Here is a 57,671-nt window from a genome sequence, read left to right as displayed (position 1 = left end):
GTACTATTGAGTGTAAAGGAAGGTGGCAAAATGGCCTCTTTATTCGAAAACGAAGCTGCGCAATTTCAGCCGTTGGCCAGCCGCATGCGGCCGCAGACCTTGGCGGAATTTGTCGGCCAGCAGCATTTGATCGGGCCGGATCGGGTGCTGACGAAGCTGATAGAAAATGACGAAGTGCCGTCGCTGATTTTCTGGGGCCCGCCTGGTGTGGGTAAGACGACGCTGGCCCAGATTATTGCCCGGCAAACTAAGGCGGAATTTGTCACGTTTTCCGCGGTGACTTCTGGAATTAGTGAAATCAAAAAGGTGATGGCCGAAGCGGAGCAAAATCGCGCCTTAGGCCAGAAAACCATTGTCTTCGTCGACGAAATTCACCGGTTCAACAAGGCGCAGCAGGATGCTTTTTTGCCGTATGTGGAGCGCGGCAGTATCACCCTGATCGGTGCCACCACGGAAAATCCGTCCTTTGAAGTCAACGCCGCGCTGCTGTCGCGCACCCGGGTGTTTGTGATGAAGCCCTTGACGACAGCGGATTTGACCGCGTTGCTGAACCGTGCGTTGACCGATCCGCGAGGCTACGGCTTGCAGCATGTGCAAATCGCGGATGAGCTGATCGGTCAAATTGCCGAGTTCGCTAACGGGGATGCTCGGATTGCCTTGAACACCATGGAAATGGCGGTGACCAATGCCATGGGCGGCGCGGACGAGTCGATCGTGGTGGATCAAAGTGCCGTCAGTCAGCTGCTGACCAAAAAGGCCCTGCTTTACGACAAGAACGGCGAGGAACATTATAACCTGATTTCCGCGCTGCACAAGTCGATGCGCAACTCCGATGTCGATGCGGCGGTGTACTGGCTGGCGCGGATGCTGGAAGCCGGCGAAGACCCGCTGTACATTGCCCGGCGGCTGGTGCGGTTTGCCTCGGAAGATATCGGCATGGCCGACAGTCGGGCACTGGAGATCACCACCAGCGTGTTTCAGGCTTGCCAGTTCATCGGCATGCCTGAATGCTCGGTGCATTTGACCCATGCAGTGGTGTATCTGAGCTTAGCGCCGAAGTCGAATGCCTTGTACACCGCGTATGAAGCTGCGAAAAAAGATGCCACCGAGACCCTGGCCGAGCCGGTGCCACTCCAGATTCGCAATGGTGTAACCGGGCTGATGAAGGATTTGGGTTATGGTAAAGATTACCAATATGCTCATGAAAACCCGGATAAGTTGACCACGATGCAGACAATGCCGGATAATTTAATTAACCAGCATTACTACCATCCTACTGACCAAGGCAGCGAAGCTAAGGTCAAAGCCCGGCTGGAGCAGATTAAGGCTTGGCACCACCAGCACGACGCCCAAGATCAAGATAAATAGTGTACAATGATAACGTGCGCAATTCAAGGAGTGAGGACGATGGCAAAAGTATTAGCGGTCAACGCAGGCAGTTCGACATTGAAATGGAAGCTCTTTGACATGCCTTCGGAGCGGCAATTAGCCGATGGCTTGATCGATCGGCTTGGTCAGGCCGAATCCACGGTGAAGATCAAATACGGGAGCCACGTCTACCGCTCGGGTCATTCGATTCGTAATTTTCACGAAGCGGTCGCTGATGTGATGACCCAGATTAAGGCGCTGGGCCTCGTTGAACACTTGCACGAAATCACCGGCGTCGGTCACCGGGTGGTCGCCGGCGGAGAACGCTTCAATCAATCGGTGGTCATCGATGATGAAGTGCTGCGCAGCATTCGGGACCTCGGTGACTATGCGCCGCTACATAATCCGGTCGAAGCCGAATACATCGCGGTGTTTCGGCGCTTGATGCCTTGGGCCACCCAGGTAGCGGTGTTTGATACCGCCTTTCACCAAACCATGCCCGCGGAAAACTACCTCTACAGTATTCCGTACGCTTATTATCAGCGCTTCGGTGCGCGCAAGTACGGGGCCCATGGGACGTCGGTGCGCTATGTGTCTGCCCGCGCCGCTGAGTTCCTGAACCAGCCACTGAATCAGCTCAAAATGATTGTGATGCATCTGGGCTCAGGCTCCAGTGTCACCGCGGTGGAACACGGCCGGTCAGTGGACACCTCGATGGGCTTCACACCGCTAGCAGGCGTCACCATGGGCACCCGCAGCGGCGACATCGATCCGTCCTTGGTGGCGTACCTGATGGGGAAGCTGCACGAACCGGACATCAATAAGATGATTACCTTGCTCAATAAAGAATCCGGCTTACTCGGGATTTCCGAGCTGTCGCCAGATCAGCGGGACCTAGAAGCCGTTGAAGACACCGACCCGCAAGCCAAGCTGGCGCTGGATATCTACGCCAACCGGGTGGCGAAGTATGTCGGTAGCTACACGGCGCTGATGAACGGCGTCGACGTCCTGGTCTTCACTGGCGGCGTGGGCGAAAACGGTGGCGACATGCGCGCCCGCATTTTGCGCCACCTCGGCTACTTAGGCGCCACGGTGGATGCGGTCAAAAACAAAGCGCGCGGCAAGGAAATTGATTTGTCGACGGCTGAGGCGTCGGTGAAAACTTTGGTCATTCCAACCAATGAAGAACTGATGATTGTGCGCGATGTGTTCGAACGGTTGCCAAAAGCATAAGAAAAAGCCTGATTTCCCGTGGGAAGTCAGGCTTTTAGTTACGGTTAAGCGAGGTCGTCGCCATTGGTGGCGATGACTTTTTGATACCAGTGGTAAGAGTCCTTCGGCGTGCGCTTCAGGGAGCCATTGCCCCAGTCGTCGCGGTCGACGTAAACCAAACCATAGCGTTTCTTCATTTCGCCGGTGCCGTTGGAAACCAGGTCGATGGCACTCCAGAGGGCGTAGCCAATCATCTCGACGCCGTCTTCGTTGATGGCGTCCTTCATGGACTGCACAGCGTAGCGCAGGTAGTTGATGCGGTAGTCATCATGAATCTGCCCATCCGCGGCGACTTCATCCGCCCAGCCCAGACCGTTTTCGACGACGAACAGCGGCTTGTGATACCGATGCCACAAGGTGTTCAGCGCTAGCCGCAGCACAATCGGGTCGGTCGCCCAGCCCCAGGCGTTGGTTTCCAGGTATGGGTTCTTAACGGTGCCGCCGCCAAGGTTGCCTTGGGCGTTTTCATCCCGCGTCGGGTCAGCAGTAATGACCGATGAGGTGTAGCAGGAGAAGCCCAGGAAGTCAGCTGGGTAAGTGCGCAGTAAGGCTGCATCTTCTGGCGTGATGTCCAAATGGATGCCGGCTTTTTCATATTGAATCAGGCGGGCTTTCGGGTACGCGCCGCCAGCCTGCACGTCGGCGTAAAATAGGCCATGTTCCATGTTCTGCATCACCGCGAGCTGATCAGCCGGGTTGCAGGTTTCGGCGTAGACCGGCTGGTAGGCCAGCATCATGCCGACCTGGATGTCAGAATTCAATTCATGGGCGGCGCGAACCGCTTTGGCGGAAGCCAAGAACTGGTTATGGGCACCTTGCGCGCGATTTTGCGGGGTCGGGTCGGTTAAGCCACCGCCTAAGTATGGCGCTTCATCCATGGCGTTGATTTCATTGAAGGTAGTGTAGTAATGCACCTTGCCGGCGTAGCGCTTGAAGACCACCGCCGCGTAATGCGCGAATAAGTCCACCAGCCGCCGGTCCTGCCAGCCGCCGTATTTTTGCACTAAGGCTAGCGGGGTGTCATAATGCTGCAACGTGATGCAAGGCTCGATGTGGTTTTGCACACACAAGTCGATCACTTTCTCGTAGAAGGCGAGGCCCGCTTCGTTCGGTGTGGTTTCTTCGCCAGTCGGGAAAATGCGGCTCCAGGCAATCGAGAAGCGGAAGGTGGTAAAGCCCGCCTTGGCCATCAATTCGATATCTTCTTGATAATGATGGTAAAAATCGGTGCCGCCGTGGCTTGGGTAGTAAGCGTCTGGCACCATGGCCGGCGTGGCATCAGCCGGCACCTTGAAGTCGGCGCCCCACACCATCGGCGATTGGCCGTTGGTGCCATCAGCGCGGGTCCATGTCACCTGGCGCGGCGTCGTGGCGGAGCCATTGGTCATCACATCAACTGCGGTGAGGCCTTTGCCGTCTTCGTCAAAGCCGCCTTCATACTGGTTGGCAGCAGTCGCGCCGCCCCATAAAAATCCTTTAGGAAAACTCATTGTGACCTCCTAATTAAATTGTTCCTACAAATTTCTCAACCGCTTTCATTGTATCAAAAACTGGCGCTAACTGTCAGGGGGAATCGGCAGTTCTTTGCCAGATGAGGCAGAATGTTCGGCTCGTGGATTGGCCCGCGGTAAAATTAAACTTGTAGGAGTGACCGAGTTCACGGCTTTTTAAGTGATTTTAAGCGAAAATAAGTATTCTTTCCGTTTTCTGTGGTATACTGAGGCCACAAGTTAAGAAAGTGAGGGACTAGCATGACGGCAACCGTTGATTACTCGTCCAAGGCATATTTTGATAAAATGACGCGTTATTGGAACGCGGTGAACTATATTTCTGTGGGGCAGCTTTACTTGCGGGATAACCCGCTGTTGAAGCGGCCGCTTGAATCCAGCGACGTGAAGTTCAACCCGCTCGGCCACTGGGGCACTATCGCCGGGCAAAACTTCATCTACACCCATTTGAATCGGCTGATCAACAAGTATGATCTGAACATGTTCTACATCGAAGGCCCAGGTCACGGCGGTCAAGTCATGATTTCCAACGCGTACCTCGATGGCACCTACAGCGAAACCTACCCTGAAATGCCAGAAAATGAAACTGGCATGAAGCTGTTGTTCAAGCGCTTCAGCTTTCCAGGTGGGGCGGCTTCCCATGCGAATGCCCAGATTCCTGGTTCGATCCACGAAGGCGGCGAACTCGGTTATTCCTTAAGCCACGCCACTGGTGCGATTTTGGATAATCCTGATGTCATCGCCGCAACGGTCATTGGGGATGGCGAAAGCGAAACTGGCCCGCTGGCTGCAAGTTGGTTCTCTAACACCTTCATCAACCCGATTACCGATGGGGCCGTGCTGCCCATCGTGCACATGAACGGCTTCAAGATTTCCAACCCCACCATTCTGTCACGCAAGTCAGATGATGATTTGCGCAAATACTACGAAGGCATGGGCTGGGACCCATACTTCGTTGAAGGTGACGATCCAGAAAAGCTGAACCCAGAAATGGCGAAGACTTTGGATACCATCATCGAAAAGATCAAGGCCATCCAAAAGCACGCTCGGGAAACTGGCGATGCCACCATGCCAAACTGGCCAGTGCTGATTGTGCGCACACCAAAAGGCTGGACGGGCCCGAAGGCATGGGCTGGCAACAAGATTGAAGGCTCCTTCCGCGCCCACCAGATTCCAATTCCAGTAAAGCGCGACGATATGAGTCACGCCGACGAACTGGTGGCTTGGCTGAAGTCGTACCACCCAGAAGATGTCTTTGATGACAACGGCGTGTTGAAGCCAGAACTCAAGGCCCTGACGCCAACTGGCGACAAGCGCATGGCGGCTAACCCCATCACCAACATGGGCTACCACACCAAGCCATTGGTACTGCCTGATTACCATCAGTATGCCCTTGATAACAGCGAACGCGGCAAGAACGTCAAGCAGGATATGATCATCTGGTCCGATTACCTGCGCGATTTGATCAAACTTAACCCAGATAATTTCCGTGTCTTTGGCCCGGACGAAACCATGTCCAACCGCCTGTATGGCTTGTTTGATGCAACGAACCGCCAGTGGTTAGAACGCATTTCGACCAATGGCTCGGACGAAGACATGAGCAACTCTGGCCGCATCATTGACTCCCAGCTGTCTGAACACCAGGCTGAAGGGTTCTTGGAAGGCTACACCTTGACTGGCCGCCACGGGGTCTTCACCTCGTATGAAGCCTTCCTGCGGGTGGTAGATTCCATGCTGACCCAGCACTTCAAGTGGTTGCGGGAAGCACATGAGCAGCCTTGGCACCGCCCATATCCATCTTTGAACGTGGTGTCCACGTCAACGTCCTTCCAGCAAGACCACAACGGCTACACCCACATGGATCCAGGTGTGCTGACGCATTTGGCGGAAAAGAAAGGCGAATACATTCGCGAGTATCTGCCCGCCGATGCCAACTCCTTGCTGGCCATTTCGCCGAGTCTCTTCACCAGTGAAAATACCATCAACCTGCTGATCACCTCCAAGCAGCCGCGGCCGCAATTCTACTCCATTGAGGAAGCAGAAGTTCTGGCCAAAAACGGCTTGAAGCGCATTGATTGGGCTTCCACCGATGACGACGCCGAACCTGATGTGGTGATTGCTGCCGCTGGGACCGAGCCTAACTTGGAAAGCTTAGCCGCGATTAACCTGCTGCATGACAACTTCCCAGATCTCAAGATTCGCTTTATCAATGTCTTGGATCTGCTGAAGCTCAAGAAGAACGATCCGCGCGGGTTGTCTGATGAGGCATTCGATGAATACTTCACCACCGACAAGCCAGTCTTCTTCGCCTTCCATGGCTTTGAAGATTTGATCCGCGATATCTTCTTTGACCGGCACAACCGCAACTTGCATGTGCACGGTTTCCGCGAAGAAGGCGCGATTACCACGCCATTTGATATGCGGGTGCTGAATGAGCTCGACCGCTTCCACCTGGCCAAGGATATTGTGGAACATGTCCCAGGCTACGCTGAAAAGAGTGGCGCCTTCGTGCAGAAGATGGACGACACTTTGGCCCATCACTACAGCTATATTCGCGATACCGGCGAGGACCTGCCAGAAGTACTGGATTGGGTTTGGAAGCCAGTTAAATAAGCAACACCGAAGCAGCGGCTGGCCGCTGCTTTTTTGGTGGCCTCAAAAGGTGTGTGACCGGCGCCTTCCGCAGCCTAGTCGCGCTGCGCGGGGCATCGCCCGTGCGCATAGCTACGCGATGGGCTAAGTGCGCCCTGCTCCGCAGCCTCTAGTCGCGCTGCGCAAGGCCAACGCCCGAGCAGGTAGCCTAAGTCTGGGCCTCGAAGCCAGAAACGGGCTTCAATGCCCAGACTTAGGCTACCTGTCGAGCTAAGAGCGGCCTTGCTCCGCAGCCTGTAAAGTTTGCCAGCGATAGCGCTAACTTGTTATGGTTGAAGTAGGCCCATGTGGCAGTTAGCCGCACCACAAGAAGGAGGAATTGTTATGGCAACTGAAACCGTTCAAACCTTGCAGGATTTCTTGACCGCAGCGCAGACTGGCCCTTTTGTGACGTTATATCTTCCCTTAGAGGCAGGACAAAGCGTTGAAAAAACCAAGTTGATCATCCGGCATTTGCTCGATCACACTCAAGATGTGATGACGCAAACGGCCCCAGAAGCGGATTTTTCGATTTATGAACGCGCTCTGAATGCGCATCTGGGCGCTCAGCCGTTGGTGGATGTGACCGGCCAAGGGGTGGGCTTAATCACCGATGGGCACAGCGTCTATCAGCGGGCGCTGGAATATCCGGTGAGCCAACTGGCGATGGTGACAGCGCGTCCGCAGATTTTGCCAATGATTTTGGATGATGAACGCCATTTGGATTTCGATTTGTTGATGCTGCAACGCGATCGCATTGAGCTATATCTGAATTTAGGCGATCAGCTGACCAAAACCGCCTTGCCAGAGGATGCGCCGCTTACGCTGCTAGGCACGTTAGGCGAAGAACGCCGCGGTGGTTCGGTGAACACCGTGGCCCAAGGTTCCGGTCAGGTCTCCTACCATGGCCACAGCGACCGCGCCAGCGAAGAAGAGGTGGATCAGCGCCGCTACTATCAAGCAGTGGATACCTATATCGCTGATCACTATTCCAAGCCGAATGCTCGGCGCCTGGTGTTGTTTGGACTGCCGCAGAACCTGGCGTTGTTCCGGGAAGTGAGTCGCAACAGTTACCTGAGCGGGTCGATGCAAGTGGAACTGAATCCAGGCAACCTGTCCTTTGCGGCCATTGATTTGGCGCTGGATGACCTACGCATGGCCTATAGCCAGCGGCAAGCGCAGAAACTCTTGGCCCAGCTGGATAACGCCCGCGGCGCTGGTAAGTATCTCGATGCCCTAGGCAGCATTGTGGCAGCGGTGCAGCAACGGGCCCTGGCTACCTTGGTGATTCGCCAAGGGGCTAGAATTCGCGGCCGCTTAGTTGATAATCAGATTGAAACCGAAAGCCCTCAGGCCCAGCACAATAACCTGCTGAATGATTTGGCCGCCATGACCGTCGCGCAAGGCGGGGCCGTGAAGGTGCTGCCATCCAGCACGTTAAGCGAAGAAGTGGTCGGCATTAGTCGCTACGCCGCCCAGTAAAGCAGAATCAAAGATGCCGCCGACCCTCAAATGGGGCCGGCGGCATCTTTTTTGCAGATTAAATTAAAGTGAAGAGCAGTGCTCCAATTGCGCCGCCAACCAGCGGCCCCACTACCGGAATCCAGGCGTAGCCCCAATCGGAGTCGCCTTTACCGGCAATCGGCAGTACCGCATGCGCCAGCCGCGGGCCGAGGTCTCGCGCCGGGTTGATGGCATAACCGGTGGTGCCACCAAGTGAAAAGCCAATCGCGGTGATCAAAGCACCAACGCCAATCGGGTTGAGGCCATCCGTCCACTTGCCTTTGGTGAAGGCCAGCAGCATGAAGACGAGCACCAAGGTCCCTAACGCTTCAGAAAAGAAGTTCGCTAGTGGCCGACGAATCGCCGGCCCTGTGGCAAAAGTGCCTAAGATAGCGACTTCGTCTTTGGTTTCTGCCCAGTGCGGGTAGTATTGCAGCCAAACCAAGGCGGCCCCAAGGAACGCGCCTAGCATTTGAGCGACGATGAAAGGCACCACCCCGGACCACGGGAAGACACCAATCACGGCAAAGGCTACGGTGACGGCGGGGTTGAGGTGCGCTGGGCCAAGGTAGCCGGCGGAGTAGACGCCAAGCGTCACCGCCAGGCCCCACCCAAGGGCAATGGCAATCCAGCCAGCATCTTTGGCTTTGGAGCGGGCGAGGGAAACGCCGGCGACGACCCCGTCACCGAGTAAAACGAGTACGAGCGTCCCGATGAATTCACCGAGCGCTTGGGTCATGATAGGGGTAGTCATGCTTGCTCCTCCTTTAATCCTTGCAGTTGCGTTTCGGCAATGGTGGCATCGAGCTGCTGGGTGAGGGCGGCTTTGGTCGCTTCATCCCAGTGCAGCAGCCGGGCCATTTCGTTGATCACGGGATCATGCAGCGCCGCCAAGTCGGTGGCGTGGAACAACATCGCGTTGGTGCGCCGCAGCAGATAATCCACTGGGGTCAAGGTCAGCTCTTCATTGACCGAATAGCGCAGCGAAATGGTTTCCTTCAGTGATAACCCTGGTGCTGTGCCGGCATCGGCATAAGACACAACCCGGCTGGTGTTGCTGCCAAAGCGGTTCGCCAGATCGGTCGCGTCGGCTTCTGGCAAGCCGGCGTCTTGAGCAATGCGGGTGTAGAAGTTCAGCGTTTCCGTCACGTTGGTCGGGTCAAAATGACCACCGGACACTTGCAGCTTCTTGCTATCCACAGCCGTGAACTGACGCCCGTCAGCGGCGAGCAACTTGATGATCAGCGCAATCGCGCCGGCGGCCATTTTGCGGTAGTCGGTAATCTTGCCGCCAGCCAGCGTCAGCATGCCGTCGCTTTCGGTATCCAGAGCGGATCCACGGGAAACTTGCGAAGGCTTGAGCGTGCCTTCTGCATGCGCGGTTTTGAGCTTGCTGATGGCCGTTTCGACATCGCTGCGGGTGCTGTCACCGGCTTCATAGGCGTTAACCGTTTTGATCAATTGATCGAAGCTAGCCGCCGAGACCTTCCCGGTGCCAGCCCCGCCGCCGTTGTAGTCGGAGCTCCCATTAGCCGCAATCAGTGGCCGCAGCCCGACCCAACTGGCTTCGATATCGTTGAGGGTGACATGGGCGTCAGGATAGCGATTATTCAGCGCCGCGAGTAAATAGTCCACGTCGGCTTGGGTGACCGTCGGGTGCTTGTAATCGCCGGTGAAGTCGGTATCGGTGGTGCCGAAGTAGGTTTTGCCTTCCCGTGGCACCACGAAAATCATACGGCCGTCATGCACGCCAGAATCGAAATAAGTTGGTTGCGGCACGGACAGCTTGCTGCTGTCGATCACCAGGTGCACGCCTTTGGTTGGGCGCAGCATCGGATTGGCTTTGAGCTGTTCATCGCGAGCGCGCAGTTTGTCGACCCATGGCCCAGTGGTGTTGATGATCAACTTGGCGTGAATTTCAAATTCGTCGCCGCTTAGTACATCTTTGGCCAGCACGCCCACTGCCCGGCCTTGAGCATCGTGTAACACCTTCACCGCTTCGACGCGGCTGGCCATCAAACCGCCGAGTTCGTCGGCTTCCTTGATGTTTTCAATCACCAGCCGCGCGTCGTTGTTCACAAAGTCCAGATAAACACCGCCGCCGAGCAAATGATCGGCTTTGAGCCCAGGTTCACGTTGCAGGACTTCGCTCTTGTCGATGGTGTAGTTGGCATACTGGGTGCCTTCCACGCCCGCGAGGCGGTCGTATAGATCCATCGCGATTTTAACGGCGAACATGTCATAGGTGGCTTCTGGTTCATCATAAATCGGCATCAGCATTGGGAACGGCCGCGGAATGTGCGGCGCGATGCCTTGCACGACGGCGCGCTCCTTAACGGTGTCACTGACCACGCCGACGTCAAAGGTCTTCAGGTAGCGAATGCCGCCGTGCACCAGCTTCGTGGAGCGCGATGATGTCCCTTCTGCGAAGTCTTGCATTTCAATCAGGCCAGTTTTGATGCCGCTGGCCGCGGCTTGAATGGCGACCCCGGCGCCGGTGATGCCGCCGCCGATGATTAACAGATCAAGCGGGGTGCTTTGCAGTTGGGCAATGGTTTGCTTTCGAGTCGTTGCGGAAAAAGTCATAACAGATTCCTCCTAGTAAAAATGAATAGGTAAAATGGCGTACAAAAAACTAGGCCCCAGAGCAAACGATTTTTGAAAAGGTGAAATGATGTCCCTGGGGTAGGGATGATGCGAATAATAAAAGGTGAAATGGTTGGGCTAAAAGCGGCCTTACTCCGCTCATAGTCGCGCTACGTAAGGCCAACGCCGGAGTGATCAGCTACGCTAGCTGGCTCGCCACCAAAAAGCGGTGGCAAACCATCTAGCTAGGCTACTCATCCGGCTAAAAGCGGCCTTACTCCGCAGCATGTAATTGCGCTGCGTAAGCCCAACGCCGGAGTGATCAGCTACGCTAGCTGGCCCGCCACCGAAAAGCGGTGGCAAACCATCTAGCTAGGCTGCTCATCCGGCTAAAAGCGGCCTTACTTCGCAGCTTGGTCTGGTTTAAAGGTCATGGTGGCTTTAATCGCTTGCTGCCAGCCTTGATACAGGTGGCTGCGGCGGTCGTCGGTCATTTCAGGATCGAAGCGTTTGCCGATGCTGATGAGGTGTTTCAGCTCATCGGTGTCCTGCCAGAAGCCCACGGCGAGGCCGGCGAGGAAGGCGGCACCCATAGCAGTGGTTTCCAGGTTAGCGGCGCGTTCAACTGGCGTGCCAAGAATGTCAGCTTGGAACTGCATCAAATAATCATTGCGAGCAGCGCCGCCGTCCACGCGCAGGGCCGGGATTTTAATCTTGGTGTCTTTGTACATGGTTTCCACCACATCGCGGCTTTGGTAAGCCAGCGATTGCAAGGTGGCCTTAATGAAATCGTTGCGGGTGGTACCGCGGGTTAACCCGAAGACGGCACCACGGGCGTCGGAGTCCCAGTAAGGCGCACCCAAACCAGTAAAGGCCGGGACCACATACACTTCATCTTGACTGGTGGATTGCAGGGCGGCTTGCTCGGAATCAGGCGCCGATTGCACTAGTTCCATGGCGTCGCGGAGCCACTGAATGGCACTGCCGGCGACGAAGACGGAACCTTCTAGGGCGTAATTGACCTTGCTGTTGATCCCATAGCCAATGGTGGTCAGCAGGTTATTGGCCGACATGGTTGGCGTTTCGCCGGTGTTCATCACAATAAATGAACCGGTGCCGTATGTGTTTTTGACCATACCAGGTTCCAGCGCCAGCTGGCCGAACAAGGCACTTTGCTGATCCCCGGCCATGCCGGCAATCGGCACGCCGCTGCCGTAGAAGTGATACGACGCGGTTTGCCCATAGACTTCAGAGTTGCTGTGGACTTCCGGCAGCATCGCGGCAGGGATGTTCAAAAGCTTCAAGATTTCCTCGTCCCACTGCAAGGTGTGGATATTGAACAACATGGTCCGGCTAGCATTGGTGTAGTCGGTGACGTGAATGGCCCCGCCGGATAGTTTCCAGCTGATCCAGGTGTCGATGGTGCCAAAGAGCAATTCGCCGCGTTCAGCGCGTTCCTGGGCCCCAGGTACCTGATCGAGAATCCAGCGAATCTTGGTGGCCGAGAAATAAGCGTCGATCAAGAGCCCAGTGTGGTCGTGAATCAAATCACTGTAGCCGTCTGCCCGCAGTTTATCGGCGATAGGGCTGGTTTGCCGTGATTGCCAGACCACGGCATTATAAATCGGTAGCCCAGTTTGCTTGTCCCACACCACCGTGGTTTCACGCTGGTTGGTGATGCCCACGCCGGCGATTTGCCGTGGCTGGATGCCGCTGTTGATAAAAGCCGTGGCGATGGTTGACAGCACCGCGTTCCAGATTTCGTTGGCGTTGTGTTCAACCCACCCTGGTTTAGGGAAATACTGAGGAAATTCGCGCTGAGCATCAGCGACGATTTGCCCGCTGTGGTCGATGATCAAGGCCCGAGTACTGGTCGTGCCTTCGTCGATGGCGAGAATATATTGTTGATCAGCCATGTTTTTGCCTCCTCGAAAGTTGTTTGATTACGGTTATGATGATAGCGGTTACATAAGCGGTCGTAAATGGTAAAATCAAAAATCTAATTAAATAATTGTAGACGATTACATTTTATACAATCGAAACCGCGATTTTCCGCGGCCAATCCGGCTTGAGTTAAAATTAAATATTGGTGAGAATGATGAGAGCCGACTCAAAAGGCCCCGACGCTGTGGTCGAGGCCTTTCAGGTTATAGAACCGTTGCGCCCACCGAGGTGGTCAGGTTGGCTTGCCGGTGCGCCTTGACTCGATCGATAAAGTCGGCGTAGATGCGCAGCTGCGGCGGATCTGCCTGCCAGAGGTTCTCTGGATGCCACTGCAGGCCCAGCACCAGATCGTTTTCGCTGCTTTCAAAAGCCTCAATCGTTCCGTCATTGGCTTGGGCGGCTAGGCGTAACCCGTTGCCAATGCGGCGCGTGGCTTGGTGATGGCGCGAGTTGACGTAGGCGCGGTCGCCTAGGAGCGGATGCAAGCGCGATTGAGGGACAATGTTGACGTGATGCGTCGGGTATTCGCCTGAGGTGCGCTGCAGGTGGCGAATGGCGGCTTTTTTCTGGGTGGCGAGGTCTTGATACAAGGTGCCACCGAAGGCCACATTGAGAATGTGGCTGCCGCGGCACAGGCCAAACATGGGCTTGTTAGCGGCGTAGGTCGCCCGAATCAGGGCCAGTTCGAATTGATCCCGCGGCGGATTGGCCGGGCCAATCTCCTGGCTAGGCTCCTCGCCGTACAGTGTCGGGTCAACGTCCGGTCCGCCAGGCAAAATCAAGCCGTCAAACAGCGGCAGATAAGCTTGAACCATTTCCGGAATCAAACTCAGCTGGCTGGGATACGGCACCACAATGGGCAAACCGCCGGCCGCTAGTATCGTATCTTTGAACATGGTGGGTGAGATATCAACTGTGTTGGGTTTGGTGTTGACGCTGGGGTCTTCGATGACATCAGCGACAATGGCAATAATGGGTCTCATCTGCTCACTTCCTTTGACCGATGACATAAGTAAGTTTGTAAAAAGGGACGACTAAGGCATGGCCACGTTGCCGCCTCTATCTTCAGTGTACAAAGTTGACAGGGTAAATGTCTTGCGTTGACGCTTGAACTTGGCGGCTCGGCGCACGAGGTCACTGAACAGGCGCAGCTGCTCTGGGGCGTTGGGGTAGAGATTTTCGGGGTGCCACTGCACGCCCAGCAGTTGCTCAGAGGCGATGGACTCGATACCTTCAACCACACCATCAGGAGCGGTGGCGCTAATGCGCAGGCCTTGGCCTAAATGACGTACCGCCTGGTGATGGCGTGAGTTGACGTAGCCCCGCGGCCCCAGCAGCTTTTCAAGGTGGGTGTTTGCCATCATGTTGACGTGATGCGTGGGGTATTGCCCGCTGGCGGCTTGGGCATGGCGAATGGTGGCGTGACTGTCTTCAGACGCCAGGTCCTGATACAAGTCACCGCCCAGCGCAACATTGAGCATCTGCATGCCCCGGCAAGTGGCAAAAATCGGGAGGCCTTCAGTCACGGCGCGGTGGACCAACGCCAGCTCGAAACGGTCCTCGGGGTAAACCACGGCCCCGAGTTGCGGCAGCGGTTCCTGCCCATAAAGCGTCGGGTCGATATCTGGCCCGCCTGGCAGCATTAAGCCGTCAATGACCGCCAAATCATCAGCAATCAGCCGGTCAATGACCGGAAACTCTTCCGGAAATGGCAGAATCAGCGGCGTGCCACCGGCTTCGATAATGGCATTTTTGATCATTCGTGGCACCACCATGGCGTTCACCGTGTTGACGGCAGTGCTAGGAACCGCAAGCTGGTCGGCAGGTATTCCAATCAACGGACGCATGACACTCTCCTCCTTCTTGGCTACTTTAATCGTACCCAAGCGCAGGCGGTAGAAGCGAGAAGGAAGACTTTTTAGCGAATAATGTCAGATTTGAGCCCATCATCTCGTATGATAGGGTGTAAGGGAAAAAGGGGTGAGACCATGGATGACGAAGCACTGATTGCTAAGCTCAAAGCCCGCGACGATGATGCCTTGTTGGCGTTGGTGGAGGCGTATGGGCGGCTGATTCGGCAAGTCGTCTGGCATCAGCTACTGACCGCTTATGCGCGCGGGTTCACGGATGATGTTGAAAATCGGGTGTATTACAAAGTCTGGACGCGCATCGACCAGTTTGACCAAACCAAGGGGAGTTTCTCCAACTGGCTGACTGCCATTGCCAAAAATCAGGCTATCGATTACGCCCGCGGCTTGGCGGCAACGTTTGCGACGCTTGATCTTGATTCGGTGACGGTGGCCGCGCCGACTGCCAAGCAGCAAGACCTGGAGGCTTTATTTGCCGTGCTGTCACCGCTCGAACAGCAAGTGTTCCGCTTGTATTTCATCCAGACCCTCACGGTTGAAGAAATTGCCAAGCAGCTGCATTTGAAGCGCGATGCGGTGTATCAGCATCTGTCACGGGGCCGCAAGAAACTACGCCAAGGAGGAATGAATCATGCCGATTTTAACTAATCCTTTTGTGCAAGTCGTGAACCAGATGAATGGCATTCCCACCACGGTGACGGGGCTAGAGGACATGCCCGAGCTAAAGGCGCGGTATAAAGCGCGGGAAGCCAGCCTGTATATCTCCATGCAACAAGTGCTCAGCCAAGTGGCCGAACTGCTGGCACCAGACGAGGAAATCCTGAGCATGATGCCGATGACCAACGAAGAAAACGCCGGTTATGCCACCGATGGCATTATGGGCATGTACGCCCCGCAGACCCAAAAAGCAAAGGACTACATCAAGTCCCAGTCCAGCTTGCGCGGTAATCGCTTGATGTTATTTACCAATCAGCGGATGATTTTCTTTGTGGTGATTGAGTTCATTGATGACCCAACGGCGTATTACTCTTATGCCTATGATCAAATCAAGGCGATTGCCTTTAAGAAGCATCGGATGAGCATTCCTGGCCAGAAGTTCTATCAGCGGCAGTGGTACATTTGGTACACGCTAGATTTCGAGACGCCAGACCGGCATATCTTCAACGAAGTCCTCACCGCTGCGAACGGCGAATTGTTTCGCCGCAATCTCCTCACCATTCCGGGCATGAGCCAAATTGAAATCAAAGATCACATGGACCGCTACTACAAGCGAGACAATTACTTGAGTTCAGGGATGTTTTGGATCAAGGTGACTTTTGGGATGATGGCGTTCATCCTATTGCTAGCACTATTTTCATTTCTGTTTACCGGGAGTTATTAAAGTCCTGGCCACGAAAAAACGCCCTTCCGGCAAAAGTCGGGAGGGCGTTTTTGGTGCACCGAGTAATCGAAATTACCGCTGGTCGTTGTTCTTGGTGCGCCGCCAGCGTCTACCCGGTTGCCATTGTTGCCTGGTCAAATTAATATCAGATAATTGCTAACCTATTATCAAACAAATATCCAAAAACACAATCTCAATATGTGCCAATATACAAGAGTGGTAAAATAGGGGTGTACGAGGCCGAAAAAAAGGGGATAACAATATTGAAGAAAACTTCGACACAAGGTAGTTCCGCGCCTGTTTATCGGGTGAAAATGTATAAGCATCACAAACTTTGGGTATCCGCAGTGGTCGCAGGCACTTTGCTGGCGGGCATCAGCTTTGCCAGCTACACCACCAACCCGCAGCCCGCTCAGGCCGCGTCTCAAGGCATCGCCGCGACTGCGACCATCAACGTTAAGTTCGAGTTTATCTATAACAACCAAGAGGTGCCAGACCTCGAATTGAATTATACGGAACCGGCCAACACCGCTAACGTTCACATTCCGACTGACTATAATGCTCGGATCAAAGTGGCGCAAGCGGAAGGCTACACATACATGAGCGGTCCTGGCGCACTCGCCACGTCGACCACCGATCAGGACCTAGTTTACAAGATAACGCTCGGTGCGCAAGTTGTCACCGTGAACCACGACGCCCCGATGAACAAAGGGGACGTGGCGAATGCCTACTATAACTCGACCATTCCGAACGACGATGTGAATGCCGCTGCTTTGAACGGTACTGTGACGCAAACCATTCACTACATCAGCCGGACCAGCGGCAAGACCCTGTTGCCAGACCAGACGCAATCCATCGCGATTTACCGTGATGGCAACAAGATCAACTTGGCCACCGGCGCTGTCGCTTACGGTGCCTGGACGACCAAGGACTCGAAGAGCATTACCAGCCCAACCATTGCCGGCTACTACCCGCCACAGCCGGCCGTCACCACCTTGAACGCGGCGAACGGCCTGACCACGGCCAACGTCACCTACTACCCGATTCCACAAACCGCTTCCGTCGAATTCGTAGATGATGATGGCAATGGCGCTACAGTTGGCGCCGCTACCGACTTTTCCGGCAACATCGAGTCAGACCCGCAGGCCTATGACTTGACCGATCAAATTCCAGCCGGCTATGAGTTGGCAGCTGGTCAAAGCGCCAGCGGCGACATTACCTACACCGCTGACACGGCTAACAACACCGACCAGCACCAAACCATTCAGATTCACTTGGTGCACAAGCACGCCGCGGTTAAAGCTGATGGTCCATACGTTGGCGACGTCACGGCCAGCGACTTGAACCGGACGAACACTGAGACCATTCACTACCAATACGCGGATGGCACCACGGCGGCGCCTGATGCGACCCGCGTCGCAACTGCGACGCGTAGTGCCGTTGTCGACCTTGTGACCGGTCACGTGCTGAGCTACAGCGACTGGATTAACGGCCGCTTCCCGGCTGTGACCTCCCCGAGAATCGCCGGCTACACCGCCAGTGAAAGTACCATCGCCGCCGTTGAAGACGTCACCGCTGATGCCGAGGCGATCGTCACTTACACCAAAAACGCCTTACCGAACCCCGGCGATACTGGTAGCAACGGTAGCGCCACAAACACTGGGAGCACTGGCACCGAAAGTAGCAGCACCGGCAGTCAGTTTAATGGTACGACGAGTACCGGCACGACCAGCAAGGCCAGTGCGGATAAACTACCCAACACCGGTGAGAGCGACGATACTAGCCTGATTGCCGCCGGGTTCGTGACCTTGCTAAGCACACTTGGTCTGGCTGGGGCCAAGCGCCGTCAACACTAATCCTCCCAAACCGATTAAACGCATAGCGCGCAAGCAACAGTGCAGACGTTGCGCTCGCTTCTGGTTAGCGGCTACTGTTAAAGCACCACCCACAAAAATACGCCCTTCCGGCAAAAGTCGGAGGGGCGTATTTGGTGCACCGAGTAATCGAAATTACCGCTGGTCGTTTTTCTTGGTGCGCCGCCGGTGTGTGATCAAGATCACGCCTAAAACAACAAGTGCGATGCCCAGAGTCAACAGGCCGGGGTCAAGTTGACCGGAACCTGGCGTTTTCGGACTCAGCATGATGACATAGAACCCGATGGCGAGCGATAACATACCGGAACTGTAGTGCGCCTTCATTTCGAGTTAAGCAACGCCAACTTGGAACAAGATGGCAGAAGCCCAGCTTTGCTTCTTGATCTCGGCTTTGGCTGCTTTAGCCGCAGCATCCAAGTCAGTCCCGGTAGTGGCAAAAGTTGCCCGCATGCCTTGCTTTGATTGTAATTTGAAGGTGACACCGTCCTGATCGTAAGCTTCGAGGACTGCAACCATTTTATCGAGGTAAAGTGCTGAGTTAACAAAAATCATAAGATGACTCCTTTGTTTTTCGTTTTGTTGTCGTTGTCGACGGAAATCGCTTTCGCCGATACGCTAAAGCTTATCATAAGCCACTCGTTTCCCAAAGGCAACCGGCTGCCATTAAGGTCGTGAAGGTCGGCAACCGGGAAAAGCGGAACGCCTCGGGCATCAACAACAGCTCGAGGCGTTTCGGCGAAGCTAGATTTCTAATCTTGCATCGACTGCGTTAGGCAGCAGTTGGGTTGCCTGATTCGTCAACTTGAACCCGGCTAGAAGCCATAACGAATGGCAGCCAGATGAAGAAGGCGATAATCATGTTGACCAGAGCCAAGACGGCAGCACGCCAGTCGAAGCCAGTGGCCATCAAAGCGTTCAAGATTGGCGGGGTAATCCAAGGAACCGCAATCTTAACTGGGCCAACCCAGCCAGCCATCGTTACAAAGTAAGCAATGGCGGTGTTCAGAACTGGCGCTACGATGAACGGGATGAAGTAAATCGCGTTCAAAACGATTGGCAGACCGAACATAACTGGTTCGTTGATGTTGAACAGGCCAGGGGCAAAAGCAAGTTTTGCGACGGCTTTTTCATCAGCACGCTTGGAGAAGATCAGGATGGCAATCAACAGAACGATGGTACCACCTGAACCGCCAAACCAAACGTAGGCATCGAAGGAACCACGTACCCACTTGTATGGCAAATCAGTATGGTTCTGGAATGCCTGGATGTTTGCAATCTGGGAAGTGCCCCAAATGGATTCCAGAATTGGCGCCAGCACGTTCGGGCCGTGAATCCCGAAGAACCAGAAGACTTGAACCAGTAAGGAAACCAGCAGCACCATCCCAGCACCTTGGCCAGCGTGCAGCAGTGGGGCCTGAATGGTTGCAGACAGCCAGTCACCGAATGCTTGACCGGTGAAGGCCTGGAACAGGTAAGTAATAATGGCAATAACATACAGTGCCGCGATCCCTGGAATCAAGGTTGTGAAAGCCTTGGAAACTGCAGGTGGCACGGTATCTGGCATTTTGATAGAAATATCTTTCTTCATCAACCAGATATAAACAACCGTTGCAATCGCGCCGAAGATCATTGCGGTAAACAGACTGGCTGAGCCCAAGTTACCAGTGGCGAATGCGTTCGGAATTGACAAACTGCCGTTAGCATAAGTTGCGCCAGCAGTGGTCAAGGTCTTAACGGCGCCTTTAGACAGGCCAGGCACTGCCAAGCTGGCATTGCTGTTGATGCCCATGAAGAAGGCAGAAAGTGAAATCAGCGTCCCAGCAACCCCGTCAACTTGGTAAGCTTCTGCCAAGTGGTAACCCCACATAGCAGCGAAGAAGACAGCGAAGATGGTTAATGACCCGATCGACACAACCGTATCGATCTGAATGATAGGTTGAACAGCATTAACGAAGCCGTCCATGCCCCATTGAGCTGGATAAGTGGAGAGCAACGCGTTCAGTAAGGTAGCAAGAGAACCAGCCATGGTGATCGGCAAGGTTGCGATGAATGAATCACGCAATGCGACCAGCCAAGGAATAGAACCGATTTTCGCAGCTACAGGAACGACGTATTTCTCCAGCAAGTTCATAATGGCTTGCATAGATCATTACCTCCCATAACGAGTTAGTTGTACCCCCAAAAGCCTACGATTGAAGCGCCTGGTTGGCTGAGTGAAGAACAATCGAGATGATATCACCAAGCACTTCATTGAAACCGCAAACCCCAATTCTAGAGAACGCTCTCATTTTGGCCGCCAATGCCACGTCTGACATTGGAGAATTATTGGGCATCACCTAAACAGGTGATCGACGGTGGTGGCCGCCATCGCCATGTGGTATTTGACCACGTTTTCAGTGTAACCGGTTGCAACTAAAAATAAAAGTATTTGCACCCATGAAAAAACAATTACCATAATAAAAACATGTCACATAATTGTGACATGTTTTCTAATTTTCCGAATTAGCATTTTCGGTTTGATCTTGATCCAACCGATGCGCAATCAGTTCAATCAGGTAGATGATCGGCACTTGCGTCGTGAGATTCAAATCGCCATGTTTCATTTCCGGCATGTAGTAGGCAATCACCATGTCGGAAAGCTGGGCTAGCGTGGAGTCGGCATGGTTGGTGACGGCGATCACGTAGACGCCATTTTGCTGGGCCCGACTGGCCATTTCAATCACCTGGTGCGATTCGCCTGACACCGACAAGGCCACCATCACGGTGTTTTGCAAAATCGGCGTGTGCAGCGGGAAAGGGTAATACGGATCGGTAATGGCAAGGCTAAACTTGCCAATGTTCGACCAAAACCGCGCACCATATTCCGCCAACGCCTGGCCGGTACCAATGCCGCAGAGCAAGACCATCGGGGCAGGCACAATATGCGTCAGCGCTTGATCGATCAGCTTGGCAAAGTCGGTGGTATTGACGTTTTCGAAAAACTCCGCAATCGGCACGGTAATGTCATAATTCGGCTCGGGCGGTGCGCTGGTTAAGGCCGCGCGATGCTGTTTGATGGCGTAACGCAGCTCGGAGTAGCCTTCAAACCCCATTTTCCCAGCAAAACGCAAAATGGTGGTGGTGCTGACATGGGCTTTTTCCGCCAGCTGGCGAATGGTCATTTTTTCCACTTCGGCCTGATGTTGATTGATATAGGTATAAACGGCTGATTCGAGGCCGTTTAGTGTCCGCAATTTGTCATAAGGAAACATCCTGCGCTGCCCTCTTTCCCTGCAGCCATCGAACCGCTGCCTTCTTTATTCATCTTATCATAACTGATCCATGATCTGCCGGGCGATTCGGTTGGCCAGGCGCAGGTTGACATCATCACTGAACGGCCGCGGACTTGCCGTAGTCAGCCAATTGAGCCCTTCTGTGGGTACGCCCCAGAAGAAGAGCTTGCCTTGTGTTTGGTGCTTTTGATCAAGCAACTGCGCAGAATGCCGGTCGACTAGCACCGCCCCGGATTGAAAGCGGCGGTCGCCGGCCAGCTGCAGTTCCATCAGCGTGGCCAGATCATCATGCAGCAACTGCTGCATCAGTGGGTTCTGGGCCGCCCCGGCGTTTGGGGCTGGCACCCGGGCTTCGATCAAGGCCGTGGCATGGCGCTCAAAGTTTGCCTCCTGCCCGCCAACGATAAAATCATTGCCGGCCGTGGTGATGGTAATCTGCGGTGGGGCAATGGTCACGATGCCAGCCGCCATCAAGGCGCGCAGCTGCTCAATGCGAATCACTGGCGGGCCGATGGAGAGAAAATCATTGGTGCCATTGAACCAGCGGAGAAAGAAATCCAGATACTCATCATCGGTGAGCAGACCTAAGTCCACCACCTGGCGAATAGTATCGCGCAAGTCGCGCAGCACCTCTAGCGCTGAGGTCAGCGGACCGGTTTTGCTGCCGCGCTCGGCCTCGGCGGCATCTTGGGCAAGGTAAGCCATCATGGCCGCATCATCAGCGCCTTTTGGCGGGGTTGTCAGGGCGTTCCAGTCAAGCTGGTCGGCTTCGGGCAGCTTAAGCGCCGCGATGGCTTCGGCCGGGTCGGTCATGTAATCGGCTTGGAAGGCCGGTAGATCGACTTCAGGATGCTGCTGGGCCAGCAGCAAAGAATAGTACACAAAGCCGGCCTCAGCTTTGAGTCCTTGGAAGAATTGCTCGCCGGTGATTGGCCCGCTGGCGGCCCAGTTGGCCAGTTGCTGCGCCGTTAAAAACCGCGGCGGCCAAGCTTCACCCGGCGCTTTTTCGTTGCGCGCTTTGGCGTGATAGGGCAGGCCGCGGCGCGACCCGGCGATGATGTGGGGTTCTTCGCCGCTGGCCTGATAGGTGAGCTGACCTTGCTCATTAGCGATGAAACGGCCGCCGCGCCCTTCCGTCAGGCGACTGACGTAATCAAAGAAGCTCAAGCCCAATCCGCGCATGGCGACGACATCTTGCGGGCCCAGCCGGCTTAAGTCGCCTTCAGCCGGAAAACTCGGCGGTAGGTACACGCGCTGGTGAGCCTTGGCGAAGGCCGTCAAGGCGGCTTGTTCGCGCGTCAAGGAGTTTTCCATGGTGCCCAGCGCCAAAACGACGGCATCGAAGCGCTCGCTGCCAGCGGCGGTGTGCACTGTGAAAGGCGCCTTCGTGACGGCCTGGACCAGCGTCTGTTTGAAAATGAGCTGCACGTTAGGCTGTTTCCGGCGGTGCATTTCGGCGTAGAACCAGGCCAAATAATAACCGTAAAGGGCGCGCGACGGATAATCGTTTGGGCCCAGCGATGCGGCTTCTTTCAGGTAAGGCGCCGCGCTTTTGCCACGGCTGCGCAAAAATGGGGCCGCTTCTTTGGCGGCCCACTGCGCCAGGCTCGGTCCGGGCATGATGGGGCCGGGCTCTTGCACCGTGCGATCGTAAAATAAGGTGATATGTTGGGCAGCGGTGTTCATGATCAGCTGCGGCGCTTGGTCGCGGCGCCACACGCGGCCACCAATCGGATAAGGGTCAAACAACGTGATGGTCAGCGGCAACGCCGACATTTGTCTTTGCCAGGCAATCAACCGCTCCAACACGAGCAGGCCACGCGGGCCGGCGCCAATCAGGGCAACTTTCATCAAGGCATCCTCCTTGCTCAGGCTTTACTTTCATTATAAAGGGCTTCAAGCGCCGGCAAAAGCGAGAAGTCTTTTGCTTTGCTTGGTTTCGTGCAATAATGGGAGTATCGAAATTTACACTGGAAGGAGTCTAGTTATGCGAGTCGCCATTGTAGGTTGCACCCATGCCGGGACGGCAGTGGTTACGCAAATCGCGCTCACGCATCCCGATACCATTGTCGATGTGTATGAACGGCGCGGTGATATTTCTTTTCTATCATGCGGAATCTCCTTGTACCTTGAAGGTGTTGTCAAAGATCCGAATACCTTGTTTTATGCTAGTAAGGCCAGCCTCGAAGCGCTAGGCCCCAATATTCATGTGCATTTGCGGCATGATGTGCTCAATGTTGACAGCGAGCACCATACCTTGGCGATTCAGGATCTGGAAGCCGGCAATAAATACACGACCAAATATGACAAGCTGGTCATCAGCACCGGCAGTTATCCCGTGATTCCGCCGATTCAGGGCATTAGCATTCCCCACGTCCTCATGTGCAAAAACTATGATGATGCCTTGGCCATCAAAGAAACCGCCGCGAATGCGCGCCGCATTGCTATTGTGGGCGGCGGCTATATCGGGGTGGAGCTGGCCGAAGCCTATAGTCGCACCGGTCACGATATCGTGTTTATCAATGGGGTGCGCCGGCTGTTGAGTCACTATGTTGATGAGCCGATTTCCCAGCAAGTGGAACACGAGCTGGCGGCACATGGCGTTGACGCCCACCTCCATGAAATGGCGTTGCGCTTTGATAGTGACGACAAACAAGTTTATATTCAAACCGATAAAAACGAGTGGACGGCTGATTTGGCCGTGGTGTGTGTGGGCTTTCAGCCGATGACGGAACTCGTTGAAGGCCAGATCGAGTTGAACCACGATGGCTCAATTCACGTGAATGCCTACATGCAAAGCAGCAACCCGGATATCTATGCGGCCGGGGATGCCGCGGCGGTGCATTTTAACCCGACCGGTAAGGATGCCTACACGCCACTAGCCACTAACGCGGTGCGGCAAGGCAAGCTGGTTGGGATCAACCTGTTTGGCAACAAAGTGCGCTACATGGGCACGCAGGCCACTTCGGCCCTGCGGCTGTATGATCACACGTTGGCTTGCAGTGGCATGACGCAGGAGCGCGCGTTGCAGCACGGTTTTGATGCGGCGGCGGCAGATTTGACCATCGACTACCGGCCCAACTTCATGCCGACGACCGCCGCCATCAGCATGCGCTTAGTTTACAATCGTGCTAATCGCCGGATTTTGGGGGCGCAGTTCTACAGTACGCATGATGTGTCCGAAACGGCGAATACCATTTCGGTCATGATTCAAAATCGCAACACCATCGATGAACTCGCTTATGTCGATATGCTGTTTAACCCACATTATGACAATCCATGGCATTATTTGAACATGCTGGGGCAGGCAGCAGTGGCGCAAGCGGATCGGGATGCAGCGAATTAAAAGGAGTTTACTATGTGGAATTTGATTGGTGCTGGCGCGTGGCTATTACTACTCATTTATCTCGTGTTTGTCGTGATGAATGTGCGGTCCCGGCATTTGAAAATGGTCGTCATGAACCAGCCGCGGCTGCGGGTGGTGGTGATTGACGTGCTGGAAAGTCTCGTGTTCGTGGCGGCCCTGTATGGCATGGCGTGGGTCACTTGGCTGCGGCCAATCGACTACACCAGCTCGGACATGGTGCGTGTCAACTACGAGTATCATCCGTTGATTTTGCAAAGCGATGGCGAAAAGGCTTATTACGCGACGGTCGCTTCTGGTAATGGCAAACAGCCGGTGCGCTACTTTACGTACTGGACCGCCAATACCCGCAACAAAACCAACAGCCGTCAAGCCGATATCTCCTCCGGTAGTCAGCCTTTATCGGTGCGTGCCAGTGCTTATCCTTGGAAAAATAAGCGGCTGACCAAGCTCGACGCTACCACCGAAAAAGCCTTTGTCGCTACCATGACCGCCCATTACCGGAAGACCTTCCTGAACGGTTTGGGGATGCATGTGGGCCATTTGGCGGAGCGCTTTGACCTGATTCGGATTCCGAATGACACCATGATCAAGGTTTTACCGTTAAACGCGGAAGATTAACCCAAACAAATAGCACCTGCAGTCAGCCGGCTGCAGGTGCTATTTGTTTGGACAGGTCATTACTTACCTGTTGGCTTGTGTTCCATGTAGTCGCGAAGGCTGGCCACGACCGTCTGGTCAGGGGTCTCTCGCATCGCTTTAATGTTATGGATGTGTTCCACAGAAACATGGCTGTTCAGCGCCATTTCTGTATCCGTTAAATCGTTCTTCCGTTGGAACGCAATGATCTCGCGAGAGAACTCACTTAGTTGGTCTTTTTCACTCACAGGTGTAACCTCCTCGATTGGCTTCTACAATCTAGTATACCGAACTTTCAGCGGAATGCGTATTTTTTTGAATTCGACGGCCAGACGAGGCCAAATGCTTGCAAAAGCGAACGTATGTTTGTATACTGAAATCAGTAGAGTAGGGGTGACTCGTGAAAGGACGTGTTGTCATGGATCAACTGAATTATCTCGATCAATTGGCCGCGGCCCAACCCGTTCCGCTACGGGTGCGGCACTTCGAGAACAAAAATGTGATTATCCGGCGCAACCTCGCCAACCAAAAGGGACTGACCACGGCGGTATGGGACGCGTGGCTGCGCCAATCATTACGGCCGTTTGGTGGGTTTGAGGCGATTATTGAAGTCGACCGCTTCGGTGACAATCCGGATATCCGCTTCTTCAGCGTGGCCCAGGTGGCTGATGCAGTGCATTACATTTTGACTGCTGGGGCAGAGAAACCATTAGCCGTCAGTTAGAAAACTAACAAAAAGTAAGCAAAACCTGTTTACTTATTTTTTGTAAGTGTTAAGATAACCTTCGTAAACAAGTCAAACATACGGAGGTCCTTTATTATGACAATGACAAACGGCTATGAACAAAGTGATAACGAAAAGAAACTTGAAATCGTGAACTTGCCGAGTTTGGAAGCAGAAGCCAAGAAGATTATCCCGACTGGCGGGTTCGGTTACATTGCTGGCGGTTCAGAAGACGATTGGACCTTAAAGCAAAACACGGCTGCCTTTGGCCACGTCCAAATCGTTCCTAAGGCTCTGTCCAACATTGAACAACCAAGCACCGCGACGAAGGTGTTTGGACTTGATCTGAAGACCCCAATCATGATGGCACCAACCGCTGCGCAAGGCTTGGCCCATGCTCAGGGTGAAAAGGATACCGCTAAAGGGTTGGCTGCAGTGGGCGGTTTGATGGCCCAAAGCACTTACAGCTCGACTTCGATTGCCGACACCGCCGCTGCTGGTGCCGGGGCGCCACAGTTCTTCCAGTTGTACATGAGCAAGGACTGGTCCTTCAACGAAAGCCTGCTGGATGAAGCGGTTAAGGCTGGCGTTAAAGGCATTATTCTGACGGTTGATGCCACGGTGGATGGTTACCGGGAAGCTGATATTATCAACAACTTCCAGTTCCCAATTCCAATGGCCAACTTGGAGAAGTTCTCTGAAGGCGATGGTAAGGGCAAAGGCATCGGTGAAATTTACGCCGCTGCCGCGCAGAAGATCAACGAAGATGACGTGCGCCGCATTGCCGAGTACACCCATCTGCCAGTGATTGTCAAAGGGATTGAATCGCCAGAAGATGCCATGCGTGCGATTGGCGCCGGCGCCGCTGGGATTTATGTTTCCAACCATGGCGGCCGGCAGTTGAACGGTGGCCCCGCTTCAATCGACGTGTTGCCTGCCATTGCCAAGGCCGTCAACCATCAAGTGCCGATTATCTTCGACTCTGGTGTTCGCCGCGGCAGCCACGTCTTTAAGGCGCTGGCTTCTGGGGCTGACCTGGTTGCCATGGGCCGGCCAGTCATTTATGGCTTGGCTTTAGGTGGGGCTCAAGGCGTGCAAAGCGTCTTTGAAGAGCTGAACCATGAGCTCGAAATCACCATGCAATTGGCTGGGACGAAGACCATTGAAGACGTTAAGCATGCGCCTTTGACGCACTTTAACTACGCTGATTAATTTTATTTCCGCCTTTTGGCACGTAACTCTGCTGGGAAATTCGTAGTGAATCTAGGGGCTGTGACATTTGTCATAGCTCCTTTTTTGATCCCTCATGGTGTGAAAGCTTTTCCATTGCCGGTCGTCCGGTTATACTGAAGGGGAGGTGAGTGCGATGAAAGTCTTGATTTTGTATGAATCCATTACGGGTAACGCCAAAGGGATGGCCCGGATTTTGGACCAGTTCTTTAAACATGCCGGCGCGGAAACCGCAATCTCCCAGATGCAGCAAACTGATGTTGCGACCTTAGTTGACTACGATGCCGTAGTGATTGCCACGTATACCTGGTCTGGCGGCGTCGTGCCACCGGAAGCCGATGATTTTTATGGCGACATCGGCGGCGTTGACCTGAGTGCCAAGCCTTTGGTGGTGGGGGTCGCTGGCACCGGCGATCCTTGGTATGGCAAGGACTATAACACCGCGCCAGACTTGTTTGATGAGGCGTTTGTGCAGGCTGGTGCCGTGTTAGGGGCCGAACCCATCAAAATCGAACAAGGCGCGCAGGAAAAAGACATGCCGGCTTTTGCCGCGTTCACCAAGTCGATGATTGCCAAAGTCAAGGCGGTTCAGCAAGCCGCCAAGGAGTGAGCCTATGGACGAAACCATCTTTTTCAACCCAGGCGATGCCATTGCCACCGAGTATGATTTTGCGGCGGCGCGGCGCAGTGCGGAGATTTTTAAAGTGGCCCACGCTTCCGATAAAGGGTTAGTGGTGGCCAAAGACGATCACGGGCAGTTTGCGGTGTTCTACGAAGGCGGCGCCAGTACCGGCGACGGGGCTGTGCCAGCGACCAAATATACCATCCTGGCCCATTTATAATGACCAATAAACAAAAAAGTGGGGCCAGTGTGCTTATTATCGTGGTAGTTTTGCTTGCTGGGTGGGGTGAATACCACCTGTTGCAGGCACCACTGCCGAATCCATTTGGGGTGGGCGGCTTAGGCCTGCTGATGGGTGGGCTGCTGGCGGGCCTGATTGGCTGGTGGTGGCCGAAGAATCACGGTTGAATTGTTCACAATCGGTCTTGAATCTGCTATACTAGATTGGTAACTAAAAGTAAGTGAAAGGGATTGATTATCATGGCAACATTAACCCAAGAAATGAAAGATATGGTCGGCAAGCAGCTGAACTTCCTGGCTACCACTGATGAAGCCGGCAATCCGCAAGTCGGGCCGAAAGGGACCATGCGCGTGTTCGACGACCACCGTTTGATTTACAACGAAGAAACCGGTCGCCATGCTTGGCACAATCTGCAGGCAAACCACAAGGCGGCTGTGGCTGTCGTTGATCGCAGCATCTTGAAGGGCTTCCGCTTCGAAGGCACCGTTGAATTCCACAACGATGACCAGATTTTCAAAGATGCCCAGGCTTTCGCGGCAGAACGTCACTTACCAGCGGCGATTTCCGCCGTGGTGATTAACATCCACCGCATTATCAAGCTGGATGCTGGTCCCAACGCCGGCACCGTTATCGAAGAAGACTAATCTGCACATAAAATGCACATAAAAATAGAACTGTCCAGCGCTGGGCAGTTCTATTTTTGCGTTGTGGCCTTAGACTGGTTGCGCGGCCGTGCGTTTTTTGTGGTTTTCAATCACCAAGGCGGTGATGGCTTTGGCGATGTTTTCGTTGCGCAGAATGGGCCCATGCGCATAGCTCCCGAAGGTATTCTTATAGCGCATGCCTTCTACGCCGTCGTCTGGGTTGTTGCCATAGCCTTGAATCATTTTGCCGAGCGGCTTGAGCTTGGTTTTGTCATCGAAGTAGGTGCGGCCACTATGGTTTTCGAAGGCCTTGACGGTGCCAAAGGCGGTTTCGAATTCGGTATCGCCAATCATGCGGCTGTCGGCTTTGAACACCGTGTGCAGCGGCAGAATACCGAGACCATCGATGACGGTGCCGCTGGAGGTCTTATAGTAGCTGCCGAGCAGCTGGTAGCCACCGCAAATCGCCAGCATCGGGCCGTCGTTTTCGATATAAGTCTGCAGCGTATCCTTGAAGCGAGCGAGATCTTTGGCGACCACGGTTTGTTCATAATCTTGGCCGCCGCCGAAAAAGACAAAGTCATAATCGCTGGCGTCGAAGGGACAATTCAAACTGATATTGTCCACGACGGTGGCGTAACCTTGCTTGCTGAGCCAATACCGTAAGATCTTGACGTCGCCACTGTCGCCATAGGTATTCATCAGGTCTTCATAGAGATAGGCGACTTTGATTGTTTCGGTCATCTCACTCATCCTTTCTGTTTGCGTCATTATAGCACGGATTCGCGGCGCTGCGGCAAGTGGCTCCGCGGTGAAAGCGCTCGCCGAAGGTTGTGACTAAGCGGTGATTAAGTTAAACTAGACAGTGACGTGAAACCCGCTAAAGTTTCACAACATAGCGGCCTTACTGGTAAGAAAAAAGGGTGACAAGATGAACGAAGCGGAGTTTACCGCGGCTTTAACGGCCTTGGGGCTGACCCCCACGGCAGCGCAACTGAAGCAATTTGCCGATTACTATACCCAATTAGTCACGGCCAATGAGCACGTGAATTTGACCGCCATCACCGCTCATGACGAGGTTTATTTAAAACATTTTTACGATTCCATCACGCTGGTCGAAGCAACGCCGGCGCTGAAGAATCAGGCGCTGACGGTGTGCGATATTGGCGCCGGGGCTGGCTTTCCGTCCTTGCCGCTGAAAATTATGGCGCCTCAGCTCCAGGTGACGATTGTCGATTCGCTGAACAAGCGGATTGCGTTTTTGACCGCGTTAACTCAAAGCCTTGGCCTCACCGGCGTGGAATTGTATCACGACCGGGCCGAGACTTTCGGCCAAGGTCCCAAGCGCGCCAGTTTTGATGTTGTGGTGGCCCGCGCGGTGGCGCCGCTGAATGTGTTGGCGGAATTATGTCTACCACTGGTCAAGCCAGGTGGCCATTTCATCGCCATGAAAGGCAGTAAAGGCGAAGCGGAGCTGGCTCATGCCAAAGTAGCCTTTGGTGAATTGGGCGGGCGTTATGCGACCACCAAGGCGTTGACGCTACCAGGTGGCGATCCGCGCACGTTGATTGTGGTTGATAAAGTCAAGCCGACGCCGGCCCGCTTTCCGCGCAAGCCAGGCACGCCGAGCAAACAACCGTTAGGAGGTCAGGGATAGTGGCATTATTTTTTGGCAAAAAGAAAACAGAAACTGGCCCGCAAGTGCAAGAGCTGCCGCTGACGCAGATTGTGCCGAATCGCTACCAGCCGCGGAAGGTCTTCACCGCTGAAGCCATTAGCGAACTGGCCGCCACGATTGAAACCCATGGCTTGCTGCAACCGATTGTGGTGCGCGAATATGAACCGAACCACTATGAGATCATTGCCGGCGAGCGCCGCTTTCGGGCCATGCAGTCGCTGCATTTTGAAAAAGCGCCGGCGCTGGTCCAGAAAATGAGTGATGAAGAATCGGCCGCCATGGCGCTGATTGAAAACCTCCAGCGCGAAGGCCTATCGCCGATTGAAGAGGCGGAAGCTTATGCCGATTTAATGAAGCTCAACAACATGACGCAGCAAGATTTGGCTAAGCAGTTGGGCAAGAGCCAATCCTTTGTCGCCAACAAGTTGCGGCTGTTGAAGTTATCAGACTCGGTGCAAGCCGCGATTATGAACGGCGAGCTGTCAGAACGGCACGGCCGCGAATTGCTCAAGGTCGATGATTACCACCAGCAGCTCCTGTTGCACGAGATTTTGGCTAATCATTTGACTGTGAAAGAAACCGCGCAACTGGTGGCGCAGACGTTGGGCGTGACGCAGGAAGAACAACCGCAGCCGAAGCAGGCAACCAAGAAGCCAGCGCGCCGGCGCCGCACGCCAATCACCAAGGACGCCCGGATGGCGGTCAACACCTTGAATCAATCCGTGAAGCTGATCAAAGAAGCAGGGCTGGCGCCGAAAATCAAGCGCGAAGAAACGGCTACCGCTTATCGCTTCACCATTGAGATTCCCAAGGGTAAGGAGTAGGAGGACAACATGGCACATGTGATTGCAATCGCGAACCAAAAAGGCGGGGTCGGGAAAACCACGACCACCATTAACTTGGGCGCGTGTCTGGCCAGTGCCGGCAAAAGAGTCCTGATTGTTGATGCGGATGCGCAAGGCAATGCCACCAGCGGGATTGGGGTGCAAAAAGCCGAAGTCAGCAAGGATATTTACGACGTGCTGGTGAACGAGGACCCGATTCAGTCCGCGATTATTCAAACCAAACACAAAAACCTGGCGATTGTGCCAGCGACGATTCAACTGGCCGGAGCCGAAATCGAGCTCACCAACCAAATGGCCCGCGAAATGCGGCTGAAACTAGGACTGGAGCCGGTGTTGGATCAATATGACTACGTGTTGATTGATTGCCCGCCGTCTTTGGGTCAGCTCTCCATCAACGCCTTCACCGCGGCCAACTCGATTTTGATCCCGGTGCAAAGTGAGTACTATGCGCTGGAAGGCTTGTCGCAGTTGCTCAATACGGTGCGCCTGGTGCAAAAGCACTTCAACCCGACGCTCAGCATTGAAGGGGTGCTTTTGACGATGTATGATGCTCGCACCAACTTAGGCGCACAAGTCATCGCCGAAGTGCGCAAGTATTTTGGCGACAAGGTCTATGATGTCGTCATTCCGCGCATCACGCGCCTGGCCGAAGCGCCAAGTTACGGCCTGCCCATCATCGATTTTGACGCCCGCTCCAAAGGCGCTGAAGTGTACTCGCAATTAACAAAGGAAGTGTTAGCGGCCCATGGCGAATAAGAATAATAAAGGGTTGGGACGCGGCATCGAAGCGATTTTTAAAGACTTCGAAAGCCCTGACCTCACCCTCAACAATGTCGACGAACTGCCGCTGGCGGATATCCGGCCGAATCCTTATCAACCCCGGAAGTCCTTTGATGAAGCGGCGCTGCAGGAATTGGCGGATTCGATTCGCCAAACCGGCGTTTTCCAGCCCATCATTGTGCGCAAAAGCGTGAACGGGTATGAAATCATCACCGGTGAGCGGCGCTTTCGGGCCTCTAAACTGGCCGGCAAGAAAACCATTCCCGCCATTATCCGTGAATTCGAAGATCCGGAAATGATGGAAATCGCGGTGCTGGAAAACTTGCAGCGCGAAGACCTGACGCCACTGGATGAGGCCCAGGCCTATGACACGCTGATCAAGCGCCTCAGCTTGACCCAAGCGGAAGTCTCTAAGCGCCTTGGTAAGAGCCGGCCTTATATCGCGAATTACCTGCGCCTGTTGACCTTGCCGAATGAAGTCAAAAAGATGCTGAACCAAAACCAGCTGTCGATGGGCCAAGCCCGGACGCTGTTAAGTTTGAAAGACAAAAAGCGGCTCATTCCGTTGGCGAAGAAAACCGTCAGCGATAACCTGACCGTGCGCCAGCTGGAACGGCTGATCAACCAGATGAATGCCGGCAGTCAGCCGCAAAAGAAACCAGCCGCCAAGTCGCCGTTTCTCAAGGCCAGCGAAAATCAGTTGCAAGATCGCTTTGGCACCAAAGTCAGCATCGCCCAAAGCAAGCAAGGTAAAGGCAAAATCGAAATTGATTTCACCACTGCCGACGACCTCAACCGGCTGCTGGCCTTGCTGGATGTCAATCTCGACTGAGGAGGCCCTAGGATGTACGAGTTACATGACCGCGTTTTGATGAAAAAACCCCATGCCTGTGGCACCAATGACTGGGAAATCATTCGCCTGGGCATGGATATCAAAATCAAGTGTACCGGCTGCGGCCACATTGTGATGATGTCGCGGCACGATTTTGAGCGTAAAATGAAAAAGGTATTGGTCCACGCGGACACTAATCAAGAGAAAGAGTGAGTGACAGTGGCTTTAACAGCAGGTATCGTCGGCTTGCCGAACGTCGGTAAGTCCACGTTGTTCAACGCAATTACCAAGGCAGGCGCCGAAATGGCGAATTATCCCTTCGCGACCATCGACCCGAACGTCGGCATGGTGGAAGTGCCAGATGAACGTTTGGCCCGCATCGATGAAGTGATTCCAGCCAAAAAAATCGTGCATACGACCTTTGAATTCACGGATATCGCCGGTATTGTCAAAGGGGCGTCTAAAGGTGAAGGCTTGGGGAATAAGTTCCTCGAAAACATTCGCCAGGTCGATGCGATTATCCATGTGGTACGCGCGTTTGATGATGACGAAATCACCAGCGTGACCGGCAAGGTGGATCCCCTCGATGACATGGAAACCATCAACTTGGAGCTGGCGTTGGCCGATCTGGATAGTGTCGACAAGCGCTATACCCGCGTGCAAAAGCAGGCCAAAGCCCGCGACAAGGAAGCCATGGCGGAATTCGCCGTGCTAGAAAAAATCAAACCGGTGCTGGAAGAAGGCAAACCAGTCCGTACCATCGACTTCAACAAAGACGAACAAAAAATCGTCAAAGGCTTGTTCTTGCTGACGACCAAACCAGTGCTGTATGTGGCGAATATTGCCGAAGATGCGATGGCCGATCCAGACAGCGTGCCATATGTGCAGCAAATCAAGCAAGAAGCCGCTAAGGAAGGCGCCGAAGTGATTGCCGTGTCGGCGCGCACCGAGGAAGAAATTGCCGAATTGGATGATGCCGATAAGGCTGATTTTCTTGAGGCGGAAGGCGTTAGCGAATCAGGACTGGATAAGTTAATCAAAGCCAGTTATCATTTGTTGGGGCTGGCCACCTTCTTCACCGCTGGTGGTCCGGAAACCCGCGCTTGGACCTTTAAGCAAGGGATGCTGGCGCCGCAAGTGGCCGGGATTATCCATTCCGACTTTGAGCGTGGCTTTATTCGCGCCGAAACCATGAGCTTTGCTGATCTTGACCAATACGGCTCGGTGCAGGCAGTGAAAGAAGCCGGCCGCTATCGGTCAGAAGGCAAGGAGTACGCGGTACAAGACGGGGACATTATCGAGTTCCGGTTTAACGTTTAGGGGGAAGAATTTTGGCTCAAAAACCGATCAAAGAAGCAGAAGCTGTTGAAGAAACCGTTGATGTTGACGCACTCTTGCCGCAGCTGTCGAAAAAGAACGATGAATATATTTTCAAACTGCGCCGGATTTTGACTCAGCATCAATGGACCGAAGAGCGCCAGCGCACGGTTTTGGCTAAAATGCTGCCGGAAATCATCACAGCCCAGCACCAAGGCCGGCCGGCGACGCAGCTGTACGGACCAGTGACGGAAAAGGCGGAGTCCTTAATTCACGCCCCAAAGCCGATCAAGAAAGTGGCCTTTTGGCTGTCTGGGGTTGATCTGGGCTTCCTGTTTGCCAGCATGTTTGGGTTGGTGTACGGCGGGATGGCCTTGGTCAATCATGGCAAGGCCAGCGCCGGCAATGGTTTGCTGTCGATTATCGTGATGGCGATGACCGCTGGCTTCGCCTTTGCCCTGTACAATGACTGGAGTCGCGCTAAGAAAGATGCCCGGATGAAGACCTGGCAGATTTTGACCTTGGCGGTGGCCATCATCTTGGCGGGTTCTTGGGTTTCCGGCGCGCTGGCTTACCTGAAGACGCCGCTGACCACCACCATGCCATGGTGGGCTTACCTGATTTTGGCCGCGGCCTCCTATGGCATTCACTGGCTACTCAAGCGCAAGTATCACTTGCGCGGCTTGATGGCGTAAAGCCGAACACACAGCGCCAACTGCGGGCTTGGGCTCGAATAAAAAACGAACGATTTTTTGAACGAACCACCTTTTCAAAATAATTATTCGGGTCTGCGTGACCAAAAATGAGATATTTATCATTTAAAAACCCTGTGCGGCCGCGGCTGCGCAGGGTTTTTCGCTTTCTCGTTGACGCCTGCTGGTGCCCAATGCTATGCTAGTCGACAACAAAAACCAGTATTAAGCGATTGTTGGGCACAGTCAGATTAAAGACAGAAAGAGGGATTTTCTTGAGTAATTGGGACACGAAGTTCGCACGGAAGGGATTCACTTTTGACGATGTGTTGTTGATTCCAGCAGAAAGCCACGTTTTACCGCAAGACGTTGATTTACACGTTCAGCTGGCACCAAACTTGAAGTTAAACATCCCGATTCTTTCCGCGGGGATGGATACCGTCACCACCGCTGATATGGCCATTGCGATGGCCCGCCAAGGCGGCTTAGGCGTCATTCATAAGAACATGAGCATTGCGCAGCAAGCTGATGAAGTGTTGACGGTTAAGCGTTCGGAAAATGGGGTCATCATCAACCCGTTTTTCCTCACTGCTAATGACCCGGTTTCAGCCGCCAATGCCTTGATGAAGAAGTATCGCATTTCCGGCGTGCCGATTGTGGATTCCAAAGATTCCCGCAAGCTCACCGGCATCATCACCAACCGCGATTTGCGTTATGTCGATGATCACAGTGTGGCCATCGGTTCCGTGATGACCTCAGAAAATCTGGTCACCGCGCCAACCGGCACCAGCTTGAAGGAAGCAGAAGCCATTCTGCAAGCGCACAAGATTGAAAAGTTGCCTTTGGTTGATGAAGATGGCCGCTTGTCTGGCTTGATCACCATCAAGGATATCGAAAAAGTCGTCGAATTCCCTGATGCCGCTAAAGATGACCACGGCCGGCTGCTGGTGGCGGCGGCGGTAGGCGTCACTTCTGACACCTTCGAACGTGCCCAGGCGCTGCTTGACGCTGGTGCTGATGCGATTGTCATCGATACCGCGCATGGCCATAGTGCCGGGGTTCTGCGTAAGATCAAGGAAATTCGGGCCCACTTCCCGCAAGCTACATTGATTGCCGGGAATGTCGCGACGGCGGAAGGCGCCGCGGCGCTGTACGACGCCGGCGTTGATGTTGTGAAAGTCGGCATTGGCCCTGGCTCCATTTGTACCACTCGGATCGTGGCTGGGGTCGGCGTGCCGCAATTAACTGCGGTATACGATGCCGCTACCGAAGCCCGTAAGCGCGGCAAGGCCATCATCGCTGATGGTGGGATCAAGTACTCTGGCGATATCGTGAAGGCCTTGGCGGCTGGCGGTTCTGCTGTCATGCTCGGGTCCATGCTCGCCGGCACCGATGAAGCGCCAGGCCAAATGGAAATTTATCAAGGCCGCCGCTTCAAGACGTACCGCGGCATGGGTTCCCTGGGCGCCATGGAACAGTCCCATGGCTCTAAGGATCGCTACTTCCAAAGTGGCGTCAACGAAGCCAAGAAGTTGGTGCCGGAAGGGATCGAAGGCCGGGTCGCTTACAAGGGCAGCTTAGCCGATGTCATTTACCAAATGGATGGCGGTTTGCGGTCAGGGATGGGCTATGTTGGGGCGCCAACGATTACCGCGCTGCAGGATAATGCCCAGTTCATCCAGATTTCTGGAGCGGGCCTGCGTGAAAGCCATCCGCATGATGTCCAGATTACCAAGGAAGCTCCAAACTATTCCGTCGAATAAGCTCTGTTTGAAAAGGCCGCCGCGTGCGGCTTTTTCTTTTGGCGGGGGAATGGCGCCGGTGGTGGCGGTGGTGGCTCCGCTTGGGGCGCAAGGCTGGCAGTGCGGCCGGTTGGAGCCGAAGAGCGGTCTCCAACCTAAAGTTGAAGCCAGGCTCGCTTTGCTCGTTGCTGTCTTCAACTTTGCCGCGATGAGGACTGGTCAGCCTGCTAAATGCGCAGTCTGACTAGTCCTCATCGGTTCACTACGGGTCTCGCCCCCCAAGCTCCGCCCCCACCGCTGCCACCGGCTGGATAACAGAAGGGGGCCCGAAGCAGTGAGCAATGGTTGATCTAGCCCAGGTTTGGTTTCTTGAGATTTTTCAACGCTTGAAACCTGCACAAGCAAGGAACAGTCGCATTTGGTACAATGTAGGCGGTACCGAATACGCCACAAGTTAATGGAGCCTAATCATGAAAATTCTTATTGTAGACGATGATAAAGAAATCGTTGAATTACTGAGTATTTACGTTAAAAACGAACACTATGAACCGGTTTTGGCATACAGCGGCAAAGAAGCGATGACCAAGTTGGCCACTAACCCTGACATTGCGCTGATGATTTTGGATATCATGATGCCGAATATGTCTGGCATCGAAGTGGTTAAGCAGGTGCGCAAGGATTCCCAGATTCCGATCATTATCGTGTCGGCGAAGACTGGCGATATGGATAAGATTCAGGGGCTCATCACCGGCGCGGATGACTATGTGACCAAGCCGTTTAATCCGCTGGAAGTAATGGCGCGGGTCAAGAGTTTGCTGCGGCGCAGTACGAATAATGTCACCAACAACGAACCAGATCAGCTAGAAGTCGGGCCGTTGACGATTCAGCGCGATAGTCATGAAGTGACGACGCTAACCGGTAAGCAGATTCAGCTGACCGCGCTGGAGTTTGGCATTTTGTATTTGCTGGCCAGCCATCCCAACCGCGTGTTCTCAGCGGATGAGATTTTTGAGCGCGTTTGGCAACAAGAATCGATTGTGTCAGCTAAAACGGTCATGGTCCATGTGTCGCATTTGCGCGATAAAATTGAAGAAGCGACCGGCGGCGAAAAAGTGATTGAAACCGTCTGGGGCGTCGGGTATAAGGTCGAGGGCTAAGCATGGGAGAAAAAGTCCGTCTGACTGGCAAGGAGAAATCCGAGCTGTGGTTTGAAGGCGTTGTGACTGTCGTGCTCTTGTTGATGCTGAATTATGCAGTCTTCGTGCTGCTCAAGGAATTGATTGCCAGTAGTCAGCAGCTGCAAGACTCGATTTGGAGTGTCAAAAACGTTCTGACCTTTGGCCAAGACCGCCAGCATTTATGGAGCTGGCGCAATGTCTTCATGATTTTTATGTTCCTGCTGGATGTGCTGGTGGTGTACTGGCGACTCATCAGGCGCTATCGGCAGATTCAGATGCGTCATGTGATCCGCGAATTGCATTACATTGCGGATGGTCATTTGGATCATCGGATTCAGTTCAAGGTCAACACGGATTTGCAAAAGGTGATTAACTCCATCAATGCGCTGGTGGATTCGACGGTTAATTCGATGAAGGAAGAACGCCGCATTGAAAGCAGCAAAGACGAGCTGATCACCAATGTGTCGCATGACATTCGCACGCCGTTGACGTCGATTATCGGCTACTTGGGCCTGATTGAGGATCAGCAGTATCGCAGCGAAGATGAATTGATCAAATACACGCATACCGCGTATTTGAAGGCCAAGCAGATGAAAGTGTTGGTGGAAGATCTCTTTGAATACACCAAGGTCCGCCAAACCACTACGCCGCTGAATGCGGTGGAATTTGACATGGTGGCGATGCTGGAACAGCTGGCCGCCAGCTTTGAATTGGAAGGCCACAAGCATGGCTTGCGGTTTGTCGTGTCAGGCAAGCCAGATCCGTTAATGATGCAAGCTGACACCCAAAAACTGGGCCGTGTTTTCAACAACTTGATTGCCAACGCTTTGAAGTATGGCCAAGGCGCCAAGCACATTTTCCTGGATGCCCAGAAAATCGGCTCAGAAGTCGTGGTGAAAGTATCAAATGACGGCGCGCAAATCCCGAATGATTCGCTGAGCCAGTTGTTCGACCGCTTTTACCGCGTTGAGGAATCACGTTCGCAGGAAACCGGCGGCACCGGCTTGGGGCTGGCGATTGCGCAAAGCATTGTCACCTTGCATGGCGGTTACATCTATGCGGATTCCAGTCCCGAACTCACCAGTTTTGTCATGCACTTACCGCTGCGGTTGGGCCAAACCTTGAAGCCTACCGCCCCTAAAAAAGAAGCTTAGGAGTTTGAAAATGAAAAAAATTTGGCGCACTGTCATCGCCTTAGTCGCAAGTTTGAGTGTTTGGGCCGCAGTCAGTCCCACCCCTGCCTTGGCCGCTACCAATGTCAACGTGGATGCCAAGGCGGCGTTGGCCGTGGATGCGAAAACGGGGCAGATTTTATATGCCAAAAATGCCGATCAGAAGCTCCCAATTGCTTCGATGACCAAAATGATTTCACTGTATCTGGTGCTTCAAGCCGTGCATGATGGCAAGTTGAAGTGGACCGATACGGTGTCACCGGATCAGTCGATTTACGAACTGGCCAAGGACCGGTCGCTGTCTGGGGTGCCATTGGAGCCAGAGAATAAGTACACCATCAAAGAACTCTATGACGCCAGTGTGATTTACTCGGCGAATGATGCGATGATGCTCCTGGCCAACGCTCTGGCCGGCTCGCAGGCCAATTTTGTGACTAAAATGCAGGCCCAACTGAAAAAATGGGGCATTAACGATGCCGACATCGTCAACGTCACCGGGCTGAACAACAGTGCCCTGAAAACCGACCGAGTCGCAGGCACTGGCGATAATGCCGAAAACGAAATGTCGGCGAAGGATATGGCCATTGTCGCCAGCCACTTGCTGAATGATTACCCGGAAATTCTGAACACCACCAGTATCGCGTCGCAGGTGTTCCGCAAAGGCACCAGCGATGAAACCAAAATGGATAACTATAACTGGATGCTCAAGGGCTTAGTGTCCGCGCAAGGCGATTTGCCCGTCGATGGGCTCAAAACCGGAACCACGGACTTGGCCGGTAACTGTTTCACCGGAACGGTTAAGAAGAATGGCTACCGGATTATTACCGTGGTCCTGCATGCCAATGGGACCGCCAGCACCCGGCGCTTTGACCAAACCGCTGCGTTGATGCGGGCTGTCTTTGCCGCTTGGAAGCCATTGGTCGCCACCAAAGCTAACCAAGCCGTGGCCGGGCATGCCAAGCTGACCATTGATAAAGGCAAGCAAAGTAGCGTCGCCTTGAAAGCAACCAGCACCACCGAATTACTGGTGCCTCAAGCCACCACGGCGAAGGATTTGACTTATACTTATCATGCCAACAAAGGCTTTAGTGGTAAGGCCGAAGCACCAGTCAAAAAAGGCACCACCACAGGCACTGTCACGGTGAACGTGAAAGGCGAACAACTCAGCTATCTGAGCACGCCGGGGAATCAAACCACGCTGAAAACGACCAAGGCTGCAGAAAAAGCCAACTTCTTTGTTCTATTGTTCCGTGGCATTGGTGAATTTTTCGGCAATCTGTTTTAATCAGTTCAAGGGAGATCTCGATTGTGCAGTATCATGAAATGACTGCCGACGGGTTAAAAACCTTAAAAGCGGAAGTCGTTTTGCTTCAAGCCGAGCGGCCGCGGCGCATTCAGGCGTTAGCGGCGGCGCGGGCGTTAGGTGATTTGTCTGAAAATGCCGATTACAGTGCCGCCAAACGCGACCTGCGGCATTTGGAAAGTCGCTTGCGTTACTTAGATAAGGTCATTCGTTACGCACAGGTGGTCTCGACCACCCCCACGGCGATTGCAGACATCGGTAAAAAGGTGACAGTGCGCTTTGACGATGATGACGACACTGCCACCTATCGCCTGGTGGGCCCACATGAAGCCAGCATGCGGCCAGATAATCTGGCCATTAACTCGCCGCTGGGGCGCGCCATCAATGGTCAACGCGTGGGCGCGACGGTCACGGTGACCGCGCCCAGCGGGGACTATGCAGTGACGCTGATCAAGTTGGCCTAAATCGATATGTTATAATTGACCTAATAAAAAAGGTCGCGGAGGAGTTCAACCATGGCACTTTCACTACATGCATGTATTTTGCTTTTAAAAGAGCACCATCTGCTGAAAAGTAGTGCGGTGCAAAGTGATGTCGATACCGACATGACCGGCATCGCCTATGATTCGCGCAAAGTCTCCGGACCGACGCTGTTTTTCTGCAAAGGCAACCACTTCCGGCCAATTTATCTCTCCATGGCCAAGGACAATGGGGCCACGACTTATGTGGCGGAGAAGCCTTACGTCGAAGGCAATGGGATGAACGCTTTAATCGTGGTGAATATCACCAAGGCGATGGCGATTTTGGCGGCGGCGTTTTATGATTTTCCGCAAGACGATTTGTTCGTCATTGCCTTCACCGGCACCAAGGGCAAAACCACGTCGGCGTATTTCACGCGCGGGATTTTGGAAGAAGCGCACCCGAAACACGTGGCATTGTTCTCCACCATTGACCGCATCGTGGGCCCGAATCCAGATCAGCGCTTCAAGTCTGATTTAACCACACCGGAATCTGTGGATCTGTTCCATGATATGCGGGCCGCCGTCGATAACGGCATGACCCATCTGGTGATGGAAGTGTCCAGTCAGGCTTACCTGCGCAATCGGGTGTTTGGCCTGAGCTTTGATGTTGGCTTTTTCCTCAACATTACGCCAGACCACATTGGCCCGAATGAACACCCGACCTTTGCCAACTACCTGCACAACAAGCTGCAGCTGGTGGTGAACTCAAGGCAGGTGGTGCTGAATGCCGAAACTGAGCACTTCGATGAAGTGTACGCTGCCGCCACCACGACCACGTATCCTGACAGCATTTATCTGTACGCCAGCACCAACTTCAAGCCGCAGCGTGATGACATCGAAATCGATTTTCGCTTCGATAGCCAAACGCTGAACACGACTTATAGCCAGTTCCAGCTGATTCCGGTGACCGACAAGGCCGCGGCTTTGAATGTCGGCGGTCAGTACCAGTTGAGTCTGATTGGCGACTTCAATGAAAGCAACGCCACCGCCGCCATTATCGGCGCTGGCTTGGCTGGAGTGGATGGGGCCAAAGCGATGCCTGGCATTCGCCAAGTCACCATTCCTGGCCGGATGGAGCACCTCGCCATTCCCGGTCACGGCACCGTTTACGTCGATTATGCCCATAACTATGGCGGCATGAAGGCTTTACTCCACTTCCTGAAGGCAGAATACCATGATCCCCGGATGGCGGTCGTGGTCGGTTCGCCTGGTGATAAAGGCGTCTCGCGCCGCCCAGGCTTCAGCAAGGTGCTGAACGAGTACGCCACGACGGCATATCTCACCACGGATGATCCCGGGTTTGAAGATCCGGCCAAAATTGCGGCAGAAATCGATGCCGGCATCGATCACGATCAGGTGCAGGTGGAAACGATTTTGGACCGGCGCGAGGCCATCCAAACCGCAATTGAAGCCAGCCGCGACGGTGACGTCGTGCTGGTTGCCGCTAAAGGCGCCGATCCTTATCAGAAGGTCCGCGGCATTGATACCCCATGGCCAACCGATATGGCAGTGGTGAAGGAAGTCGCCGCCAACTTGGCGCAAGCCTAATGTTCAGTGAGGTCGCTAGGCGCCGCCCAACCGCACACGGTTGAGTGGCGTTTTTTCGTGTGAAGGAGGCAATTGTTTTGACACATTTAACCGCATTGACCGATACGTTTACGCTAACCAATGGCGTGCAAGTGCCTATCGTCGGCTTTGGCGCCACCGCCGCGACCACACCCGCCAGTGTGGTGGCCGCGCTGGCCGCCGGCTACCGCCAGCTTGAGCTGACTGCCGGCAGTGAAGGCGCAGTGGTCGCGGGCCTGCAAACGACAGGGGTGACGCGGGCAGACTTATTTATCACCGCGCAATTAAAAACAGACGCCACCAGCTGTATGCCAGCGGCCATTGCGGCGACGCTTCAGGCCTTGCACACCGATTATCTGGATCTTGCCCTGTTGCCAGACGCCACTACCACGCTGGCGACAAACTGGCAGGCGTTAGAGACGGCACTGGCCGCAGGTCAAGTTCGCGCCATCGGCCTCGCTGATTTTCAGCCCGATCAAATCGCTGCCTTGGCCCAAACGGCGCTGGTGCCGCCAATGGTCAACCAACTGCGCCTCAACCCCGCCGACCAACAACCCGCTGCTGTTGCCGCCAGCAAAACCGCGCACATGGTAGTGGCCGCCTACAGCACCTTGGCGGCCGGGGCACTACTGACGCTCAAGCCCTTACGCAAAATGGCCGCCCGCTACCAGCGCACCCCAGCCCAACTCGTCTTGCGCTGGGCCCTGCAGCATGACTATCTCCCACTTCCGCGAGCACAAGATCCAGCCCACATCCAAGAAAACGCCCAGCTCTTTGATTTCGAGTTGAGCTTCCATGACATGCAGGTCTTGGATGCACTGCAAGGCAGGTCAGTTACGCCAAAGCGGTCGAGATAGACATGAGTGCGATGTTACCTGTGGCCTAGTATGACCTCGTGTGGGCAGGCAACCGCCAATCACAAAACTGTGGCAGACAAATTGAAGATAGCAGTCAACAACTACCGTAGGGCAGGACAACCGGAGCAGGCAGGGGCTCAGGGGTGAAATTGTTCTTAGCCAACTTGTTGGCTTAGAACAAGCCGCGACTTTAAGACTCGCAGCGCGAGGCTCAAAGCGCTGGCCACCCCGTTCCAGCCCCTGGCGGCGGAGGTTGTCCTGACCGGACGCGCTTCACGGGTTAGCCATTATCCTAAAAGCGCCCCACGCCACAGCCTTTATGGTAGAATACCTAAGTTAACTTTTTAAGGAGGCGCGAGATGTACGAAGCGACAAAACGCAGACACGTGAGCGACCAAGTGGCGGCAGTGTTCCCGGAGGAAGTCACCAACCAGTTGTTTGACGTGATTAATTTGATGAATAAAAGCAAGCAACTGGTAACCGCGCCGGTGGCCTTTGCCTTTTCCGATGACCATACCGACAATGAACTGTATGCCATGCTGATCCAAGGCAACTTGGCGCCAGCACAAGAATTCCCGCTGACCTATGAAGGCGACAAGGACTTCTTGGGCCATGGTTATATCTTGATTGCCAAAGACAATCCCAAGGCGATCTACATTGATTTTAGTAAGGCCAATGATTTGAGTGAACTGTAAAAAGGGCGTCGCGCCCTTTTTTTGTGGCGGTTTTTTCAGAAAATTGCTGGTCAGCCGGCGCTAAGTACGGTACACTATTACCTGTTAATCGTAACCATTACTGTTATTGCTGGAGGGAATTAGATGCAGGCACCGATGTTGACCGTCAAACAGCTGGCTTTCGGCTTTCACGACCGGCCGCTATACCACGATTTGTCCTTTACCCTAGAGCGCGGGAGCATGACGAGCTTGATTGGGGCGAATGGCGTGGGTAAAACCACTTTGACCCGGCTCATCATGGGCCAGCTCAAACCAACCAGCGGTGAGCTGATTACGGCCCCGGATATGCGGCTTGGCTATGTGCCACAGTTTCGCAATATCGATCCGGAGTACCCGTTATCCATTCGCAGCTTTGTTCAGTTGAATCAGCGCCAATCCCGCTGGCCTTGGCATGGAAAAAAAGAGCAGCAGGCTCTCACTGCCGTCCTTCAGGAAACTGGCCTGCTGGCCCGCCAGCAGCAACGACTGGGTATGGCCAGTGGTGGTGAGAAGCAAAAAGCTTACCTGGCGCAGGCGCTTTTGACGCGGCCGAATTTTTTGATTCTTGATGAAGCGACCGCTAGTTTGGATATCAAAACCAAAACTGAACTGATGACCCTAGTCCGGGAGCTGAATGCCAAGCATGATTTGACCGTGCTGTTTGTCACGCATGATTTGGAGTTGGCCAAACAATACACCCAGCAGTATCTGCTCCTAACGCCAGAGGGATATGAACTGAATCAAACCAAATTAATGGATGAATCGCGCATGCCGCAAGAGCTTCAACCCGCCGAGGAGGTGCACTAATGTTTGCTTATGACTTCATGCAAAATGCCTTTCTCGCCAGCACTTTCATTGCCGTGACTTGTGGGGTAGTAGGGGTGTTCGTCACGGCGCGGGGGCTGTCCTTTTTAGCCCACACCTTATCGGAAATCGGTTTTGCCGGTGCGGCCTTTGCGGTGCTGGTCGGCATTCCGCCGCTGGATGGCATGCTGTTAACGACGGTGATCAGCTCGGTGTCGGTGGGGCGGCTGTCGGTGAAAGCCAGCCGGCGCGAGGCTTCAATCAGCGCGGTATCAAGCCTGTTTACGGGCCTAGGGATTCTGTTTTTGGCGTTATCCGCCAAAAGCGCGAGCTACGCGACGACGATTTTGTTTGGGAGCATCATTGGCATTTCCCGGGCCGATGTTTGGCAGCTGGTGCTGCTCGCCTTGGTGGTGTTGATCACCATTGCCATCGGGTTTCGCGGGCTGGCGTTTGACTCCTTTGATTCGGTTGGTGCTCAGGCCCAAAACCTGCGGCGCAATGCGATTTCGGTGTACTTCCTGCTGATTTTGGCGATATCGGTCTCCATTGGGGCCCAAATCGTCGGCAGTTTATTGGTCTTCATTTTACTGACCCTGCCCTCAGCAGTGGCGAAATACCTGGGTAAAACCTTGCCGCAAATGTTGACGATTGCGGTGGTAGTGGCTTTGATTGGGGTATGGGCTGGATTGGTGCTCGGCTATTACACCAACTGGCCGGTGACCTTCTTCATCGCCGCCATCGAGTGTCTGTTTTACTTCGCAGCGCTCATGATGAAGCACAGAACGGAATAATCTTTGTTCAAGCGGCACCTTGATGTGATGGGCATCAGGGTGTTTTTTTATAGGCATTATCTACTTATTTGTTAAGTTTCCGCGACAACACTATTTTTTTCATGGCAAACGCGCATTCTTAAGGAGAATCGGGTAAACTATTGAAAGAATGATTGTACGCTGGAGGGTAAGGATGGACAGACAAAGTATACATCGCCGATCACGCCGGCATCCGCTAGGCAAAGTGATTGGCCTCATCGCAATGACCATTGTCCTGCTCGCTTGCAGCTACGGCTTAAGGCTGTATTCGCAGACGAAAACCGCCATTGATAAAACCTACGATAACACTACCGTGAAAAAGAAAAAGGTGGACCTCAGCAAGCAAAAGCCAATCAGCGTGCTGCTGCTAGGCACCGACACTGGGGCGCTGGGGCGCAGTGAAAAAGGGCGCACGGATACGATGATTTTGGTCACCGTTAATCCCAAGGCGCGCCGCACCACGATGATCAGCATTCCTCGGGATACCTTGAGTCATGTCACCAGCAGCATTTACACCGGCGCCACCAAAATCAACGCCCAGTACTTCTACAACGGCTCGGCCGGGGCGGTAGATGCAGTGAAAACCTTGCTGAATGTGCCGATTAACTACTACGCCTTGGTGAATATGGGCGGTCTGGAAAAAATCGTTGATGCCGTGGGCGGTGTCGATGTGAATGTTCAATTCTCCTGGTCAGATCCTTATTCCAAAGGCACCTTCACCAAAGGCCCGGCCCATTTGAACGGCGAGCAGGCCTTGGCTTACGCGCGGATGCGCCACCAGGATCCGCAAGGGGATTACGGGCGCCAGCAGCGCCAGCAAGAAGTGATTGCCGCCATCGTCGCGAATGTACTATCAACCAAAACCTTGAGTAACTACCATGACCTGATGGACTCGTTATCCGAGAATATGCGCACCAACCTGAACTTCGATGAATTGCTCACGTTAGCCAATACTTACCGTGGCGCCTTCAAAACCGTCAATAAAGACAGCTTAAAAGGCGACGGTGCCTACATCGGCGGCGCCTCGTATCAAATTCCAACCACCACCGAGCTGCAGCGCATTTCCGATTTGGCCCGCACTGAATTGAGCCTAGAGAAAACCCCCTTGGATAATTACAACACCAAGGAAAATGCCGCCAACACCTCAAACGGCTTTGATTGGAACGACGGGAATAACCCGGATTACCATATTTATTGATGAATTGAGAAAACATCTGACCCTACCATTAACGGTGGGGCCAGATGTTTTTTAGTGGGCAATCCTGGCTGTGAACTAGTGCGTCCCCGGCAAATAAAAAGGCCTCACTTCATAGAAGCAAGGCCTGGTTGATCTAACCGATAATGGTGACCGTGGCAGATAAGACGCCGGCAGCAGGAATTTGACTGTTGGGCATGGCCACATCAATTTGGTGCGGGTTGCCAGCTGCGAAGCCGCCGGTATCGTTAACGGTCCGATACAAGGTGACGCCGTTGGACATTTGGATTTTAACGCGCGTGCCCCGTGGCAGAACGCTGAGGTTAGCGGCAATACCGCCGTAACCCATGCTTGAGCCCATCGCAGCGGGGTCATAGAAGGTCACTTTGAAGGTGCCCTTGTTGACGCCGCTAGTGGCAGCGGACTGGCTGGTGGTTTGGTGAGAAACGGTGACGACCTTAGCTTGCGCCTTGGCTTTCGCCGCAGCATCGGCCTTAGCTTTCGCCTCGGCGTCAGCCTTCGCTTTAGCGGCGGCCTCAGCTTTGGCCTTATCTTCGGCCTGCTTTTTGACCAAGGCTTCGTAATCCGCGTTGACGCCTGGCTTGATCGGGCTGATCTTGGCCGGCGCGGTCGCGATGGTGTTGGTCTTGATGATGGTCGCAGCGGTTTGCGCTGCGGCTGGGGTGTTACCAGAAACTTCAGCGGCGCGGGTTTGCGCATCGCTTTGTTCGATCGCTTCAACTGGTTGCGTGCTGCTATAAATAGCAAACACAGCGGCAAGCATCGTCATGAGACTAATACTTGCGATAGACGTTTTCTTGAATTTGATAAAACTCACTCCTAAATGATTAGTAATACTCGTTCTCCCCTTACTACAACTCGCAGTATATCGAGTTGGTATGTCATGCAAGTGCCAGTCGGTTTACAAAAGCCGCTATTTCTGTCACACTGTCACACTGGTGTAATAAAACCGCGAGATAATTTGTTTGAAACCGGATTTATGGCTTTTTCGCTCAAAAATGGGCGATGAAAGGCCGGAAAAGGGTGGATACACCAAGTCATCCCCACTTGGCCAATCAAACCGGGGCCATTTTGGGACGACCTGCCACGGCCTGGTTTGAGCCGTTGTTCATTTTGTTGGTCAGAGAAGACGCGTATAATAGAAGATAATTAACTAAAGGGGGTGCCCGGTGTGACCATGTATCGAGAAAAACGGTTCGAAGAGATTAAACGACTGCTCACTGAGCGCAAAGAATTGAGTATCGATGACATCATGCAAGCCGTTGGCGTTTCCCGTGATACAGCCCGCCGAGATGTGGTTGCTTTGGCGGCCAGCGGGGCGGGTCGCCGCACCCGCGGCGGGATTGTGTCGCTCACCTTTGGGCATACGGTGCCGAGTTATTCGGAGCGGTTGAAGCTTTTTTCAGCGGAGAAAACCGCGATGGCCAAAACCGCCCTGTCCTTGATCCGCCCAGGCGGGGTTTATTTCATTGATGATTCAACGACATTACTGAAGTTGTCACAAAGTATTAATAGTGAAGTGACGGTGTATACGCATTCACTCGATAATGCCATCGCCTTATCGGTCAAAGGGGATGTGACGCTGCGCATTTTAGGTGGCAAGCTCAATCATCATGGCCGCTTTTTCTTTGAGCCAGCGACTTTGACCCAGTTGGGCCGCATCGCTTTTGATGCCGCGTTCATCGGTGCCACTGCCATTAGCAAAGATGGGGTGTACTTCCCTTATGCCGATGACGCTGAAGTTAAGGCCACTTTGGCGCAAGCGGCGCGGCAGGTGATTGTGGTGTCTGAAACCCAGAAGTTCAAAATTCAAGCACCGTACCGCGGCTTTCCGCTGGCTGCCATTGACACGTTGATTACCGAGCGCGCCTTGACCCCAGCTGAGCGCCAATGGTTCAGCCCGAAGCTCACGTTGCTGGCGGCGAATAGTTAAAGATGAGTAACTGTTAAGGCCTTTGGGTAGGCACGGCAGGTGAAATTTGTTACATTAAACGCACATGAAAGCAGAAATGGTGGTGGCGGTTTGACGACCCCTCTCGTATCGGTGATCGTTCCAATTTATAATATTGCGCCTTATGTTCAGCGCGGCTTGGCGAGTTTGCTGGCCCAGGACTATCGCAACCTGCAGCTGATCTTAGTCGACGATCACTCGGACGATGATTCGGCAGCGGTGATTGCCGCCTATGCCAAGCAGGATGCGCGGATTGAGCCGGTGTATTTGCCGCGCAACCGCGGCGTTTCTGCGGCCCGCAATGCCGGCTTAGCCGTCGCCCGGGGGTTGTACGTGGCCTTTATGGACGGGGATGACTGGCTGACGCCTGATTATATCAGCCGCTTTGTGACAACTTTGGAGCAAGGCCCCTATGACATCTTGGTCAGTCCTTTTTATGTGGATGACCCTACAGCCAGTACTGTCCCGAACCGGCTGCTCAAGGACCGGGTGCTGACGCGCAAGCAGTTTATTCGCGGCATGTTGGCTCCGGTGGGCGTCATTCGCGGCTACTTATGGAATAAATTCTATCGCCGGAGCATCATCGAGTCGGCGCACTTGCGCTTCGACGAGCGGGTGGCGATTATGGAAGATGAGCTCTTTAATGTGGAATATGCCTTGGCCGCCAGTCGCTTTTACTATCTCGGCGTGCCGGCGTATCATCACGTGATACGCGCGGATTCGGCGACCCAGTCGATTGGCGTGATTGGCGCACTGCCGAAACAAATCACGGCGCTGTGGTCGATACAGCGCCTGATTCGCACGCGCTATCAAAGCGGCGCCGTGCCTGAAGAACCCTTGCGGTCAGAGCGATAGGAGAAAGAATGGAAAATCAATATCAAAGTCGGCGGCAGATCAAACGGCGGGCCAGAGCTATTTTGCGGCAGCCGGGGATGTACAAACAGTTAATCCTGGCCAATTTATTACCTTGGCTGATTTCAGTGGCCTTTGCCTTCTTGGCAGTTTACACCGTGATGCAGGTGATGCTGGCCTTTGGGCTAGAGAATGTGGCTAATAACCCCAACAACTTCATCGACTACTATCAAGGCAATACCGCCGTTGAGCAGCAAACCATGCTGAAGTCCCTGATCATGCTGTGGTTCAGTCAAAGTATTGCGTTCACTGCCCTGGATCTCGTGCGCCAGCCTGATCAAACCATCAGTGGTTGGCAAGTGATTTTTCGCACCTTTAACAGCCGCTTCTTCTTTGGCATTTTGGCCGTGTACATTTACACCGTGGTCTTTATCAGTTTGGGGCTGGCCGCCTTTGTCATTCCAGGCATCATGCTGATGTTTGGCCTGCATGTGGCGTATTACGTTTACTATGATGGCAAGAACCATCCTGATGGCCGCTACTTCTCAGCGCTAACTGCCGTGGGCCGCGCCTGGCGCATGATGCGCGGGCATAAGTTCGACTACTTCGTGTTGCAGTTGACCTTAATTGGCTGGTCGCTGTTAGAAACACTGACCATGCATGTCTTTGATGTTTTCATTCAGCCCTATCTGCAACTCGTTGACGCGGGGTTCTACGCCACCGTGCGCCAGCAGTATGATGACGAACAAGCCATGTTGAAAGACGACATGTAAGCAAACAAAAAACGCATCTGACCAGCCCGGTCAGGTGCGTTTTTGCTTGGTTAAGCGAAGCGGTTGCTCCGAATTAGGAGTCCAGCCACCACGCTGAAAATGGCTAGGCTGACCAGGTCAAACCAGTAGCTGAACAAAATGGTGCCGGCAAAGGCATAAGCGAAAGCTAAAAGCATGCCCAAAAGCACCGCCACGGTATTGAGCACGCCGTTGGTCGCGGCTTGATTGGCGGCGAACTCTTGATCAAAAGGCAGTCCGCGTAAGCTGATTTTACCAATCGCCAAGGTGAGGGCCAGCGTCAAGGCGGTGGAAGCCAGTCCCGCAGTCACCGCGTGCAGGCCCATGAATGGCAGGGAGAGTAGCGCCATGATGACAATGAAAGGGAAAAAGAGGCGCATGTACATGGCTAAGATCACGCTTTGGCGAATGCGACTCTGATGCCCGAAAGGCACGTAATTGAACACCGCCACGGCCGTGGGCTGAGTGGAAAATTTCAAATTCAAAATCGCCAGTGGCGCGGCGATGATCAGGCACACCGCCATGTAGCCGACCATGTGGCTTAGATAGCTGCCAGCGCTGTCGCGCATGATGCTAGCCACCAACACCAGCGGCAAAATGAACGCGTAAGCCAGCTGCGGATACACCCGCAGTTTATAGTCGCGCTGCGATTGGAGCTGGCGCCAGCCGAGGGTGTAATAAGCGGCAGTTTCCCGCGAGCGGGTGGCCAAGCGGCGGGTCAGTTTGAACCACCAGCCAGCTTTGGCGACGCGGTCAGAGCTTTGATCCAGTTTTTCCAGCAGCTGCTCGAAGCGGCCGGCATTGTGCAAGTACAAGGCGAACAAACCGGCAGTGACCGCCAGGCTCAGAAAGGTGAAAAGCAGGCTTAAGCTGCCAATATCCCCATGGGCCAGCAGAGGCAACCCGGAGAACCACATCGGGACGGCAATGAATTCCCACCAGACAAAATGCAGTGACAAGTTAAAGTTCATGTGGCTGATGACATCTGGGCCAAGGATATTAGGCAACTGGCCCGCGGCATACAAAGCAATTGCCATGCCGATTTGCACCACGTTGAGGATGTTCTTGAGCTTTTCCCCATCGAAGAAGTGTAGCACCAGCATATACATGAACAGGGCAATGACCAAACTGAAAATGGCGAGGATAAAGGCGGCAATCAGCACCGCAATCCCGACCAGTACGCCGAATTGCAAGCCAAGGATGATGGCCGCTGGTAACGCCAGCGCCGCCATGGTGACGAGTAAAAACAACCCGACAATGGTTAACTTTGCCGCATTTAAGGTGCGATCTGAGACTCCGCGCACGGTAAAAATCGGCCGGTCGCGCGGATCAAGCAGTAAGCTGGCGTAGGACGTCAACATGGTCAAGAAAAACATCAAAAACAAAAAGCCGAACAGGACGGCCAAGCGGCTGAAAAGCACCATGGGGATGAACATCATGAGGCCAATTAAGGCGCCAATCAGCAAATTGCCCAGAAACGTCCACAGCAACGTGCGCGCGGGCCGCTTGGTTTTGCGGGGCCGCTTTTGGCCGGTTAGGCTGGTGCGACCGCTGCGATTGGCTAAAGTCAGCTTGGTGCTGATAATCAGGCAAAACTGGGCGTAGTTAATGCCCATGCGGGTGAGTGTTTTGCGCCAGTGACGCAGCCAGCGCAGGCTTTTTGGTAAGGCGGGTTCATTCATGGTCAGCCGCCTCCGTCACAATATCCACGAAGGCCTTCGCTTTTTCACCGTGTTCGGCAAAGCCAGTGAGGTCGTTGAACAATTGCTGCAAGTTGGTATCGGCGTTGGCGGCAATGCTGGAGAACGAGCCGTCTGCGATCACCGTGCCGTTATTCAGCAGAATAATCCGATCCGACAGCTTCTGCACGACATCCATGATGTGGCTGGAATAGAAAATCGTTTTACCCCGGTTCCGCAGTTCCTGCAGAATTTCTTCCACGACCAGCACGGAGTTGGCATCCAAGCCATTCAGTGGCTCGTCCCAAAACAGAATGTCAGGATCATGCAAAAGGCTCGCGATGATCAGCACCATTTGCCGCATCCCCTTTGAATAGGAGGTAATTCGGCGGTCAAACGCGGCGCCCAGCCCCACGATTTCCGCCAGCGCCTCCGCCTTTTGCCCGGCGGCGGTGTCGGTCATGCCGTACAACTGACCAATCAAGGTCAAATACTCGCGGGCCGTTAACGCATCGAAGACATCGGCGGCTTCTGGGACGTAGCCGATGTGCTGCTTGTAGCTGTCGTCATCTGGATCCAAAATGCGCCCTTGCAGCGAAATCTGGCCGGCGTCTTGCGTCAACAATCCTAAGATGATTTTGACGGTGGTACTTTTCCCAGCCCCATTTTGCCCAATGTACCCCACAATGGTGCCAGGTTCGATTGAGAAGGAAACATCCTTCAACACCTGGTGGCCATTGAAGCTTTTTTGAATGTGTTCAAGTGTGATTGCTGCTGTCATTTTGCCTCTCCTCCAATTTGAGGATAGTATGCTCGATAGTGAAATGTTTTACAAGTGAAAATCGTTAGGTGACAAATTTGATAGTCAGCAGGGTGAACGCAATAAAAAAGCTCGCATCGCTGCGAGCTTGGGTTAATAGGTCTTCATTTTGTTAATCGGCCAGTAGCGCCAAACCACCACGGATTGCACCTTGCTAGCCTTGACGAAGCCAAAGCTGCGACTGTCCTTGGAAACTAGGCGGTTATCCCCCATGACGAAGTAGCTATTCTTCGGTACCGTGCGCCGCGCCGTAGACGGCAGTGTGGCTAGCGAGAAGTCATAAGTGAAATTCAAGCTCGCCGGGTCGATGCCTTGTTTCTTGGCGTAGTTGGTGACCGAGGTTTGTTCGAACTTTTTATTGAGATAAGGCTCGGCCGTTTTTTTACCATTAATATAAAGCACATTGTTTTTGAACGCGATGGTGTCACCAGGCATCCCGATCACCCGCTTGATATACAGCACGCCGGGATCGTCTGGGGCATCGATGACGACAATATCATCGCGCTTCACCTTTTTGTGGCGTAGTGAGTACAACCGATCGCCGTCGTTTAAGGTTGGCTCCATGGAAGGCCCCTGCACGAAGTCTTTGCTGATGACAAAGCGAATTAACAGCTGCGTGCCTAAAGCCACCACCGCAACCATAATCAGCAATTCGATCAGCGTGCGACCCCAACTTGTTTTTTTCTTCAAAACAACACCTTCTCGGTTCAATTTCACTTAGCATACCACAGGAGGAATCGAAAATGAAAGGCTACAGAAAAGGCTGCGAAGGAAGGCCGTCTTTAGCCTGATGATTAGCCTAGGTAGCTGGGTTGCCACCGTTTTTTGGTGGCGGGCCAGCTGCCGTAGCTAATCACTCAGGCGTTGGCCTTCCGTAGCGCGACTAGAAAAGGCTGCGAAGGCCGGCGGGCTTAGTCGGATGGATAGCCTTTCTACCGCATGTCAGTCTGTACGTGCTTCGCACTACAGACTGATCAAGCCGAATTTTAGCCAGGCGCCCCGCCAGCAGCCCCTCACCGTGAAATGTTACCCTTAGCTCAGGGCTGGCTTAACCAAACGCCCCTGATTGTTCTGCTAGTCGCACGCGCCGGACAATATCGCCATACCGCGTCAAGGTTAAACACCATTTATGGGGGATGTCGATGTAGCCGCCAGCCAGACCCGCGGCGCCGCCGGTTAACGCCCCGGTGGCATCGGCCCGGCCGCCGAGGTTCACCGCCGTCAGCAAGCGCGAGCGATAATCGCTGCCGGTTTGCAAGGCGTACCACACGACCCCGAGAATATTGCGCGGAGTGGGTGGGGCTTGTGCCATCACCGCGGCGCGCTGGGCATCAAGCTGGGTCAGCACCTGGAAATCGAGACCCGCCGGCTGATGTTGCCAGTGGGCGAGGCCGGCCGCAAGACTCGTGGCCAAGGCATCAGTCAGGGTGTGGTCGGCTAGAAGCTGCATGATGAGCTGGGTATAAAGGCTGGCCGCGATTTGATTGGCGTCATCCGTCGCGGTCAAGGCGACAAAAGCGTGCAGTTGCGTCAGCGCCAGCGGCTGGGTGAAAAGATTTTGGCCGAAGCGGGCGAATAAGTAATAGGCCATGGGTAGCACGCGAACCAAACCAGTAGGCTCATTGATTGTGGTGCCGAGAGTTTGGCCGGCGATGGCACGTTGCACGCTCGGCCAAATGTCAACGATGGGGCCAGTGTACGCAGCATATTCAAAGGTTTCCGCCCAGCGCCGGTATTCGTTCAAAATGCGGCGCGGGTCGAAGCCGTGGGTTAAAGCCGCCATCGTGGCCAAGTTCATCGCCGTTTCGTCAGAATAATAGCCGGCGGGCAAGCCAAAGTGGCCATAACCGCGCATGGCGGTGACGGGATTTTGGGTGAGGACGGCCTGCGTTTCACCTTGGACCGGTAACCCCATGGCGTCACCAATCGCGGCCCCAATCATCGCGGCGGTCAACCGTGAGTCCACAATTGCCATCTGCATCATCTCCTTAGAGCCGCATTATTATAGAAGCAAGCGGAAATGACAAGCAACTTGCTCAATTGTCAAACCAGGCTGGTTGTGATAGGGTATTATGTACTGTTTTCAGAAAATATGGCGGATTAACGCCAACTCGCATTTCAAAGGAAAGGAGCCCTTATCGTGAGCGTATTGACTGTCACCGGCCTCTCGCAGCGTTTTCTCGACAAGCAGCTGTATCAGGACGCTAATTTTCAAGTCAATGAGGCCGATCATCTCGGCGTGATTGGTCAAAACGGGGTCGGCAAAAGTACCCTGATCAAGATCCTGACTGGCAGCCTCGAACCCGATGAGGGCAAAATCGTTTGGCAAAAGCACCTCCATGTCGGTTATTTGGATCAGTATGTGAACCTCAAACCCGGCCAAACGGTGGGGCAGTTTTTGCATACGGCGTTTGCCAGTTTGTATGCCAAAGAAGCGAAGATGAATAAAATCTACGCTGACTACGCCGAGCATCCTGATGATGAACTACTGGAGAAGGCCGGTACGTTGCAGCAGGAGCTGGAAGCCAACGATTTTTATGATCTGGATACGAAGGTCAATTCCGTGGCTACCGGGTTGGGCCTGGACGCTATTGGCCTGGATCACCCGGTTGATGCTTTGTCTGGGGGTCAGCGGTCGAAGATCATTTTGGCCAAACTGCTGCTCGAAAAACCCGACATGTTGTTGCTGGACGAACCGACGAACTACTTGGATGTGAGTCATATTCAATGGCTGACGGAGTGGCTGCAGGACTTCGAAGGCGCCTTTATCGTCATCTCGCATGACTATGACTTCCTGGAAGACGTCACCAATGCAATTTTGGATATCGAGTTCGGTACCATCACCAAGTACACAGGTTCGCTGCATCAAGCGATGCGCCAAAAAGAAGCCGATCATGATACTTATATGAAGGCTTACGAAAAACAGCAAACAGAAATCAAGAAGCAAGAAGCCTTCATCCGTAAGTTTAAGGCCGGCACCCGGTCAACCATGGCGAAGAGTCGCGAGAAGCAACTGGCGCGCATGACCAAGCTCACGCCGCCGGGCAACCGCGCGCATGCTAAACTGGTTTTTCCTTACCAAGAAGTGCAAAGTCGCATCCTGATCGATGTCACCGATTTGCTGGTGGGCTATGACCAGCCTTTGCTGGCGCCAATCAATTTTTCAGTGGCCAAAGATGAAGTCATCGCCTTAGAAGGGTTTAACGGAATTGGTAAAACCACGCTGCTGCGTTCGATACTCGGCGAGCTGCCCACGCTGGGCGGTAGCGTTGAAATTGCCGATAACGTCAAGTTCGCCTACTTTGAGCAGGAACTGAACTGGGCGGTGCCCAAGCAAACCCCACTGCAGTTTTTGATGGGCAAGTATCCGGCACTCAGTCAGCGCCCGCTGCGGCAAGTGATGGCACGCACGGCCTTGACTCATGAAGAAATGGATAAGCCGCTGCAGATGCTTTCAGGGGGCGAACAAAGCAAGGTCAAGCTGGCCGATTTGATGCTGCAACCAAGCAATGTCTTGATTATGGATGAACCGACCAATCACTTAGATGAAGATACCAAAAATGCGCTGGCCGCCGCTTTGCAGGCGTACCCAGGGGCGATTTTGATGGTTTCGCATGAAACCGGCTTTTATGATGATAGCTGGGTTGATACGACCATTAATATTGAAAACCTGCGGGCGACCAAATAGGCAATTTGTCATTTGCACGGATGAAAAGGGCCAAGTTAACCATCCCGGTTAGCTTGGCCCTTTCTGCATGCTTATGGTTTGCTGATGATGAAGAGCTGGAAGGCGTAATCTTCTTGCACCGGGAGCAGCTGGTTCGCGTGTTCTGCCCCCACGGCCTGTGCTAAGCGGTTAGCCGCCTGGCCTGAAAAGGGCCGGTCGAAAGCATCAAGCACGTCGGCCACAGCCATTTGCTCAGTTTGGTGATAGCGGAATTCGGCGGTGGTGAAGGCCCACTGATGGGCAGTTAGGGCCGTGGTCAAGGCGGCCGCTTTAGCCGGATCGGCTTGCGGCATTACCGGAACCGGCAGATCCAGCTGCTTAGCGAGGGCGGTGATGAGTGAATTAGCGGCCAATGTTTGCAGATTAATGGCAAGGGTGTGGGTGGTCAAGGCTAGCAAGGCTGGTAATTGTTCAGGTTGCAAGGTGGGCAGCTGACTGACAAAAACCAGATCAGCGCGCGGCACCGGCGGCAGTGTCGTCCAGTCGGTATGGGTCAATGTAAACTGGCGTTGGTGCTGGTTCAGCAAGGCCCCGGCTTGAGTAAGCATCTGCTGGGACCAGTCCAACAGCTCAATCTGTTTGGCTTGGCGGCTCAGCGGTAAGGCATAACGACCACTGCCTGCGGCCAGATCCAGGACCCGCATTGTCTTCAGTGGTAGGGCTCGTGCCAGTGCGGCCACCACGTCATCTTGGATCGGTAGTCGCGATTCGCGTTGCACGGCCGCGTAAGTGGCGGCGAAAGCATCCCAATCGGCTTCGTTCATGGTCTTCCCTCATTTCTATCGCTATCTTAGCAGACTTTGTGAAAAAAGCGGGGTATTTTACAAAAGTCGTTGACACTAAAAGAGCAGGTTGGTATGATATTAAAGTTGTCGCGAGCGATAAACGCGTTCGCATCAAGCATTTGAAAACTTCCTGTTGACACTGCTTGGCAAACGAGATATACTAATAAAGTTGTCGCAAGCGACACAGTGGTCCTTTGAAAACTGAACAAAGTTTCGTAAATGTGATAGGGCTTTTCGATTTAAATCGAAGAGAATTAAACATGAGCGAAGTCAATTCGCAAACAACAAATCGAGCTATTCAAATAACTCATTATATGAGAGTTTGATCCTGGCTCAGGATGAACGCTGGCGGCGTGCCTAATACATG

56 protein-coding genes are annotated in these 57,671 nt (G+C 53.9%); 37 read left to right on the top strand and 19 right to left on the bottom strand.

Translation table 11 applies throughout. From position 1 onward, the window contains the following. Positions 1–30 precede the first annotated feature (30 nt). Both AAA927_RS07915 and AAA927_RS07910 read left to right on the top strand, forming a co-directional pair. The gene (locus AAA927_RS07915; RefSeq protein WP_338217275.1) at positions 31–1,368 is read left to right on the top strand and encodes a replication-associated recombination protein A; all 1,338 of its coding nucleotides are present in this window, start codon (positions 31–33) and stop codon (positions 1,366–1,368) included. 39 nt (positions 1,369–1,407) lie between these two features. Next, positions 1,408–2,601: an acetate/propionate family kinase gene (locus AAA927_RS07910; RefSeq protein ID WP_338217272.1), complete on the top strand. Its 1,194-nt coding sequence runs from the start codon at positions 1,408–1,410 to the stop codon at positions 2,599–2,601. Between the two features lie 44 nt (positions 2,602–2,645). Here AAA927_RS07910 and AAA927_RS07905 read toward each other — a convergent pair whose 3' ends face one another. After that, positions 2,646–4,130, bottom strand: a complete 1,485-nt coding sequence (locus AAA927_RS07905) for a glycoside hydrolase family 1 protein (protein ID WP_338217270.1) — start codon at positions 4,128–4,130, stop codon at positions 2,646–2,648. 261 nt (positions 4,131–4,391) lie between these two features. Between AAA927_RS07905 and AAA927_RS07900 the strand changes: the two genes are divergently transcribed. Then, positions 4,392–6,761: a phosphoketolase family protein gene (locus tag AAA927_RS07900; RefSeq protein ID WP_338217268.1), complete on the top strand. Its 2,370-nt coding sequence runs from the start codon at positions 4,392–4,394 to the stop codon at positions 6,759–6,761. A gap of 363 nt (positions 6,762–7,124) precedes the next feature. Beyond that, the gene (locus AAA927_RS07895) at positions 7,125–8,261 is read left to right on the top strand and encodes a baeRF6 domain-containing protein (protein ID WP_338217266.1); all 1,137 of its coding nucleotides are present in this window, start codon (positions 7,125–7,127) and stop codon (positions 8,259–8,261) included. 58 nt (positions 8,262–8,319) lie between these two features. On the opposite strand, the gene AAA927_RS07890 is transcribed toward AAA927_RS07895, so the two are convergent. The 5 genes from AAA927_RS07890 to AAA927_RS07870 all read right to left on the bottom strand — a co-directional run bounded on the left by AAA927_RS07890 (position 8,320) and on the right by AAA927_RS07870 (position 14,659). Then, positions 8,320–9,024, bottom strand: coding sequence for an MIP/aquaporin family protein (locus AAA927_RS07890; RefSeq protein ID WP_338217334.1), 705 nt, complete (start codon positions 9,022–9,024; stop codon positions 8,320–8,322). An 8-nt stretch (positions 9,025–9,032) separates the two neighbouring features. After that, complete coding sequence (gene glpO, locus AAA927_RS07885) at positions 9,033–10,868, bottom strand: type 1 glycerol-3-phosphate oxidase (protein WP_338217264.1); 1,836 nt, start codon at positions 10,866–10,868, stop codon at positions 9,033–9,035. Positions 10,869–11,269: 401 nt separating this feature from the next. Then, entirely contained in the window at positions 11,270–12,784 is a 1,515-nt protein-coding gene (gene glpK, locus AAA927_RS07880; protein ID WP_338217262.1) for a glycerol kinase GlpK, read from the bottom strand. A gap of 231 nt (positions 12,785–13,015) precedes the next feature. Beyond that, positions 13,016–13,795 carry a gamma-glutamyl-gamma-aminobutyrate hydrolase family protein gene (locus tag AAA927_RS07875; RefSeq protein WP_203633984.1) on the bottom strand — a complete coding sequence of 260 codons (780 nt, stop codon included), beginning with the start codon at positions 13,793–13,795 and terminating at the stop codon, positions 13,016–13,018. Between the two features lie 51 nt (positions 13,796–13,846). Further along, the gene (locus tag AAA927_RS07870; RefSeq protein ID WP_338217260.1) at positions 13,847–14,659 is read right to left on the bottom strand and encodes a gamma-glutamyl-gamma-aminobutyrate hydrolase family protein; all 813 of its coding nucleotides are present in this window, start codon (positions 14,657–14,659) and stop codon (positions 13,847–13,849) included. A gap of 141 nt (positions 14,660–14,800) precedes the next feature. Between AAA927_RS07870 and AAA927_RS07865 the strand changes: the two genes are divergently transcribed. The 3 genes from AAA927_RS07865 (at position 14,801) to AAA927_RS07855 (ending at position 17,917) form a co-directional block, all read left to right on the top strand. Continuing rightward, a complete protein-coding gene (locus tag AAA927_RS07865; protein WP_338217258.1) occupies positions 14,801–15,328 on the top strand; it encodes a sigma-70 family RNA polymerase sigma factor in 528 nt (175 codons plus the stop codon). Next, positions 15,312–16,061 (top strand): hypothetical protein, encoded by a 750-nt coding sequence (locus AAA927_RS07860; RefSeq protein ID WP_338217256.1) that lies wholly within the window; start codon positions 15,312–15,314, stop codon positions 16,059–16,061. The genes AAA927_RS07865 and AAA927_RS07860 overlap by 17 nt, the downstream gene beginning before the upstream one ends. 263 nt (positions 16,062–16,324) lie before the next feature. Next, positions 16,325–17,917, top strand: a complete 1,593-nt coding sequence (locus AAA927_RS07855) for a mucin-binding protein (protein WP_338217254.1) — start codon at positions 16,325–16,327, stop codon at positions 17,915–17,917. 153 nt (positions 17,918–18,070) lie between these two features. Here the strand turns inward: AAA927_RS07855 and AAA927_RS07850 are convergent, their stop codons facing one another. The 5 genes from AAA927_RS07850 to AAA927_RS07830 all read right to left on the bottom strand — a co-directional run bounded on the left by AAA927_RS07850 (position 18,071) and on the right by AAA927_RS07830 (position 23,058). Beyond that, positions 18,071–18,259 (bottom strand): hypothetical protein, encoded by a 189-nt coding sequence (locus AAA927_RS07850; RefSeq protein ID WP_164507952.1) that lies wholly within the window; start codon positions 18,257–18,259, stop codon positions 18,071–18,073. A gap of 6 nt (positions 18,260–18,265) precedes the next feature. Continuing rightward, positions 18,266–18,487 carry a hypothetical protein gene (locus AAA927_RS07845; RefSeq protein WP_203634018.1) on the bottom strand — a complete coding sequence of 74 codons (222 nt, stop codon included), beginning with the start codon at positions 18,485–18,487 and terminating at the stop codon, positions 18,266–18,268. Positions 18,488–18,704: 217 nt separating this feature from the next. Beyond that, a complete protein-coding gene (locus AAA927_RS07840) occupies positions 18,705–20,078 on the bottom strand; it encodes a PTS sugar transporter subunit IIC (protein WP_338217250.1) in 1,374 nt (457 codons plus the stop codon). Positions 20,079–20,424: 346 nt separating this feature from the next. After that, positions 20,425–21,186, bottom strand: coding sequence for a MurR/RpiR family transcriptional regulator (locus AAA927_RS07835; RefSeq protein ID WP_203634014.1), 762 nt, complete (start codon positions 21,184–21,186; stop codon positions 20,425–20,427). A gap of 57 nt (positions 21,187–21,243) precedes the next feature. Beyond that, the gene (locus AAA927_RS07830) at positions 21,244–23,058 is read right to left on the bottom strand and encodes an FAD/NAD(P)-binding protein (protein WP_338217247.1); all 1,815 of its coding nucleotides are present in this window, start codon (positions 23,056–23,058) and stop codon (positions 21,244–21,246) included. Between the two features lie 136 nt (positions 23,059–23,194). On the opposite strand from AAA927_RS07830, the gene AAA927_RS07825 reads away from it, so the two are divergent. Both AAA927_RS07825 and AAA927_RS07820 read left to right on the top strand, forming a co-directional pair. Beyond that, complete coding sequence (locus AAA927_RS07825; protein ID WP_338217246.1) at positions 23,195–24,553, top strand: FAD-dependent oxidoreductase; 1,359 nt, start codon at positions 23,195–23,197, stop codon at positions 24,551–24,553. 12 nt (positions 24,554–24,565) lie between these two features. Next, positions 24,566–25,192 (top strand): LVIS_2131 family protein, encoded by a 627-nt coding sequence (locus tag AAA927_RS07820; RefSeq protein ID WP_338217244.1) that lies wholly within the window; start codon positions 24,566–24,568, stop codon positions 25,190–25,192. A gap of 59 nt (positions 25,193–25,251) precedes the next feature. On the opposite strand, the gene AAA927_RS07815 is transcribed toward AAA927_RS07820, so the two are convergent. Beyond that, the gene (locus AAA927_RS07815; RefSeq protein ID WP_125582440.1) at positions 25,252–25,458 is read right to left on the bottom strand and encodes an LBP_cg2779 family protein; all 207 of its coding nucleotides are present in this window, start codon (positions 25,456–25,458) and stop codon (positions 25,252–25,254) included. A gap of 170 nt (positions 25,459–25,628) precedes the next feature. Here AAA927_RS07815 and AAA927_RS07810 point away from each other — a divergent pair, with 170 nt between their 5' ends. From AAA927_RS07810 to AAA927_RS07785, 6 genes are all read left to right on the top strand, one after another. Continuing rightward, the gene (locus AAA927_RS07810) at positions 25,629–25,934 is read left to right on the top strand and encodes a hypothetical protein (protein ID WP_204119043.1); all 306 of its coding nucleotides are present in this window, start codon (positions 25,629–25,631) and stop codon (positions 25,932–25,934) included. A gap of 96 nt (positions 25,935–26,030) precedes the next feature. After that, positions 26,031–27,146 carry a lactate oxidase gene (locus AAA927_RS07805; RefSeq protein WP_338217240.1) on the top strand — a complete coding sequence of 372 codons (1,116 nt, stop codon included), beginning with the start codon at positions 26,031–26,033 and terminating at the stop codon, positions 27,144–27,146. Between the two features lie 154 nt (positions 27,147–27,300). After that, positions 27,301–27,774 carry a flavodoxin domain-containing protein gene (locus tag AAA927_RS07800; RefSeq protein ID WP_338217238.1) on the top strand — a complete coding sequence of 158 codons (474 nt, stop codon included), beginning with the start codon at positions 27,301–27,303 and terminating at the stop codon, positions 27,772–27,774. Positions 27,775–27,778: 4 nt separating this feature from the next. After that, a complete protein-coding gene (locus tag AAA927_RS07795) occupies positions 27,779–28,006 on the top strand; it encodes a hypothetical protein (RefSeq protein ID WP_203633172.1) in 228 nt (75 codons plus the stop codon). Then, positions 28,006–28,194: a hypothetical protein gene (locus tag AAA927_RS07790; protein ID WP_338217235.1), complete on the top strand. Its 189-nt coding sequence runs from the start codon at positions 28,006–28,008 to the stop codon at positions 28,192–28,194. The genes AAA927_RS07795 and AAA927_RS07790 overlap by 1 nt, the downstream gene beginning before the upstream one ends. Before the next feature lie 72 nt (positions 28,195–28,266). Continuing rightward, entirely contained in the window at positions 28,267–28,671 is a 405-nt protein-coding gene (locus tag AAA927_RS07785; RefSeq protein WP_338217233.1) for a pyridoxamine 5'-phosphate oxidase family protein, read from the top strand. A gap of 69 nt (positions 28,672–28,740) precedes the next feature. Here AAA927_RS07785 and AAA927_RS07780 read toward each other — a convergent pair whose 3' ends face one another. After that, positions 28,741–29,415 carry a type 1 glutamine amidotransferase gene (locus AAA927_RS07780; RefSeq protein WP_338217231.1) on the bottom strand — a complete coding sequence of 225 codons (675 nt, stop codon included), beginning with the start codon at positions 29,413–29,415 and terminating at the stop codon, positions 28,741–28,743. Between the two features lie 187 nt (positions 29,416–29,602). Between AAA927_RS07780 and rsmG the strand changes: the two genes are divergently transcribed. The 18 genes from rsmG to AAA927_RS07690 all read left to right on the top strand — a co-directional run bounded on the left by rsmG (position 29,603) and on the right by AAA927_RS07690 (position 46,681). Continuing rightward, positions 29,603–30,328 carry a 16S rRNA (guanine(527)-N(7))-methyltransferase RsmG gene (gene rsmG, locus AAA927_RS07775; protein WP_338217229.1) on the top strand — a complete coding sequence of 242 codons (726 nt, stop codon included), beginning with the start codon at positions 29,603–29,605 and terminating at the stop codon, positions 30,326–30,328. Next, positions 30,325–31,173: a nucleoid occlusion protein gene (gene noc, locus AAA927_RS07770; RefSeq protein WP_338217333.1), complete on the top strand. Its 849-nt coding sequence runs from the start codon at positions 30,325–30,327 to the stop codon at positions 31,171–31,173. The genes rsmG and noc overlap by 4 nt, the downstream gene beginning before the upstream one ends. Before the next feature lie 9 nt (positions 31,174–31,182). Beyond that, the gene (locus AAA927_RS07765) at positions 31,183–31,950 is read left to right on the top strand and encodes a ParA family protein (RefSeq protein ID WP_204119049.1); all 768 of its coding nucleotides are present in this window, start codon (positions 31,183–31,185) and stop codon (positions 31,948–31,950) included. Further along, positions 31,940–32,806 (top strand): ParB/RepB/Spo0J family partition protein, encoded by an 867-nt coding sequence (locus AAA927_RS07760; protein ID WP_338217226.1) that lies wholly within the window; start codon positions 31,940–31,942, stop codon positions 32,804–32,806. The genes AAA927_RS07765 and AAA927_RS07760 overlap by 11 nt, the downstream gene beginning before the upstream one ends. Positions 32,807–32,818: 12 nt before the next feature. Beyond that, positions 32,819–33,019: a DUF951 domain-containing protein gene (locus AAA927_RS07755; protein ID WP_338217224.1), complete on the top strand. Its 201-nt coding sequence runs from the start codon at positions 32,819–32,821 to the stop codon at positions 33,017–33,019. A gap of 6 nt (positions 33,020–33,025) precedes the next feature. Continuing rightward, positions 33,026–34,126, top strand: coding sequence for a redox-regulated ATPase YchF (ychF, locus tag AAA927_RS07750; RefSeq protein WP_338217222.1), 1,101 nt, complete (start codon positions 33,026–33,028; stop codon positions 34,124–34,126). Between the two features lie 11 nt (positions 34,127–34,137). Further along, positions 34,138–34,818: a DUF1129 domain-containing protein gene (locus AAA927_RS07745; RefSeq protein WP_204119053.1), complete on the top strand. Its 681-nt coding sequence runs from the start codon at positions 34,138–34,140 to the stop codon at positions 34,816–34,818. Positions 34,819–35,090: 272 nt separating this feature from the next. Beyond that, a complete protein-coding gene (guaB, locus tag AAA927_RS07740) occupies positions 35,091–36,578 on the top strand; it encodes an IMP dehydrogenase (protein ID WP_338217219.1) in 1,488 nt (495 codons plus the stop codon). Between the two features lie 449 nt (positions 36,579–37,027). Further along, complete coding sequence (gene croR / locus AAA927_RS07735; protein ID WP_204119055.1) at positions 37,028–37,714, top strand: response regulator transcription factor CroR; 687 nt, start codon at positions 37,028–37,030, stop codon at positions 37,712–37,714. A gap of 2 nt (positions 37,715–37,716) precedes the next feature. Next, positions 37,717–38,889: a sensor histidine kinase gene (locus AAA927_RS07730; protein WP_338217216.1), complete on the top strand. Its 1,173-nt coding sequence runs from the start codon at positions 37,717–37,719 to the stop codon at positions 38,887–38,889. Between the two features lie 10 nt (positions 38,890–38,899). Further along, positions 38,900–40,192, top strand: coding sequence for a D-alanyl-D-alanine carboxypeptidase family protein (locus tag AAA927_RS07725; protein WP_338217214.1), 1,293 nt, complete (start codon positions 38,900–38,902; stop codon positions 40,190–40,192). Positions 40,193–40,212: 20 nt separating this feature from the next. Continuing rightward, positions 40,213–40,674 (top strand): transcription elongation factor GreA, encoded by a 462-nt coding sequence (greA, locus tag AAA927_RS07720; RefSeq protein ID WP_338217331.1) that lies wholly within the window; start codon positions 40,213–40,215, stop codon positions 40,672–40,674. 51 nt (positions 40,675–40,725) lie between these two features. Next, the gene (locus AAA927_RS07715) at positions 40,726–42,279 is read left to right on the top strand and encodes a UDP-N-acetylmuramoyl-L-alanyl-D-glutamate--2,6-diaminopimelate ligase (RefSeq protein WP_338217212.1); all 1,554 of its coding nucleotides are present in this window, start codon (positions 40,726–40,728) and stop codon (positions 42,277–42,279) included. 77 nt (positions 42,280–42,356) lie between these two features. Continuing rightward, positions 42,357–43,154: an aldo/keto reductase gene (locus tag AAA927_RS07710; RefSeq protein ID WP_338217210.1), complete on the top strand. Its 798-nt coding sequence runs from the start codon at positions 42,357–42,359 to the stop codon at positions 43,152–43,154. Positions 43,155–43,513: 359 nt separating this feature from the next. Beyond that, entirely contained in the window at positions 43,514–43,849 is a 336-nt protein-coding gene (locus AAA927_RS07705) for a hypothetical protein (protein WP_204119059.1), read from the top strand. A 123-nt stretch (positions 43,850–43,972) separates the two neighbouring features. Further along, positions 43,973–44,674, top strand: a complete 702-nt coding sequence (locus tag AAA927_RS07700; protein WP_338217208.1) for a metal ABC transporter ATP-binding protein — start codon at positions 43,973–43,975, stop codon at positions 44,672–44,674. Continuing rightward, positions 44,674–45,465 carry a metal ABC transporter permease gene (locus AAA927_RS07695; protein WP_338217206.1) on the top strand — a complete coding sequence of 264 codons (792 nt, stop codon included), beginning with the start codon at positions 44,674–44,676 and terminating at the stop codon, positions 45,463–45,465. The genes AAA927_RS07700 and AAA927_RS07695 overlap by 1 nt, the downstream gene beginning before the upstream one ends. A gap of 172 nt (positions 45,466–45,637) precedes the next feature. Continuing rightward, positions 45,638–46,681 carry an LCP family protein gene (locus tag AAA927_RS07690; protein ID WP_338217204.1) on the top strand — a complete coding sequence of 348 codons (1,044 nt, stop codon included), beginning with the start codon at positions 45,638–45,640 and terminating at the stop codon, positions 46,679–46,681. A gap of 133 nt (positions 46,682–46,814) precedes the next feature. Here the strand turns inward: AAA927_RS07690 and AAA927_RS07685 are convergent, their stop codons facing one another. Next, a complete protein-coding gene (locus tag AAA927_RS07685; RefSeq protein ID WP_338217202.1) occupies positions 46,815–47,468 on the bottom strand; it encodes a hydrolase in 654 nt (217 codons plus the stop codon). A 402-nt stretch (positions 47,469–47,870) separates the two neighbouring features. Here AAA927_RS07685 and AAA927_RS07680 point away from each other — a divergent pair, with 402 nt between their 5' ends. The 3 genes from AAA927_RS07680 to AAA927_RS07670 all read left to right on the top strand — a co-directional run bounded on the left by AAA927_RS07680 (position 47,871) and on the right by AAA927_RS07670 (position 50,275). Beyond that, positions 47,871–48,632: a DeoR/GlpR family DNA-binding transcription regulator gene (locus AAA927_RS07680; protein WP_125582938.1), complete on the top strand. Its 762-nt coding sequence runs from the start codon at positions 47,871–47,873 to the stop codon at positions 48,630–48,632. Between the two features lie 90 nt (positions 48,633–48,722). Then, complete coding sequence (locus AAA927_RS07675) at positions 48,723–49,505, top strand: glycosyltransferase family 2 protein (protein WP_338217200.1); 783 nt, start codon at positions 48,723–48,725, stop codon at positions 49,503–49,505. Between the two features lie 8 nt (positions 49,506–49,513). Then, positions 49,514–50,275, top strand: a complete 762-nt coding sequence (locus AAA927_RS07670; RefSeq protein WP_338217198.1) for a DUF975 family protein — start codon at positions 49,514–49,516, stop codon at positions 50,273–50,275. A gap of 50 nt (positions 50,276–50,325) precedes the next feature. Here the strand turns inward: AAA927_RS07670 and AAA927_RS07665 are convergent, their stop codons facing one another. The 4 genes from AAA927_RS07665 to AAA927_RS07650 all read right to left on the bottom strand — a co-directional run bounded on the left by AAA927_RS07665 (position 50,326) and on the right by AAA927_RS07650 (position 54,767). Next, positions 50,326–51,975, bottom strand: a complete 1,650-nt coding sequence (locus tag AAA927_RS07665; protein WP_338217196.1) for an ABC transporter permease — start codon at positions 51,973–51,975, stop codon at positions 50,326–50,328. After that, the gene (locus AAA927_RS07660; protein WP_338217194.1) at positions 51,968–52,753 is read right to left on the bottom strand and encodes an ABC transporter ATP-binding protein; all 786 of its coding nucleotides are present in this window, start codon (positions 52,751–52,753) and stop codon (positions 51,968–51,970) included. Before AAA927_RS07660 ends, AAA927_RS07665 begins: the two co-directional genes overlap by 8 nt. A 132-nt stretch (positions 52,754–52,885) precedes the next feature. Beyond that, entirely contained in the window at positions 52,886–53,434 is a 549-nt protein-coding gene (gene lepB / locus AAA927_RS07655) for a signal peptidase I (RefSeq protein WP_164507983.1), read from the bottom strand. A gap of 406 nt (positions 53,435–53,840) precedes the next feature. Next, positions 53,841–54,767: an ADP-ribosylglycohydrolase family protein gene (locus AAA927_RS07650; RefSeq protein ID WP_338217193.1), complete on the bottom strand. Its 927-nt coding sequence runs from the start codon at positions 54,765–54,767 to the stop codon at positions 53,841–53,843. A 165-nt stretch (positions 54,768–54,932) separates the two neighbouring features. On the opposite strand from AAA927_RS07650, the gene AAA927_RS07645 reads away from it, so the two are divergent. Beyond that, positions 54,933–56,480: an ABC-F family ATP-binding cassette domain-containing protein gene (locus tag AAA927_RS07645; RefSeq protein ID WP_338217191.1), complete on the top strand. Its 1,548-nt coding sequence runs from the start codon at positions 54,933–54,935 to the stop codon at positions 56,478–56,480. 71 nt (positions 56,481–56,551) lie between these two features. Here AAA927_RS07645 and AAA927_RS07640 read toward each other — a convergent pair whose 3' ends face one another. Beyond that, a complete protein-coding gene (locus AAA927_RS07640) occupies positions 56,552–57,283 on the bottom strand; it encodes a class I SAM-dependent methyltransferase (RefSeq protein WP_338217189.1) in 732 nt (243 codons plus the stop codon). Positions 57,284–57,671: the final 388 nt, after the last annotated feature.

Origin of the sequence: Lacticaseibacillus salsurivasis (assembly GCF_036246225.1) — a bacterium.
GTDB lineage: Bacteria > Bacillota > Bacilli > Lactobacillales > Lactobacillaceae > Lacticaseibacillus > Lacticaseibacillus salsurivasis.
The sequence above is the reverse complement of the archived record's forward strand: the minus strand, read 5'-3'. Positions and strand labels throughout refer to the sequence as shown.

Coding starts and splice junctions, on each gene's coding strand:
- AAA927_RS07695 (WP_338217206.1), top strand. CDS start 44,674: ATGTTTGCTTATGACTTCATGCAAAATGCCTTTCTCGCCAGCACTTTC.
- AAA927_RS07730 (WP_338217216.1), top strand. CDS start 37,717: ATGGGAGAAAAAGTCCGTCTGACTGGCAAGGAGAAATCCGAGCTGTGG.
- lepB (WP_164507983.1), bottom strand. CDS start 53,434: ATGGTTGCGGTGGTGGCTTTAGGCACGCAGCTGTTAATTCGCTTTGTC.
- AAA927_RS07825 (WP_338217246.1), top strand. CDS start 23,195: ATGCGAGTCGCCATTGTAGGTTGCACCCATGCCGGGACGGCAGTGGTT.
- AAA927_RS07785 (WP_338217233.1), top strand. CDS start 28,267: ATGGCAACATTAACCCAAGAAATGAAAGATATGGTCGGCAAGCAGCTG.
- AAA927_RS07790 (WP_338217235.1), top strand. CDS start 28,006: ATGACCAATAAACAAAAAAGTGGGGCCAGTGTGCTTATTATCGTGGTA.
- AAA927_RS07755 (WP_338217224.1), top strand. CDS start 32,819: ATGTACGAGTTACATGACCGCGTTTTGATGAAAAAACCCCATGCCTGT.
- AAA927_RS07895 (WP_338217266.1), top strand. CDS start 7,125: ATGGCAACTGAAACCGTTCAAACCTTGCAGGATTTCTTGACCGCAGCG.
- AAA927_RS07900 (WP_338217268.1), top strand. CDS start 4,392: ATGACGGCAACCGTTGATTACTCGTCCAAGGCATATTTTGATAAAATG.
- glpK (WP_338217262.1), bottom strand. CDS start 12,784: ATGGCTGATCAACAATATATTCTCGCCATCGACGAAGGCACGACCAGT.
- AAA927_RS07760 (WP_338217226.1), top strand. CDS start 31,940: ATGGCGAATAAGAATAATAAAGGGTTGGGACGCGGCATCGAAGCGATT.
- AAA927_RS07685 (WP_338217202.1), bottom strand. CDS start 47,468: ATGACGATGCTTGCCGCTGTGTTTGCTATTTATAGCAGCACGCAACCA.
- AAA927_RS07690 (WP_338217204.1), top strand. CDS start 45,638: ATGGACAGACAAAGTATACATCGCCGATCACGCCGGCATCCGCTAGGC.
- AAA927_RS07725 (WP_338217214.1), top strand. CDS start 38,900: ATGAAAAAAATTTGGCGCACTGTCATCGCCTTAGTCGCAAGTTTGAGT.
- AAA927_RS07820 (WP_338217244.1), top strand. CDS start 24,566: ATGTGGAATTTGATTGGTGCTGGCGCGTGGCTATTACTACTCATTTAT.
- AAA927_RS07805 (WP_338217240.1), top strand. CDS start 26,031: ATGACAATGACAAACGGCTATGAACAAAGTGATAACGAAAAGAAACTT.
- AAA927_RS07840 (WP_338217250.1), bottom strand. CDS start 20,078: ATGCAAGCCATTATGAACTTGCTGGAGAAATACGTCGTTCCTGTAGCT.
- croR (WP_204119055.1), top strand. CDS start 37,028: ATGAAAATTCTTATTGTAGACGATGATAAAGAAATCGTTGAATTACTG.
- AAA927_RS07915 (WP_338217275.1), top strand. CDS start 31: ATGGCCTCTTTATTCGAAAACGAAGCTGCGCAATTTCAGCCGTTGGCC.
- AAA927_RS07910 (WP_338217272.1), top strand. CDS start 1,408: ATGGCAAAAGTATTAGCGGTCAACGCAGGCAGTTCGACATTGAAATGG.
- AAA927_RS07765 (WP_204119049.1), top strand. CDS start 31,183: ATGGCACATGTGATTGCAATCGCGAACCAAAAAGGCGGGGTCGGGAAA.
- AAA927_RS07780 (WP_338217231.1), bottom strand. CDS start 29,415: ATGACCGAAACAATCAAAGTCGCCTATCTCTATGAAGACCTGATGAAT.
- AAA927_RS07845 (WP_203634018.1), bottom strand. CDS start 18,487: ATGATTTTTGTTAACTCAGCACTTTACCTCGATAAAATGGTTGCAGTC.
- AAA927_RS07660 (WP_338217194.1), bottom strand. CDS start 52,753: ATGACAGCAGCAATCACACTTGAACACATTCAAAAAAGCTTCAATGGC.
- AAA927_RS07860 (WP_338217256.1), top strand. CDS start 15,312: ATGCCGATTTTAACTAATCCTTTTGTGCAAGTCGTGAACCAGATGAAT.
- AAA927_RS07870 (WP_338217260.1), bottom strand. CDS start 14,659: ATGCGTCCGTTGATTGGAATACCTGCCGACCAGCTTGCGGTTCCTAGC.
- AAA927_RS07640 (WP_338217189.1), bottom strand. CDS start 57,283: ATGAACGAAGCCGATTGGGATGCTTTCGCCGCCACTTACGCGGCCGTG.
- AAA927_RS07700 (WP_338217208.1), top strand. CDS start 43,973: ATGCAGGCACCGATGTTGACCGTCAAACAGCTGGCTTTCGGCTTTCAC.
- AAA927_RS07835 (WP_203634014.1), bottom strand. CDS start 21,186: ATGTTTCCTTATGACAAATTGCGGACACTAAACGGCCTCGAATCAGCC.
- AAA927_RS07865 (WP_338217258.1), top strand. CDS start 14,801: ATGGATGACGAAGCACTGATTGCTAAGCTCAAAGCCCGCGACGATGAT.
- AAA927_RS07795 (WP_203633172.1), top strand. CDS start 27,779: ATGGACGAAACCATCTTTTTCAACCCAGGCGATGCCATTGCCACCGAG.
- AAA927_RS07650 (WP_338217193.1), bottom strand. CDS start 54,767: ATGGCAATTGTGGACTCACGGTTGACCGCCGCGATGATTGGGGCCGCG.
- AAA927_RS07905 (WP_338217270.1), bottom strand. CDS start 4,130: ATGAGTTTTCCTAAAGGATTTTTATGGGGCGGCGCGACTGCTGCCAAC.
- AAA927_RS07715 (WP_338217212.1), top strand. CDS start 40,726: ATGGCACTTTCACTACATGCATGTATTTTGCTTTTAAAAGAGCACCAT.
- rsmG (WP_338217229.1), top strand. CDS start 29,603: ATGAACGAAGCGGAGTTTACCGCGGCTTTAACGGCCTTGGGGCTGACC.
- AAA927_RS07800 (WP_338217238.1), top strand. CDS start 27,301: ATGAAAGTCTTGATTTTGTATGAATCCATTACGGGTAACGCCAAAGGG.
- AAA927_RS07810 (WP_204119043.1), top strand. CDS start 25,629: ATGGATCAACTGAATTATCTCGATCAATTGGCCGCGGCCCAACCCGTT.
- AAA927_RS07875 (WP_203633984.1), bottom strand. CDS start 13,795: ATGAGACCCATTATTGCCATTGTCGCTGATGTCATCGAAGACCCCAGC.
- AAA927_RS07665 (WP_338217196.1), bottom strand. CDS start 51,975: ATGAATGAACCCGCCTTACCAAAAAGCCTGCGCTGGCTGCGTCACTGG.
- AAA927_RS07670 (WP_338217198.1), top strand. CDS start 49,514: ATGGAAAATCAATATCAAAGTCGGCGGCAGATCAAACGGCGGGCCAGA.
- AAA927_RS07705 (WP_204119059.1), top strand. CDS start 43,514: ATGTACGAAGCGACAAAACGCAGACACGTGAGCGACCAAGTGGCGGCA.
- AAA927_RS07830 (WP_338217247.1), bottom strand. CDS start 23,058: ATGAAAGTTGCCCTGATTGGCGCCGGCCCGCGTGGCCTGCTCGTGTTG.
- AAA927_RS07850 (WP_164507952.1), bottom strand. CDS start 18,259: ATGAAGGCGCACTACAGTTCCGGTATGTTATCGCTCGCCATCGGGTTC.
- glpO (WP_338217264.1), bottom strand. CDS start 10,868: ATGACTTTTTCCGCAACGACTCGAAAGCAAACCATTGCCCAACTGCAA.